The sequence below is a fragment of the Halioglobus sp. HI00S01 genome (assembly GCF_001635445.1).
GTDB classification, from domain to species: domain Bacteria; phylum Pseudomonadota; class Gammaproteobacteria; order Pseudomonadales; family Halieaceae; genus Halioglobus; species Halioglobus japonicus.
This window is the reverse complement of sequence record NZ_LWEE01000110.1, coordinates 114,748-168,589: the sequence shown is the minus strand read 5'-3', so window position 1 is coordinate 168,589 and position 53,842 is coordinate 114,748. Positions and strand designations below refer to the sequence as shown.

Sequence of the window (53,842 nt, the reverse complement as noted above, 5' to 3'; positions counted from 1 at the left end):
TGAGTTCGGTTGCGTTGAGTTCAAGGCCTGGACAGAAGGTGATAGCGAGGTGGCGATCTCTTACTGGAAAAGTGAAGCGGATATTCTGGCATGGAAGCAGGACGCCATGCATCAGCGTGCCCAGGCAGCGGGTGCCGCACGCTGGTACAGCAGTTACTCCGTTGAAGTTGTGGAGGTCGTGCGCAGGTATGAAAAAAGTCTATACCAGTGAAAATCGCTTCTATGTCGGGAATATCCGCAATCTCCTTGAAGCCCAGGGTATTGCCAGCGACTTGCGCAATGAGCATGTCTCCAGTGCGACAGGCGAAGTACCGGTGTTTGATGCCTGGCCCGAGCTGTGGGTCGAAGAGCGCGACTTTGAGCGCGCGCAGTATATTGTCGAGCAGGCCCTGAGTCCCGTCGATGCTACCCCATGGCTCTGCCCTCAGTGTCGGGAAGAGAATGACCCTGCCTTCGAATTTTGTTGGAACTGTCAGGCGGAGGCCCCGGCCAGTGACACCTGAAGTGAACGCTTATTTGCAGGCATTGCCCGATAACTGGCGAGCACGCATCACCGGTCTGATCGATATGATTGCGGCCCTGTATCCAGATGCGTTGCTTGATTCGAAATACCGGATGCCGGCGTTCCGTCAGGGCGATGGTTGGGTCTCAGTGGGCAGTCAGAAGCACTATGTTTCCCTGTATGCCTGTTCTGCAGAGCATCTTGCAGCCTTTCGCGAGCTGCACCCAGGCGTCAAAGGTGGCAAGGGCCGTCTCGACTTTCGCGATCGTGACGATATTGCCCTGGACGATCTCAAGCAGGTGGTGCGCTCGGCTATGGAGCAGTGACATTGAATAATCTGTTCGGCGATATCCCCGCGTCTCTCCCCGAGGAACTGTTCAGCGTGCTGGTTGAGCAGGAGGGCCTTAAGATCGAACGCATTGTCAGTCGAGGCCACTGTTCCCCAGCGGACGAATGGTACGACCAGGACAACCACGAGTGGGTCGCCCTGCTCAAGGGTAAGGCCGTGATTGCCTATCCTGACAAGCCCTCCGTCACCCTGGTGCCAGGGGATTATCTCCTGCTGACTGCACACGAACGTCATCGTGTGGATTGGACAATACCGGATGAAGACACCGTGTGGTTGGCGATACACTACTGATATGGACATTCGACAATTTGCAGAGGCTGACGAAGCGGCGGTGATTGAGCTGTGGCGGGATTGTGGCCTGCTGGCGCCGCAGAACAACCCGCAGCGGGATATTGCCCGCAAGCTGCAGGTTGGCCGTGAGCTGTTTCTGGTGGGTGAGATTGACGGTCAGATTGTCGCCTCAGTTATGGGCGGCTACGAAGGTCATCGCGGTTGGGTGAATTACCTTGCGGTGAGCAACGAGCACCGGCGCAAGGGCTACGGTGTGGTGTTAATGCGCCAGATAGAGGCACTGCTACTCGAGCGCGGTTGCCCCAAACTTAACCTCCAGGTGCGGCGCACCAACGAGGCGGTGCTCGCCTTTTATCATGCCATGGGCTATGGCGAAGATGAGGTGGTCAGCCTCGGCAAACGCTTGATTCCCGACAAATCGGCAGAGTGATCTAGTATGAGTGGACTACCCCCTTGCCCCGCGTGCGGCTCTACCTATACCTACGAAGACCGCGACCAGTTCGTGTGTCCAGAGTGTGCCCACGAGTGGCCGCAGGTGGCAGCGGCCGAAGAGAGCGACGCCAGGGTCATCAAGGACGCCAACGGCAATCCCCTGGCTGACGGCGACACGGTTACCGTGATCAAGGATCTCAAAGTGAAAGGCTCGTCCTCGGTGGTCAAAGTAGGCACCAAGGTAAAGAATATCCGGCTTGTAGATGGCGATCATGATATCGACTGCAAGATCGACGGCATTGGCGCCATGAAGCTGAAGTCGCAGTTTGTGAAAAAAGCCTAGGGCATCGCCAGCACGTTGCAGTCGAGCTTGTCGAGGATCTTCTCGGCGGTATTGCCGTTCATCAGTGCAGCAATGCCCGAGCGGTGTGAGTTGCCGACGATGACCATACTCGCATCGATACTTCTGGCTACATCGACAATGACCTTGTCCGGCTCACCCAGCTTGATGTGAACGTGCTCGCTGTCTACGCCGGCGACTTCCATCAGTTTCCTCCGATCCGGCTTCAGGCGAAAGTCGGGAAAGGCATTTACCACGTGTACTTCGGCCATGTCGCTGGCGACCAGACGGCGGCTCAGGTCGATAATGTGCTCATTCAGTTTTTCGTAGCTCTCGGTGCGCACATTGATATCGATACCGGCGAGGATGCGGGGCACCGGTGGCGGCGTGGCTTTCTTCACCAGCAATACCGGGCTCATGCACTCCCGGATCAGCGTCCAGTCTGAGGTTGATGTCAGCAGTCTGTGGCTGGTCGAGTGCTTGAAAGATGATTTGAACACCATGTCAGCATTGATGCGTGCGGCTGCGTTAACCACGGCGTGGTACCAGTCTTTGCCCCATTCCACTTCGCTGCTGGTGGCGGTGCCGGCAGCGGCAATGGGAGCCAGGTGTGTGTCGAGCGTGGCCTGCAGGGCAGCCATTTGTTGCTGTGCTTCCTCCGTGTCGCGCTCAATGCCTGCCTTGTCGCCGTGGATGCAGGCGAACAGGTGCAGGCTGGCGTCGATTTCAGCGGCGATGGCCGCTGCACGCTCCAGCGCGGGTTGCTCTTCCCCGGTGGGGTCGTAGACGACCAGAAACCGGTTTAAGTCCATCGTGTAATTGCCTCTGTGCACGGTGTTGGCGCCATTTTGGCGCAATCGACGTGAATTGGCACCCTCTAATTGCCGCGGCCGGACACGTTCAGGCGAAGATGCCGTGCATAAACCAGGCCCGCGCCAGGCGATCGCGAAACACCCAATAGTGTTCGCCGTGATGCCCGCGGGCAATGTAGTAGTCGCGACTTACAGGCTGCTGCCACCAGTTATCCTCGATACGCTCCGGGCCGTAAATCAGTTCCAGCCTGCCCTGCCAGTGCAGGGCATTCTGGCGGCGCTCGAGCTGTTGTGGCTGGGGCATTAGCCAGAACGGTCGCTGCAGACTTTTGGCACCGGCGTTGCCGCCAGCAGGGCGTTCACTGCAGGTGTGCAGGGCGTGTTCAGGCAGGTGTTCATCGCGGCAGCCGACCTGTTCCACGGCCTGTAGCCCGAGGCGGCTGCGCAAGCGGTCAAGCAGGCTGGCCAGGGGTTCTTTCTGTTTGCGCGGGTTAAACAAATCGAGGTTGTCCAGGTCGCCGGTGCGTAATTCGCTGCACTCCAGGGCAATGCCCTCCACGCCGGTTTGCAGTTCCAGTCGGTCCAAGTGAATCAGGGTCAGGCTGAACCAGCTTTTCCAGTCGCTGTGACTGCTGGTGCTGCGCACCTGAAGCTTGCGCAGGGAGTGATCAATGCCGATCAGCTGCCAGCAGATTTCTGCGGTTTGTAGCTGGGTATTGCGCAGGAACTTGCACAGCGATTGCAGCAGTAACTGCATGGCCGGCTGCAGTTCGTCATTGGCTTTTACCTCGTAACCAAACCAGTACTCGTCGTCGAAGCGCGAGGAAGGCTGGTAATCCGGGTGCAGTTCTTCCTGTTTGCCCAGTACCTGTTGCAGGAATGTTATGAAGGCTTTACCGCAGCGTCTACCGAGGGCTGCCTTAGGGAGGGCGAGTATGTCGCCCAGAGTGTGCAGGCCGGCCCGTCGCAGGGAATCCACCGGGCCGGTGTGCTCCTGCAACAGGGTCAGGGGCAGGCTGGCCAGGCGTTGCTCCAGGGGTGTCTCTGCCGCCAGAGCGTCGGCTTCATCGGCAAAGGAGAGCAACCAGGCTGCCTTGGGAGTGGGTGCGAGAGCGAAGCAGGCGCTGAATCCCCGGCTGGCCAAACCGCGTCGCACCTCTTCCAGCAGGGGTGGCAGGCCGCGGTACAGCGCCAGGCAGCTGCCGATTTCAAGTTGCAGGCAGTCGCCGTGCCAGCTGTGCAGGCTGGGGGTGATGCTATAGGCCCAGCAACACAGTTGCTGCAGGCAGCGGGCCTCAGCGGCTGTATCGCGCTCCAGTAGCTGGAGTGGGTCATCACCGACCAGGGCTCGCACGGTGGCCGGTTTCATGCCTTCGCGCACCCCCGCGGCTGCGGCACAATCATTGGCCCGGAGCACGCGTTGTTTCTCCAGTACCACCACGGCGCGCTCCTCTGTGCGCTCAAGGCATTTCAGGGGCAGCAGGTGAAAGCGCAGGCACAACCACAGGCTCATAACTGGCGTTGCCAAACGATGGGGGATAGCTCGGCCACGTTAACTTGATTAATCTTGTACATATATACAGTATTAATCAAGAGGGCATTGTTGTCCACGGACAGGTCTGCGACCTGTCGCCCGAGCAGGCAGGTCAGCTAGCCCTGATGGTGGGCCAGGGCTGTGCGCCAGGCGTCGTATACCGGCTGGCTGAAGAGGTAGAAATGAATGTCCAGGTCAGCAAAGGCGGCATCGGTGCTTATCGCCACGGCGATGGCTGCCGCTTCTTCCAGCGGGTAGCCGTACACCCCACAGGAGATCGCCGGTACGGCCAGGGAGTGGCAATCGTGTTGCAGGGCGAGCTGGTAGCTGTTGCGATACGCTGCGCTCAGCAGGGCTGGTGGGTTGGTGGCGCTGGCGTAAACCGGCCCCACCGTGTGGATGACATAGCGTGCGGTGAGTGCCCCGGCATCGGTAATGCGGGCTTCACCGGTGGGGCAGCGGACGCCATTGGTGGCGGGGACATCGCGACAGGCCTGGAGCAGGGCAGGGCCTGCGGCCCTGTGGATGGCGCCGTCGACACCCCCGCCACCGAGCATGCCCTCATTGGCCGCATTCACCACAGCATCCACTTCGGCCCGGGTAATATCACCCAAAGCCAGGTGCACAGTCACCCAACGCCTCCGGCATTTTCCAGCAGGTAGGAAATCACAAACTTGATGGCAAAGCCGAACATACCCATGGCCAGGCCAATATACAGAATGATGGTGCCGAACCTGCCCGCGTTACTGCGCTTGGCCAGGTCCCACACAATGAACATCATAAAGAGAATAAGGGCGGACACCCCGATGGTGACGCCGTACTCTGTCAGCCACTCATCCACATGCTACTCCCGGGCCGGTGCGGCCCTGTTCAGGAGGCGGCGATTATAGCAGTTTCCAGATGGGTGTCGGCACTGAGTGAGTTGGTGATCAGGCAGGCATCTTCGGCCTTGTGCAGTATGCGCTGGGCCTTGGCCTCGTCGACACCGGCGGGCACGGTCAGCGTGGCCTTGACGGCAATTGCGGTAAATTGGGTGACCCGCTCTACCCGGTCAAGCACGCCCTCGGCGTCGGCGGTCAGGTCGCTCCATTCCAGCTTGGAGGCGGCGGCAATGGCTCGGAAGGTGAGTGCAAAGCAGTCCGCCACCGAGGCCATGAGTAAATGTTCTGGCGACCACTGGTCGCCAGGGCCGCCGAATTCCGCCGGTGGTGCGGAGGCCAGCGGTGGCATAGCGCCGCTATTGATAGCGACATTACCAGTCACCTGGGCGGTGGCGTTGACGTGATAGTGGTGGGGGAAATCTTGCATGCTGCCTGCTCCTTATTATGTATGGCGGCAGGCAGTGTAGCACTCTTGGTGCCACGGCTGATGGTGATGACGCAACCATTGTGAACTTACCCGCCCGGCCGGGCCTGGCCAGGCCGGGTCTGTCCAGGCCGGCAGGTGGCACTATGCGAAGGAGAACGCCGGCTGCTGCTGGGGGCTGTCCTGCCAGGTGGGTACTTCCCACAGCTGGGGTTGTTCCGGGATATCCTCGGCCGGTGGCAGGGCTACATCGAGATACTGGTTGCCGCCGCGCTGTTTGAGAATATGTACCTTACGGTATTCACGTATTTGCAGACGCAGGCCTGCCGGCGCATGGTTACGGGCGGCACTGTGGGGGCGGAATAACACGGCCAGGCTGTCGCTGTCGGCGGCGGCCAGCTGTAATTTACGCAGTTCACCGTAGCTGTATTCGTGGGCACCCAACCAGCTGAACACGGCGCTGCTGGTGCTGCTGCGCAGGGCCTGTTCGGTGGCCCACAGCAAATCTTCGCGGCTTTTCGGGTGCACCAGCAGGATTTGCTCGGTGTTAATACCGCGGGCCTTGAGCAGCGGCGCGTAGGGCGTAAAAGGTGGGGCGATGAAGACCTGCCAGCGGCCCTCGGCGCTCAGGGTTTCCATGGCAGGCAGAAACAGGCCCATGGCGCCCATGCCACAGCCATCACTGAGCACTTCCACAGTGTTTCCCAGCGACCAGCCGCCATCGCGCAACTCTTTGTCGAGGGTGCTGTAACCGGTGCCCAGGGTGTTGTCGTTCCGGTTGTTACCGGCATGCCAGTGGCGATCGCCATCGGCGGACAGGGCGGTGAAGTTGCCGCGCCAGGTGTCGTTGCGATTGATGACTTGCTGCAGAGCCTGGTTCATGTCGGGCCTCTCTTGTTGTTCTGCTTTGTGTTTACTGTATGTTTGTACACTGTATGCATAAACAGTAGTTGAGTGGCAGGCAGAGTGCAAGGCCCTGGGCAGGGGTATTAGTTGGCAAAAATGAGACGTGCCCTGAAAGGCGACAGGTGGGGGTTAGCGGCTCGCGGCGAGCTGCAGAACGAGGTTTTCCAGTTGGTCCCAGGGTTTGCCGGCGGCAAAGCCCTTGATGGTGCCATCGACGGCCGATGCCTGTTCAAGCAATGCGGTAAGTGTCACGCTGTTGTGCCGTGACAGTGCACCCTGCATGAGGGGCATGCGGTTTTTCCACACCCGCAAACCGCCCAGTACCTGCTGGGGTGACTGCCCCGCATCGACCTGCTGGCGGGCCTGGTGCAGGGTGCGTACTTCCCGGAGCAGAGCCCACAGGGCTACGGCCGGCTCGGTGCCTTCGCCGCGCAGGCCGTGGAGCATTTTCAGGCTGGTGCCGGCATTGCCCTTGAGGGCATGGTCGGTCATATCAAACAGGTTGTAGCGGGCGTTATTGGACACCGAGGCGGTAATGGTCTCGGCGTTGATCTGGCCATCGCTGGCCAGCAACTTGAGTTTCTCCACTTCTTGTACCGCTGCCAGCAGATTGCCCTCCACCTGCTCACACAGCAACTGCAGAGCGTCGTTATCGATGCTGAGGCCGGCGGCGCTGCAGCGTTGCTGCAACCAGCGCGGCAGGTCACGGGCTTCAATGGGCCAGATCTGCACCGTGGCGCCGGCCTTGTCCAGGGCCTTGTACCATTTGCTATTGGTGGACTGCTTATCGATCTTGCCGGACACAATCAGCAGGATGTCGTCGCTGCCGGCAGCCATATCGAGATACTCGCACAGGGCCTTGCTGCCATCGGCGCCGGGCTTGCCCGAGGGCATGCGTATTTCCACCAGTTTGCGCTCGGCGAACAGTGACATGCTGGACGCACTGTGCAGAATTTCATCCCACTTGAAGCGCGGCACCACATCGATAATTTCGCGGTCGGTGCAGCCGGCGTCGCGTGCGGCCTTGCGCACCAGATCACAGCACTCCTGTACCAGCAGAGGCTCGTCGCCACTAATCAGGTAAACGGGGAGAAGTTGCTGCTTGAGATGGCCGGCGAGTTTCTCGGGGTACAGGCGCATCGCGAGGTGTCAGGCCTCGGGCGTCTGGCTGGCGGCGAAGAAGGCGATGCGGCGCAGAATCTGCTGCGACAGTTCACTGCGCATCTCCGCCTTGAGGATGCGGATCTCCTCGGCCTTGCCCACGACGTTCTGGGGGTCGTTTTCCATCTGCTTGATCACCGTGCCGGTGGTGTCGGGCATGACGCCCTTGCCTCTGGCGTTGTTGATCGAGAATGTCGAACGCATGGTCAGTTCGAATTCCGCCGCTCGGGTGTCGGCATCCAGTGACAGGTTTCGCTGGCTGAAACGCTCCGGTCCGAGTACCAGCAGATAGTTGGCGTCGGCGCGGTCGTCGGCCCATTCAATGCCGGCATTGGCGAAGCGCAGCTTCACCTCGCGACTGAATTCGCTGTTGGGATTACTGGTGACCAGAAACAGCGAGCGCCATTCCTCTGGAACACTGGCGCCGCCGCTGCCGCGCAGGTGGAAGCCACAGCCGGATACCATGGCTGTGGCGCAAAGAGCGATAACAAGGGTGGCGAGGCGCCGCTGCATAATGGGTTCCGGCCTTAATCAGTTGGCAACAATATTAACCAATTTGCCCGGTACTACAATCACCTTGCGCACGGTCACGCCTTCCAGGAAACGCTGCACATTGTCCTGGGCCAGGGCCGCCGCTTCGGCAGCATCCTTGTCGGCATTGGCGGCAATGTTCATCTTGGCGCGGACCTTGCCGTTCACCTGAACCACCATTTCAATGCTGTCGCGGGTGAGTGCGTCTTCGTCGACACTGGGCCAGGGCGCATTGAGCACGTCGCCTGTGCCGCCGAGCGCCGGCCATAACTCGTGGCAGATGTGCGGCGTGATGGGGTTGAGCATTAGCACGATGGCGCGCAACGCTTCGTCCAGTACCGCGCGGCTCTGGTCGCTGTTGTCCAGTTTGCCCAGCTCGTTGCACAACTCCATGACCGCGGCGATGGCGGTGTTAAAGGTCTGGCGGCGACCGTAGTCGTCGCTGACCTTGGCAATGGTCTCGTGCGCTTTGCGGCGGGCATTTTTCTGCTGTTCGGTCAGGGCGCTGGTATCCAGTGCCGGTGAGGGACCTGCGGCTACGTGGCCGTTAACCAGTTTCCACAGACGCTTGAGGAACCGGTGAGCGCCTTCAACACCAGAGTCGGCCCACTCCAGGGATTGCTCTGGCGGGGCTGCAAACATCGAGAACAGACGTACAGTATCCGCACCGTATTGATCGATCAGGGCTTGGGGGTCAACAGTATTGCCCTTGGATTTGGACATTTTAGCGCCGTCCTTCAGCACCATGCCCTGGGTGAGCAGGCGAGTGAAGGGTTCGTCGGAGTTCACAAGACCTTCGTCGCGCATTAGCTTGTGGAAAAAACGGGCATAAAGCAGGTGAAGGATCGCATGTTCGATGCCACCGACATATTGATCCACAGGTAGCCAGTAGTTGGCCTCGTCGCTGTCGAGCATGCCGTCCGTGTAATCGGGGCATGTGAAACGGGCGTAGTACCAGGAGGATTGCACAAAGGTGTCGAACGTATCGGTTTCCCGTTCGCAGTCAGCACCGTCCAGGGTGAATTTACGCCATTCAGGGTCCGCTTTAATCGGTGAGGCAACACCGTCCATAGCAACATCTTCAGGCAGCAGCGAGGGCAGGCGGTCTGCCGGAATGGGAATGTCGCTGCCGTCGTCGAGATTGAGCATGGGAATGGGTGTGCCCCAGTAGCGCTGGCGCGAAACGCCCCAATCACGCAGTCGGAACTGGGTTGTGATCTTGCCCATGCCCGAGGCTTCCAGTCGGGCGGCAATACCCTCGAAGGCCGCATCGAAACTGCTGCCGTCGAATTCACCAGAGGCAGTCAAGGCACCGTGCTCGGTGTAGGCAGCCGCACTGGTGTCCGCTGGTTGGCCCTCGGTGTCGCATATAACGGTTTTCACCGGCAATTGGTATTTCTGGGCGAATTCCCAGTCACGCTCATCGTGGGCCGGCACAGCCATTACCGCACCTGAGCCATAGTCCATGAGCACGTAGTTTGCGACCCACACAGGTACTTCTTCACCGGTGAGGGGGTGGCGAGCGCGCAGGCCGGTGTCCATGCCGAGTTTCTCGGCCTGAGCCATGTCCGCTTCAGCGACTGAACTGCGCTTGCATTCGCCGATAAAGCTGGCCAGTGCCGGGTTGTCTGCGGCCAGCGCAAGGCTGATTGGGTGCTCCGCAGCCAGGCTTACGTAAGTGACGCCGTAAAGGGTGTCGGGCCGGGTGGTATACACCTCGATGCGGTCGAGGTCCGCTACTGGGCTATCCAGCCCAAAGGCCAGTTCCACGCCACGACTTTTGCCAATCCAGTTGCGCTGCATGGTGCGCACGGCTTCTGGCCAGCCATCGAGATTGTCCAGCCCCGCAAGCAATTCTTCAGCGTAGGCGGTAATGCGGATAAACCACTGAGGAATCTCACGGCGTTCGATCAGCGCGCCGGAACGCCAGCCACGGCCTTCGATGACCTGCTCGTTGGCAAGAACCGTTTGATCTACCGGGTCCCAGTTTACGGTCGCCATTTTCTTGTAAACCAGTCCCTTTTCATAAAGACGGGTAAAGAACCATTGCTCCCAGCGATAGTACTCTGGCTTGCAGGTGGCGATTTCGCGGTCCCAATCGTAGGCGAAGCCCAGCTGACGCAGTTGGGAGCGCATGTGATCGATATTCTGTACGGTCCAGCTGGCGGGGGCGACATTATTGGCAATGGCTGCATTTTCTGCAGGTAGGCCAAATGCGTCCCAGCCCATGGGCTGCAGCACGTTTTTACCCAGCATGCGCTGATAGCGGGCGATCACATCGGCGATGGTGTAATTGCGCACATGTCCCATGTGTAGCTTGCCACTGGGATAGGGGAACATAGCGAGACAGTAGTACTTCTCGCGCTCATCCTTAATCGCCGCGAAACTGTTGTTCGCCAGCCAGTGGGCCTGGGCTTCGCGCTCCATGATGTCGGGCTTGTATTGCTGCTCCATTGCCTTGCTTGATTCCGGTAAAAAAAGAGGGCGAATTCTACCAGTATTCAGGGCGCTGTAGGAGTGTGAATCTGCTGCCCTGCAGGCAGGTCTTCGGCGGCTGGCGCCGAGACGATGCCGGGATCAGGGCTCTCGCCAGAATCCCAGGTACATGAGGATCATCAGCGCCAGGCTGATGGCGCAGGCCGACAGAATCGGCACCGAACCAAAGCTGGCGAAAGGCGTCTTGCCCAGCATGGCCTGGACCTTGCCGGTGAGCACGGTTTCCACGAACTGCTCGGACTCGGCAATGACCTGGCCCCGATGGTCGATCAGGGCGGACACACCGTTATTGGTGCCCCGAATCATATAGCGGCCATTTTCCAGGGCGCGCATCTGCGCCATTTGCAGGTGCTGCAGCGGGCCGATGGAATCGCCGAACCAGCTGTCATTGCTAATGGTTATCAGCAGGTCGGCCTCGCGGGCGCCGGCGGCCACCAGGTCCGGGTAGACCACCTCGTAGCAGATTGAGGGCGATACCCGAAAGGTACCCGCTGCTAGCGGTGGCTGATCGGCCGGGCCGCGGCTCTGGAACGACATGGGCAGATTAAAGAATTCGATCACACCGCGCAGGTAGTCCTCCAGGGGCACATATTCGCCAAAGGGCACCAGCCGTTGCTTGAAGTAGCTGCCCTGGCCCTGGCCCAGGGCGGTAATGCTGTTGTAGTAGCGTTCGTCGCCTTCGGGACGGTTCGGTATGCCCGTGATTAACGTGGTATCGGCCTCGCGTGCCCGGGCGGCGATGGGATCGAGAAACGGTCGCGCGCGCTCGTATAGATTGGGGATGGCCGCCTCGGGCCAAACGATAATATCGTGGCCTAGCAGGGGCATGGTGGCGCCGCGCATCTGGTGCAGAATCGGCAGGTAGTACTCGCGATTCCATTTGTTCTGCTGCGGGATATTGGGCTGGTAAATTGCGACCGAGAGCGGTTCTTCGCTGGCGCGCGCCACCCATTGGATGGGCTTGAGTACGCCGCCGCCAATCCACAGGGTGGCGACAATGACGGCGTAAGTGACAAGTGCAATGGCCTGGCGGCTGCGCCAGGCCAGAAACAGGCAGCTGCCAGTCAGGGCGCAAATCAGCGACAGGCCGTAAATGCCGAGAATCGGCGCCCAGCCGGCGATGGCGGTATCGACATGGGCGTAGCCCAGGTAAAGCCAGGGGAAGCCGGTGAGAAACCAGCTGCGCAGCCATTCGAACAGCACCCACAGCACGGGAAACCCGATAAGCATACCGCCGGGCAGGGAGCGTATAAAGCGGATATAAAGCCAGGCGAACGTGCCGTGCAGTAGCGCCAGGCCGGCGCAGAACAAACCCGTCAGCACCAGTGCCAGGGGCACGCTGGCATTGCCGTGTTCGTGGATGCTGACATACACCCAGGAAGCCCCGGTGCCGAATAGGCCCAGTCCGAACAGCCAGCCGCGCCAGAAGCCGCGCGGTGGGTTGCAGGTGCTCAGCAGGTAGGCGAACAGGGCGCAGCTGAGAATGCCCGCCGGCCATATATTGTAGGGCGCCAGTGACAGCGTGATCAGCGCGCCTGCCAGTGGACTCAGCAGGAGCACGATCAGGGGGTGCAGGCCGGGCTTCTCGCTGCGCATGTGGTGGTGTCAGCTCTTGCCTGGCCGCATGCGCAGGCTGTGGATTTTGCGTTGGTCGGCGTTAATCACCTGGAACTCAAAGTTGTCGATAACCGCCACTTCATTGCGGGTGGGCATATGCCCCAGAGCCTGAATGACCAGTCCGCCTATTGTATCGAACTCTTCATCGCTGAAACCGGTGCCGAAGTGTTCGTTGAAGTCCTCGATCGGGGTGAGGGCCTTGATGAAGTAGTCATCGTCACTGATCTTGCGGATGAAGCGATCCGCCAGGGCGTCGGTTTCGTCTTCAATTTCACCTACAATCTCTTCGAGTACGTCCTCGATCGTTACCAGGCCGGCGACGCCGCCATATTCGTCGATGACGATGGCCATGTGGTTACGATTTTCGCGGAACTCCCGCAATAAAACATTGAGGCGCTTGCTCTCGGGGACGACCATGGTGGGGCGCAGCAGGTTTTCCAGCCGGAAGTCGCTGTGGTCTTTACTCAACACCATGGGCAGCAAATCCTTGGCCAGCAGAATGCCGAGAATGTCATCGGGGCTTTCGCCAATCACCGGGTAACGTGAGTGGGCCGAGCGGGTAATCTGCGGTAGGATTTCTTCCAGGGTGGATTCGGCTTTGATCAACACCATCTGGGCGCGCGGAATCATAATGTCGCGGGCCTGCATGTCGCTGACCTGCATGGCCCCTTCCATGATGCTGCGCGCGTCCTCGTCGATGACCTCATTCTCGGCGGCCACGGCGAGTATGGCTTCCAGATCCTTGCGGGTACTTGGCTCGCCGGAGAACAGTTGGCCTATTTTCTCCAGCCAGGATTTCTCGCCATGATCGGGGCTGGATGGATCTGTGCTCATGCGCTCTGGTGCTCCTCGAGCTGGTCGCCCCGATAGGGGCAGGGGTAGTTGAGTTCAGTGAGGATGCGGGTTTCCAGTGCCTCCATGGCCTGGGCTTCCTCGTCTTCGATATGGTCGTAACCGAGCAGGTGCAGGGTGCCGTGAACCAGCATGTGGGCCCAGTGCGCCTCCAGGGTCTTGTGTTGTTCGGATGCTTCGCGGATCACGACCTGGGTGCACACCACGATATCGCCCAGCAGCGGCAGTTCCAGTTCGGGAGGCAAGTCGCTGGGGAATGACAAAACGTTGGTGGGGCCGGACTTGCCGCGCCAGGTGTGATTGAGCTCAGCCATCTCGTCTTCGTCGACGAGCCGCACGCTCACTTCTGTATCAGTTGTGCGCTGAGTGGCCAGCGCTGCCTGAATCCAGCGTCTTATGTCGTCCTCATCAGGCGCGGGATCACTGGTCTCGCGCTGAATGTCGATCTCCAGGTTCACAGCTGGTTTGAATCCATGGGCTTGGCCTTGTCCTCGTGCGAGTCATAGGCCTGGACAATGCGCTGTACCAGCGGGTGGCGTACTACATCTTTGTTGGCGAAATAGGTAAAGCCAATGCCCTCGACACCATCGAGAATACTGCTGGCATGGGTCAGGCCCGACTGTGCGCCCCGGGGCAGGTCGATCTGGGTGGCATCGCCAGTGATGACAGCGGTGGAGCCAAATCCGATCCGTGTCAGAAACATCTTCATTTGTTCGCGGGTGGTGTTCTGGGCTTCATCGAGAATGATAAATGCATTGTTCAGGGTGCGGCCGCGCATAAAGGCCAGCGGCGCCACTTCGATGATGTTGCGTTCGATGTACTTGTTAACGGTCTCAAAACCGAGCATTTCGTACAGTGCGTCGTAGAGCGGGCGCAGGTACGGATCAATCTTCTGGGACAGGTCACCGGGCAGGAAACCCAGCTTTTCACCGGCCTCAACCGCCGGGCGTACCAGCAGGATGCGGCGTACACGCTCTTCCAGCAGCGCCTCGACGGCACAGGCTACCGCCAGGTAGGTCTTGCCGGTGCCGGCGGGACCAATGCCGAAGTTGATATCGCTCTGCTTAATGGTGCGCACATAGCCCTGCTGGTTTTTGCCGCGGGGCTTAATGGAGGCACGCTTGGTGCGAATGACCTGAATTGCCTCCACCGGCTCGTCGCTCTGGGCCGCCTCGGCCAGGCTTTCGAGGCCGGCCTGTTGCAGCTGCAGGTGCAGGGACTCAGGGCTCAGGCCCACGCCCTGACAAACCTCGGCGTACAGGTGAATGAGCAGCTCACGGGCTGCGGCCACATTGACCGACGGGCCGGACAGCTGGAACTGGTTGCCGCGATTACCAATGCGGATGCTCAGGCGCTGTTCGATCTGGCGCAGGTGGCCGTCCAGCTGGCCGCAGAGCATGGCCAGATGACGGGCGTCATTGGGTTCTAGGGTGAGGCTTAGTTGCGTCACCGGCTGGGGTGCCGGGTCAGGTGCTAGGGTTTCGCTGTTCAAATTCGTCATTGGCCCACTGCGGGGCTGTCATCGATTGGTTAAAGGATATACAGGATTGGCGCGGCGTCAACTCGCCATGAGCACGCCACGCAGGGAGTTGGGCAGGGCCTCAAACACCTCTACATCGGCGAATTCGCCAATCAGGCTGTGGTCAGTGCAGCTGAAGTTAACGGCGCGATTGTTCTCAGTACGCCCCTGGAGCTGCCCCGGGTCTTTTTTCGAGACGCCGGTGACCAGAATGCGCTGGGTAGTGCCGACCATGCGACGGCTGATTTCCTGGGCATGCTGGTTAATCCGGTTCTGGAGAATTTGCAGGCGCTGCTTCTTCACATCTTCCGAGGTATCGTCCGGTAAGTCAGAGGCCGGGGTGCCCGGGCGGGCGCTGTAAACAAAGCTGAAGGACACATCGAAGCCGATGTCTTCGATCAGCTTCATGGTATCGGCGAAATCGGCCTCGGATTCGCCCGGGAAACCGATAATAAAGTCCGAGGAGATGCTGATGTTCGGTCGGATTTTGCGCAGGCGGCGAATCTTGGACTTGTATTCCAGGGCCGTGTGGCCGCGCTTCATGGCGTTGAGGATCTTGTCCGAGCCGCTTTGTACCGGCAGGTGCAGGTGATCGACCAGCTGTGGAATGTCCGCATAGGCCTCAATCAGGGCATCGGAGAATTCGACCGGGTGAGAGGTGGTGTAGCGAATACGCTCGATACCGGGAATCTTTGCCACGTAGTGCAGCAACTCGGCGAAATCGACAATGTCGCCCTCATGGCTCTCGCCGCGGTAGGCGTTCACGTTCTGGCCGAGCAGGTTGACCTCGCGGACTCCCTCGCCGGCGAGGTGGGCGATTTCAGCGATCACATCGTCCAGCGGGCGCGACACCTCTTCGCCGCGGGTATAGGGCACCACGCAGAAGGTGCAGTACTTGGAGCAGCCTTCCATGATGGAGACAAACGCGGTGGGGCCATCCACCTTGGGCTCGGGCAGGCGGTCGAATTTCTCAATTTCCGGGAAGCTGACGTCTACCACCAGGGTGCCGCCGGGGCCTTGTTCTGCCTCGCGCTGGTCCATCATGTCCGGCAGGCGGTGCAGGGTCTGGGGGCCGAACACCAGGTCCACATAGGGGGCGCGCTTGCCGATTTCCTCGCCTTCCTGGCTGGCCACGCAGCCGCCGACGCCGATTATAAGGTCCGGGTTTTTCTGCTTCAGGTGTTTCCAGCGGCCCAGCTGGTGGAACACCTTCTCCTGAGCCTTTTCCCTTATAGAACAGGTATTTAGAAGGAGTACGTCGGCCTCCTCAGGGTTGTCTGTGGGCACCAGGTCATGGCTTTCCTCGAGCAGGTCACGCATACGCGCGGAGTCGTACTCGTTCATCTGACAGCCATGGGTCTTGATGTACAGTTTCTTGTTCACAGTTCCTCGGTTCCTGCGGCGCGCCGCCGCGGGTCTATTCGATCGCAAAAAGGGCAGCGGATTATACAGAGGGATGTCCCCGAAACCTAGTACTGACGGGGGCTGCAGGCTGGTAATTCGTCGCCATGGTGGTAATATTGCCGCCCCCTGAAAATATGGCTCGGCCATGGCCCGCCGCAGGGGGTATCATCAACCTGTTTCACCACGAGAAAAGCATGCCAGCTCAACCCGTTTACAAAGTCATCTTCCAGAACGGCACCCAGGTCTACGAAGTGTTTGCCCGGCAGATTTACCAGAGCGATATGTGGGGCTTTATCGAGGTTGAAGAGTTCGTGTTTGGTGAGCGCTCCCAGATCGTGGTTGACCCGTCTGAAGAAAAGCTCAAAAACGAGTTTGCCGGCGTGACCCGCAGCTACATTCCCATGCAGGCTATCCTGCGTATTGACGAGGTCGACAAGGAAGGCGCGGTCAAGGTATCGGACGTCAAACCTGCCGAAGGCGGCAATGTGGCGAGCTTCCCCTTTGCCGGTTCCGGACCGCCCCAGATCTCAGACGAATAAATTTCCTGCACCCAGTATGGTGAGCCTGGTTCAATAGCGCGCCGCTATTGGCGCGGTAGCCCGTGGCAGGGCTTTCTAGCCCCCTGGATAGGTGTACAATGGCGACCGCTCGATACACACTCCACACCGAAGGACCCCGCCATGACAGTGATTCGTCAGGACGATTTCATCGACAGCGTCGCCGATGCGCTGCAGTTCATCTCTTACTACCACCCGAAAGACTTCATCGACGGTGTCTACGAGGCGTGGCAGAAAGAACAGAACCCGGCCGCCAAAGATGCCATGGCCCAGATCCTGATCAATTCACGCATGTGTGCCGAGGGCAAGCGCCCCATTTGTCAGGACACCGGTATTGTCACGGTCTTCCTGAAGATTGGTATGAACGTGCAGTGGGATGCCCAGATGTCTGTGGCGGATATGGTCAACGAAGGCGTGCGTCGCGCCTACCTGAATCCCGATAACGTGTTGCGCGCCTCTATTCTCGAGGACCCTGCCGGTGCCCGGAAAAACACCAAGGACAACACCCCTGCCGTCATCCACATGGAAGTTGTCGAAGGCGACACGGTTGATGTGCAGGTGGCTGCCAAGGGTGGCGGTTCTGAGAACAAGTCCAAGATGGCCATGCTCAACCCCTCCGATTCCATCGTCGACTGGGTGGTGAAGACCGTACCCACGATGGGCGCCGGCTGGTGCCCGCCCGGCATGCTGGGCATTGGTATTGGCGGCACCGCTGAAAAGGCCGCAGTTATGGCCAAGGAAGCGCTGATGGAGCCGATTGATATTCATGAACTGCGCGAGCGCGGGCCTTCCAACCGTGCCGAAGAGCTGCGCCTGGAAATCATGGAGAAGGTGAACAAGCTGGGTATTGGTGCCCAGGGCCTGGGCGGCCTGACCACGGTTATGGACGTCAAGATCAACGACTACCCGACACACGCGGCTTCACTGCCTGTGTGCATGATTCCCAACTGTGCGGCCACCCGTCACGCGCACTTTGAGCTGGATGGCTCGGGCCCGGCCCTGCAAACACCGCCCAGCCTCGACGACTGGCCGATTGTTTCCCAGGAAACCGGCGACAACGTTCACAAGGTCAACCTGGACACGATTACCCGGGAAGACGCCAGCCAGTGGAAGCCGGGCGACGTTCTGCTGCTGTCAGGCAAGATGCTCACCGGCCGCGATGCAGCTCACAAGAAGATGAAGGAACTGATTGAGTCCGGTGAAGGCCTGCCTTCTGAGGTAGACCTCAAGGGCCGCTTTATCTACTACGTGGGCCCTGTAGACCCGGTGCGCGATGAGGTTGTAGGCCCCGCCGGCCCCACCACCTCCACCCGCATGGATAAGTTCACTGACTTTGTGCTCGAGCACACCGGCCTGCTGGGCATGATCGGCAAGGCCGAGCGCGGCCCCGCTGGTGTTGAGGCTATCAAGAAGCACAAGGCCGTCTACCTGATGGCAGTCGGCGGTGCCGCCTATCTGGTCTCCAAGGCGATTACCTCTGCCAAAGTGGTTGCCTTCCCGGAATTGGGTATGGAAGCCATCTACGAGTTTGAAGTGAAGGATATGCCGGTGAGTGTCGCAGTCGACATGGAAGGTACGTCAGTCCACGAGGTAGGCCCCAAGATCTGGCAGGCAAAGATCGAGGAAGAGGCCATCGAGGTTGTCTAACACCTTTTACTGGCACGACTACGAGACTTTCGGCGCAGACCCTTCCCGCGATCGCCCGGTGCAGTTTGCTGGGCTGCGCACCGACGCCGACCTCAACCCCATTGGCGAGCCGCTGGTGATTTTCAGCCGGCCCGCCAACGACTTTCTCCCCCACCCGCAGGCCTGTCTGGTCACCGGGATTACCCCGCAACAAGCGCTGGCGGAAGGCATGCCCGAGGCGGAGTTTATTCGCCTGATTCACGAGGAGCTCGCCCAGCCAGGCACCTGTGGTGTGGGTTACAACAGCATTCGCTTCGACGACGAGGTTTCGCGTTACACGCTGTACCGTAATTTTTACGACCCCTATGCCCGGGAGTGGCAGAACGGCAATTCCCGCTGGGACATTATCGATATGGTGCGCGCCTGTTACGCGTTGCGCCCCGAGGGCATTAATTGGCCGACTCGCGAGGATGGCCTGCCCAGCTTCCGTCTGGAAGACCTGACTGCCGCTAATGGGATTGCCCACGAAGACGCGCACGACGCCCTGTCGGATGTGCATGCCACCATTGCCATGGCCCGTCTCATCAAGGAAAAGCAGCCACGCCTGTTTGACTATGTGATGCAGAATCGCGACAAGCGATCGGCGGGTGCCCTGTTGCATATGGAAGCCATGAAGCCGGCGCTGCATGTCTCTGGTATGTTCGGCGCTGAGCGGCACAATATTGCCCTGATTGTGCCGCTGGCCATGCACCCGAGTAACAAGAACGAAGTGATTTGTTTTGACCTGATGGCCGACCCTGCTGCCCTGCGCCAGAATTCAGAAGAAATTGCTGCGCTGCTGTTTGCGCGCAAAGATGAGTTGCCTGAGGGTGTTGAGCGCCCCGGGCTGAAATCGGTGCACCTGAACAAGTGCCCGATTCTGGTGACGGCCAAAATGGCGGACCCTGCCACGGCGCATCGGTTGGGCATTGACGGCGCTCGCTGTCGCGCCCACCTCGCTGCACTGCGCGAAATGCAGGCCGCCAATCCGCTTGGTTTCACCAGTAATCTACAGGGTGTTTACAGCGGCCGGGTGTTTGATGAAATCACCGACGCGGATCGCATGCTCTATAGCGGCGGCTTTTTCGGCGAGGCCGACAAGCGCCTTATGGATCAGATTCGCAACAGCAGCCCTGAAGACCTCGCCGGCACCAGTTTTCCCTTCGAAGACGCCCGCCTGCCGGACATGTTGTTCCGCTACCGGGCCCGCAATTACCCTGAATCACTCAGCCCCGATGAGCGCGCTCACTGGGAAGAGTATCGCTTCTCACGTCTCACCGAGCCCGAGGCGGGCGCCAGTATCTGTATGGAGCAATACCAGGAGACCATTGAGGCCCTGGTTGAGTCCGGTGAGCTGACCTTGCCCCAGTGTGAGTTGATGGAGCAGCTGCTGGAGTACAGCGACAGCCTGTTGGCCTGAGCCAATCCTGTGAAAAGTAGCGCGACTTGAACCGCGCCCACCACTTATAATTCCGGCCAATAGTTTGGGTCTCCTGGGAGGGGAATGGTGGAATTCGCCGGAAGCAACATACTGTCGATCCAGCAATTCGAGCGCGCCGATGTCGAGCGCGTATTCTCGGTCGCTGACATGATGGAGCCCTATGCCCATCGCCGCAGGCGCACCAAAGTGCTCGACGGCGCCATTCTCGGCAACATGTTCTTCGAACCCAGTACCCGTACCCGGGTCAGCTTTGGCAGTGCCTTTAACCTGCTCGGTGGCGAGGTGCGCGAAACCACGGGGTTTGAATCCTCCGCGCTGGCCAAGGGCGAATCCCTCTACGACACGGCCCGGGTGCTCAGCGGTTACTCGGATGTCATCGTCATGCGCCATCCGGCGGAAGGTTCTGTGGCGGAGTTTGCCGCGGCGAGCCGGGTGCCGGTGCTGAACGGCGGCGACGGTGCCAACGAGCACCCCAGCCAGGCGCTGCTTGACCTGTACACGATTAAAAGCGAAATGGCTGGTCGCGGTCGGGGCATCGATAACCTGCGCATCGCCATGGTCGGCGACCTGCGCTTCGGGCGTACGGTGCATTCCCTGTGCAAGCTGCTGTGCCTGTTCGACAACGTGCATGTGACTCTGGTGTCGCCCCAGGAACTGGGTATGCCCGGCGAGATCGTCGAGCGCATGCGCAGTGCCGGTGTGGACGTGCTGGAATCGGATCAGCTGGAGTCGAGTATTGCTGCGGTCGACATCGTCTATTCCACCCGCATCCAGGAAGAGCGCTTCAGCACCCAGGAAGAGGCCGACCTGTACCGTGGTCGCTTCCGCCTCAACCAGAGCGTGTACACCGCCAACTGCGAACCGAATACAGTCATCATGCACCCACTGCCCCGGGACTCCCGTGAAATGGCCCGGGAGCTGGACGATGACCTCAACGACAACCCGAACCTGGCGATCTTCCGCCAGACCGACAACGGGGTGCTGGTGCGCATGGCCTTGTTTGCCCTGGTGCTGGATGTGGTTGACCAGGTCGATGCCCACGCCAGCGATGTGACCTGGTGTACCGCGGGCCGCTTTTAAATGCCCGAGCTGACCTTCGGGGCCGACGACGTTCGAATACTGGCTGAGGAAACGGCTTTCCAGGGCTATTTCCAGGTGCGCCGGGTGACCTTGCAATACCGCGCCTTTGGCGGTGGCTGGGTGGAACCGCAGGTACGAGAGATTTTTGAGCGCGGCGACGCGGTCGGTGTGTTGCCCTACGATCCTGTCACCGACTCCGTTGTCCTCATCGAACAATTCCGTCCGGGCGCCATGCGCGGCGCCAACAGCCCTTGGATGCTGGAACTCATTGCCGGCATTGTCGAACCTGGCGAGGCGGATGCGGAAGTCGCACACCGCGAGGCCATGGAAGAGGCTGGTTGTGAGCTGAGCCTGCTCGAGCCGATTGCCACGGTGCTGCCCAGCGCCGGAGCCTGCACGGAGGAGGTGCGCCTGTTCTGCGGTCGCATGACCACCGCAGCGGTCGGCGGGGTGCACGGCCTGCCGGAAGAGGGTGAGGATATTCTGGTGCACTCGGTGCCGGTCGCCGAAGCCTTTGACCTGCTCGATCGCAATGCCATGCCCAATGGCCACACGCTTATTGCCCTGCTGTGGTTGCGCAATCACATCGAATCGCTGCGGGAGCGCTGGGCCTAGCCGCCCGCGGACACTATGAGCGAGGCAACCACTAAAAAACGCCCGGGTCTATTACGCTCTTCTGCGCTGGTCGGCGCGATGACCATGATGTCGCGCGTGTTGGGTCTGGTGCGGGATATCGTGGTGGCGGCTTTTGTGGGTGCCAGCGCCAATGCCGATGCCTTTTTCGTGGCCTTTAAAATCCCCAATTTCCTGCGCCGCCTGTTTGCCGAGGGGGCGTTCTCACAGGCCTTTGTACCGGTGCTGGCGGACTATAAGGAACAGGGTGCCCACCAGGCGGTCAAGGAACTGATCAATCGGGTGGCGGGGGTGCTCGGAGGCACGCTGCTGCTGGTTACGGCGCTGGCTGTGCTGGCGGCACCACTGGTGGCGGCGCTGTTTGCCCCGGGATTTGTTAGCCAGCCCTACAAATACCAACTTACCAGCGACATGATCCGGATTACCTTCCCGTATCTGTTGCTGATTTCGATGACGGGGTTTTGCGGCGCCATTCTCAATAGTTACGGGCGCTTTGCGGTGCCTGCGTTCACCCCGGTGTTTCTCAACCTGTCGCTGATCTTTGCCGCCGTGGTAGCGTCGCCCTGGTTTGCTGAACCGGTGTTTGCGCTGGCCTGGGGCGTGTTCTTCGCGGGCGTAATACAACTGTTGTTCCAGCTGCCATCACTATACCGGCTCGATCTGGTGCCGCGCCCGGTGGTGGATACTCAGCACGAAGGCGTGCGGCGCATCATGAAGTTGATGGTGCCGGCGCTGTTTGGTGTCTCTGTCAGCCAGATCAACCTCCTGTTGGATACGGTATTGGCCTCGTTTCTGCCCACGGGCAGTGTCTCCTGGTTGTACTACTCGGACCGGTTGGCGGAACTGCCGCTGGGTGTGTTTGGCATCGCCATTGCCACGGTGATTTTACCCAACCTGTCGGCTCATCGCGCCGCGGCGCGGGAGCAGGAATTCGCCGTGACCCTGGACTGGGCGACCCGCTCGGTACTGCTCATCGGCGTGCCGGCGGCGGTGGCCCTGATTCTGCTGGCGGAGCCGATTCTGGTGACTCTGTTCCAGTATGGAGAACTCACCCCGGGCGATATCCATATGGCCTCGCTGTCACTGCGGGCCTACAGCCTGGGCCTGATCGCCTTTATGTTGATCAAGATTCTGGCGCCGGGTTTTTACGCTCGTCAGGACACGGCTACCCCGGTCAAAATCGGCATTATTGCGATGGCGGCCAACATGGTGATGAACTTGGCCTTTGTGCTGCCCTTGTTGTGGTACCTCAATATCGGCCACGTGGGGCTGGCGCTGGCCACCTCCTGTTCGGCCTGGCTGAATGCGGGGCTGCTTCTGCGCGGTCTGCGCCGTGACGGTGTGTTTGTGTTCCAGCCGGGCTGGGGCATGTATGCGGGCCGTCTGATTGCGGCGACCGTGACGATGTCGGCGGCGGTGATGTTGCTGGCGGCGCCGACGGAGCAGTGGTTGGCCTGGGGGTGGCGGGAGCGGGCGCTGCAGATGGGCATGGTTTGTGGTGCTGGTGTTGTGGCGTATCTAGCGGTGCATTTTGTGCTCGGGACTCGGTTGCGGCATTTGCGGGCGCCGCGGGCGGTTTAGGTCGCTCTCTGGGTGTCGGTTCAGAGACGGGATAATCTGCTCGGAACCACTTCAAGCCCACTGCTGTGCGGTTTTGGTCGTTCTCTGGTTGGCGGTCCAGAGACGAGAAACCCCTCTCAGAACCACTGCAAGCCCGTCCATGGGGCGTTTCGGCGTCCGCCATCCCGGGCTCCCGACGATTCTGAGAGGGNTTTCCCGCCTCTGAACCTTTATCGAGCAGACTAAAGAGTATCGTTGTTGAGACAGGCGCCTGTGTTGCAGGCGGGACGGTAGGTCGTCACGCCTTGAGTGTTTTCTTGGGATGTTTTCTATCGGGGTAGCACGTGGTGCAGATCTCGCAGACGCGGCCGTCGCAGCCGCGGGCGGTGCAGTACTCGCGGCCGTAGAAGATGATCTGCAGGTGGAGTTTGTTCCAGTATTCCTCGGGGAACAGGCGCTTCAGGTCGCGCTCGGTCTGGACCACGCTCTTGCCTGAGGTCAGGCCCCAGCGCTGGGCCAGGCGGTGAATGTGGGTGTCCACGGGGAAGGCGGGCACGCCGAAGGCCTGGGACATCACAACCGAGGCAGTTTTGTGGCCTACGCCGGGTAGTTTTTCGAGTGCCTCCATGTCCTGGGGCACTTCGCCATCGTACTCTTCCACCAGAATTTCCGAGAGGCGCTTAATCGCCTTGGACTTCTGTGGCGACAGGCCGCAGGGGCGGATGATGTCCTGGATTTCGCCGACGTCCTGGGGGGCCATGTCGTGGGCGTTGTCGGCCAGGGCGAATAGCTCAGGCGTAATCTGGTTGACGCGCTCGTCGGTGCACTGGGCGCTGAGAAGCACCGCGACCAGCAGGGTGTATGGGTCCTTGTGGTCCAGCGGGACGGGCGTTTCCGGGTAGAGCTCCTGTAGTCGCTCGAGTATGTAGGCGACGCGATCGGCCTTGAGCATATTGGCCATTAGAGGGTCTCCAGGTACGCCGCGATGCGCTCGGCGGCTTCTACACACTGGGCCATTTCGGCGACCAGGGCCATGCGTATGCGGTTGGCGCCGGGGTTGTGGCCTTCCACTTCTCTGGCGAGGAAGCTGCCGGGGAGCACGGTAACGTGCTGCTGGGCGAACAGGCCACGGGCGAACTCTGTTTCGCCAATCGGTGTTTCGGGCCACAGGTAAAAGCCGGCGTCGGGGCGAGTTACGTTCAATTTTTCGCCAAGAATGTCCAGTACGGCGTCGAACTTGGCACGGTAGCGGGCGCGGTTTTCGATAACGTGTTGCTCGTCATTCCAGGCGGCGATGCTGGCAATCTGGTGATGGGCAGGCATGGCGCAGCCGTGATAGGTGCGGTACTGCAGAAACTTGCCGATGATGTCGGCGTCGCCGGCCACGAAGCCGGAGCGCAGGCCGGGCAGGTTGGAGCGTTTGGACAAGCTGTGGAACACCACGCAGTTGCGGTAGCTGCCATCGCCCATGGCGGCACAGGCCTGCAGTAAGCCGGGGGGCGGGTTGGATTCGTCGCCGTAGATCTCGGAATAGCATTCGTCAGAGGCGATCACAAAGTCGTGTTCGCGGGCGAGCTTGATCAGGTCCTGTAATTGCGTCAGTGACATGACTGCGCCGGTGGGGTTGCCGGGGCTGCAGATGTAGAGCAGTTGGCATTGCTGCCATTGGTCTTCGGTGACGGCGGCAAAGTCGGGCAGGTAGCCGGTGTCGGGGCCGCAATCCAGGAAGACGGGGGTTGCGCCGGCAAGTAGGGCCGCGCCCTCGTAAATCTGGTAAAAGGGATTGGGGCTTAGCACCAGGGGTGCTTTGTCGCGATCGACGATTGTTTGGGCGAAGGCAAACAGGGCTTCGCGAGTGCCGTTCACCGGCAGAATATGGCGCTCTGCGTCGATGCCCTGCAGCTTGAAACGGCGCTGCAGCCAATCGCCAATGGCTTCACGCAGAGCGTCGCTGCCCCGGGTCAGGGGGTAGTTGGCGAGTTTGTCGAGATTGTCGGCGACGGCCTGCAGTACGAATGCGGGCGAGGGGTGTTTGGGCTCGCCGATAGACAGGGCAATGGGCTTAGTGTCAGCCGGTGCTTCGAGATCGGCGAACAGCGCCCGCAGCTTCTCGAAGGGATAGGGTTGCAGGCGTTGCAGGTCGGGGTTCATCGTGTACCGTCGTGAAAATTCAGTGGGGGAATACTCAGGCTGTTTCGTTCAGCTCTTTTCGAATGGCCTGCTGTAATGCCTCACAGCGCTCCGGGTCGGTAATGGGCTGCTGGTCAGCGTCGGTAATAAAGAACACGTCTTCTACCCGTTCACCGAGGGTTTGAATCTTGGCGGCCTGTAAATCGATGTCGAAGTCGACAAAAATCTTTCCAATGCGAGCGAGTAGGCCGGGGCGATCGGGGGTGGCGATCTCCAGTACCGAGTAATTTTTTACCTCATCCACGGACATGCTGGTTTCGGTGGGGATGGAGAATGATTTCTTGGCCCGCGGTGTGCGGCGATTCACTACCTGGGCGCTCGCGTCCTGGCTCAGGGCGTGGGAGAGAGCTTCGCGGATGTCGTTGATTCGCGCCTGGTCCTCGGCAATCGCCTGGCCGTCAGATCCGAGCACGAAGAACGTGTCCAGTGTCATGCCGTCGTTGGCGTTGTAAATTCGCGCATCGTGAATCGACAGATCCAGCTGTTCCAGCTGAGCACAAATACGCGAAAACAGGGCAGCGGAAGAGCGGGCGTGAATAAAGATCTGGGTCGTATTGGCGACATTGGAATCGAGACTGCTGCGGGCCAGCACCAGCGGCTTGCTCTTGTCGTGGTGACCGGCAATGGCTTCGGTGTGCCAGGCAATGTCCTCGGCTTTCTCGCGCAGGAAGTAGTCTTCGCCGCGCTCTTTCCACACATCTTCAATTTCCTCGATGGTGAAGCCGCGGTACTCGAGTGTGTCGATGGCTGCGTCGCGGGTTTCGTCAATCCACACCTGCTTGTCGATGGGATTTTCCAGGCCGCGCCGCAGGGCACGCTTGGTCTCGGTGTACAGCTGACGGAGCAGGCTACCGCGCCAGGCGTTCCAGAGAGTTGGGTTGGTGCCATTAATGTCGGCTACTGTCAGAGCAAACAGGTAGTCCAGGCGATGCTGGTCGCCCACATGCCTGGCGAACTGCTGGATGACGTCGGGATCGGAAATGTCGCGACGCTGGGAGACGGCAGACATGGTCAGGTGGTTTTCCACCAGCCATACGACCAGGTTAGTGTCGCGCTTGCTCAGTTTGTGCAGTTCGCAGAATGCCTGGGCGTCTACCGCGCCGAGTTCTGAATGATCGCCGCCGCGGCCCTTGCCGATGTCGTGGAACAGGCCTGCGAGGTATAGCAGTTCGATCTTGGGCAGACGCGCGGTCACCCGGCTGGTCACGGGGAAGCGCTCTGCGAACTCGGGAATCTGGAAGCGACGCATGTTTTCAATTACTTCCAGGGTATGTGCATCCACGGTGTAGGTGTGGAACAGGTCGTGCTGCATCTGGCCGATAATCTGGCCGAATTCGGGAATATAGCGCCCCATAACGCCGTAGCGAACCATGCGTTTGAGCTGGCGGGTCAGCTTGTAGGGCGAGCGCAGCAGGTCCATGAACATCTTCTGATTGATTTCACTGGCGCGGAAACTGTCGTCGATGAGGTCGAGTGATCTGCGCAGCTGGCGGATCGTGGGCGCGGCAATACCGTTTATCGCATCGTTGCGTGCGCTGAGCAGGAACACCTCGAGTATCGCCGAGGGGTCGATCGAGAACACGTTGTCGTTGCGCGCCTCGATATAACCGTTGCGCATCTGGAAGCGGCCGTTCAGCTCGAGAATGTTGTGGTCGCCTTCTGCCGTGAGTATGTCCTGGTCGAAGTTCTGGATAAGAACCTCGTTGAGCATGCCCAGGGCCTGGGCCCAGCGGTAGTAAACCTGCATGAACTGTTCGACGGCGAGCTTCTCGCCATCTTCGAAACCCCACATCTGGGCCAGCTCGCGCTGATGGTCGAACAGCAGACGATCTTCCTCGCGACCGGTAATCATGTGTAGGGCGTAGCGCACTCGCCACATGAAATCGCGGCCATCGCGCAGGATCTGGGCCTCTACCGGCTCGAGGAACTCGGCGGCGGTCAGGCGATCCAGCGACTCCACCCCAAAGTGGCGCTCGGCAATCCAGCCAATAATCTGCATGTCGCGCAAGCCGCCTGGTGAGGACTTCACATTGGGTTCGAGGTTGTATTCGGTGTCGGCAAACTTGGTGTGGCGATTGCGTTGCTCTTCGACCTTGGCGCGGAAGAATGCCGGGCTTGGCCACATCTTCTCGGTTGAGGTGCCCTGTTGGACTTCCTCCATCAGCCGCTGAGGCCCGCGAATCACCCTGGCCTCCATCAGGTTGGTGAGGATGGTGATATCGCCGGCGGCATTCTCAATACACTGCGCTACCGTGCGCACGCTGTGACCGATGTCCAGGCCGATGTCCCACAGCAGAGTCAGGAAACCCTCCAGCTTTGCCTCAGCGTCGCCAGCGTTCTCATCCAGCAGTAACAGAATGTCGATGTCAGAGCAGGGGTGGAGTTCGCCGCGCCCGTAGCCGCCCACAGCCACCAGACAGTGCTCGCTGTTCGCGCCGATGTTTTGCTCCCACAGTTGGCCCAGCAAAGCGTCGACGAAAGCGGCGCGTTGGCGGATCAGTGATTCAACGGGGGCGCCTTCGCGAAATTGCTGGTGCAGGTATTCTGTGGCCTTAACAATTGCGCCTTTGCAGGCGGCGATGGCATCGGTGCCGCCCAGGCGGTCGCGCAGAGCGGTGGAGTCAAATAGTTCTGTGGGCAGAGGGGCGAGGGATGAGGGCACTGGATTCCTTAGAAAGTCTCGTTACTGCGACGGGTAAAGATTTCGCAGCCGTCTGCTGTGACGCCGATGGTGTGTTCCCACTGTGCCGACAGGCGGCCGTCCTTGGTGGTTACGGTCCAGCCATCTTTCTGGTTCAGGCGAGTGTGACGTTTACCTGCGTTAACCATGGGCTCTATGGTAAAGGTCATGCCTTCTTCGAGCGTGAGGCCAGCACCTTTGCGGCCATAATGCAGTACCTGTGGATCTTCGTGGAATACCTTGCCGATGCCGTGGCCGCAGTACTCGCGCACCACTGAGTAATAGTTTTTCTCAGCGTGGGCCTGGATGATGGCGCCAATATCGCCCAGTGTGGTGCCGGGGCGGACAATATCCAGAGCTTTGTACAGGCATTCCTGAGTAATCTGGATCAGGCGGGTTGCATGGGGAGCGACGTCGCCGACTTCCACCATAATACTGGTGTCGCCGTGGTACTCATCTTTAATCACTGTGACATCGATGTTAACAATATCGCCGTTCTTGAGCTTCTTGTTGTCCGACGGAATGCCGTGACACACCACGTCATTCACCGACGTGCAGATCGACTTCGGGAAGCCGTGGTAATTCAGGGGCGCGGGTATCGCTCCTGCGGCAATAATATAGTCGTGACAGATGCGATCCAGCTCACCGGTGGTGACGCCCACTTGTACGTGGGGTTGGATCATCTCCAGTACTTCGGCGGCCAGGGCGCCGGCGGCGCGCATCTTTTCCAGCTCGTCCGCAGTCTTGATACTTACTGCCATTTGCAACCTATTGAAATATATAATAAATATGGGTCCGACCTGCGCTTGGCGAGGACCAGAGGAGGCACATTCTACATGAATCGGGGTCGCAAAAGGTAACGCGGCATGAATTTGCGACGATTTAGCGCTTTATCCACCCATCGCTCTGTGGTATAAAGCGCGCCTCGTTGCCCCGGCGTGGCTGATTTTTGGTCGCCCAGAGGGTATCGGGCACTAACTGACACACACATATCGACACCTGTTCCAGGGTGCCAACGGCTTGGCCTGCGGTTTGGAATCGGGGATATGTGGAGGACTAACCCAAATACAAGGTATTTATTATGTCGCAAGTAAGCATGCGCGACCTGCTGCAGGCAGGCGCCCACTTCGGTCACCAGACCCGCTACTGGAACCCCAAAATGGACCAGTACATCTTCGGTGCCCGCAACAAGATCCACATCATCAACCTCGAGCACACCGTTCCTGCGTTCAACGAAGCGCTGAACCTGGTGAAAGGCCTCGCGGGTAACAAGAACAAGATTCTGTTCGTTGGCACCAAGCGCGCCGCCGGCAAAATCATCAAAGAGCAGGCGGAACGCGCCGGCCAGCCCTACGTCAGCCACCGCTGGCTGGGCGGCATGCTCACCAACTACAAAACCATTCGCGCGTCCATCAAGCGTCTGCGTGACCTGGAAGCTCAGCAGGCCGACGGCACTTTCGATCGCCTGACCAAGAAAGAAGCCCTGATGCGCACCCGCGACATGGAGAAGCTTGAGCGCTCCATCGGTGGTATCAAGGAAATGGGCGGTCTGCCCGACGCGCTGTTTGTAGTTGACGTTGATCACGAGCGCATCGCGATCACTGAAGCCAACAAGCTGGGTATCCCCGTGATCGGCATCGTCGACACCAACTCCAACCCTGACGGTGTTGACTACGTTATCCCCGGTAACGACGACGCGATCCGCGCGATCAAGCTGTACGTCACTGCCGTGGCTGATGCGTGCCTGGCTGGCAAAGCTGAATCTGGCGAAGCGATTCCTACCAAGGATGAGTTCGTCGAAGAAGCCGCTGCTGAAGAAGCCGCCGAGTAAGTTCAAGCCCCGGCGCTGCAGAAACTGTAACGCCGGGCACCTAGAATTTCCCCCGGCGCATCGCTGCCGGGGTTTTTATTTTCAGATCCAATCACCCGGGATTGCATAGGAGGACAATCGATGTCAGCAAAACTGGTTAAAGAACTGCGTGATCGTACAGGCTTGGGCCTGCTCGAGTGCAAGAAGGCACTGGCCGCTGCCGACGGCGACGTCGACAAGGCAATTGAAGAACTGCGTAAGTCCAGCGGCATGAAAGCTGCCAAGAAAGCTGGCCGCACCGCCGCCGACGGCGTTGTTGTGACTCGTCTGGCTGAAGACGGCAGCTACGGCATGCTGGTTGAAGTTAACTCTGAAACCGACTTCGTTGCTCGCGACGATAACTTCCTGGCTTTCGTAAACAGCGTTGCCGATGCGGCTTTCGCTGCCAAGCAGACTGACGTTGCCGCCCTGATGGACGGCGACCTGGAAGCAGCACGTGAAGCGCTGGTACAGAAAATCGGTGAGAACATCGGTGTACGCCGCATTGAGCTGGTTAACGCTGACGCCGGTGTTGTTGGTGCCTACGTGCACGGCAACAACCGCATCGCGGTACTGGTTGAGCTCAAGGGCGGCGACCAGGATCTGGCCAAAGATGTGGCCATGCACGTTGCAGCGGTTAACCCCCAGGTTGTATCCCCCGCGGATATGCCCGAAGAGGTTGTCGCCAAGGAGAAGGAAATCTACACCGCACAGGCCGCTGAATCCGGCAAGCCCGCCGAGATTATCGAGAAGATGATTGGCGGTCGTGTGAAGAAGTTCCTGGCCGAGAACTCTCTGCTGGAGCAGGCGTTCGTTAAAGATCCCGACGTAACTGTTGGCAAGCTGGTTTCTGCCGCTGGCGCAGAAGTGGCTTCATTTGTCCGCTTCGAAGTGGGCGAAGGCATTGAAGTCGAGAAAGTTGACTTCGCTGATGAGGTTGCGGCCCAGCTCAACGGCTAAGGCGCAATCACGCAGATATCCACCGCGTGGATGGGAAAGGGAGCTTCGGCTCCCTTTTTCTTTTTCTGGCCCTTATTCGACTAAAAGTCGGGACCAATTGCATGGAATTCCTGTTGCTCGAACAGGTCCTATGTATAATTCCAGTAAAGACCGACGTGTTAGTAATTCCCAATGTCCAGAGACGATATCGACCACATTCCCTCTATCGTGCCATCGCGCGATAACGAACACACCATGGTCCGCCCCACGCCGGGCGCCACTCGCGGCAAGCCCGGGGGTTCGGGCGGTGGCAGTCGCCCGCCAGCCAAAGCGTCGTCTGGCGGTGGCATGTTCGGCAAGCTGGTTGCCGTTGTGGCGCTGGTGGTTGCGGCCGTGGCCTGTGCCTGGGCCTGGCAATTGCAGGAGCAGCTCCGGCAGAGCGAGTACGCCCTGCAGGGGCACGAAACGCGTATTGCCGATTTGGAGGCTCGCCTGTCTGATACGGACGAGGGCATGAGCCAGAACGCGGCGGTGCAGGCGGCCAAGCTGCGCGAACTGGATTCAGAGGTTCGCAAACTCTGGGACAATGTGTGGAAAAAGTCCAAGGAGCGCCTGGGTAAGCTGGAGGCGACGACCAAGAAGCAGGGCACCCAGATTGCGGCGAACGAAACGTCGATTTCCTCGACGTCGTCAAAGGTGAACAGTGCAGCGGCCGACCTCGCCAAGCTTAAGAGTGTGTCGGGTGACCTGAGCCGCTTGATGAACAGCGCCAAGACCAATCAGGCGGAAGTCGAGCGGGTGGCCGATACTCTGAATCGCATCAATCTGGATATGGCCAAGCTCAATCGCCTGGTGAAGGCCAACGAGGAAGCGGTGCGCTCCACCGACGCGTTCCGGCGCCAGGTGAACGCGTCTATCGCAGAACTTGAGAGCTCGGTGCGAATTCTACAAGCGGCGCCTTGATGGCGCCGCGGTCAGGCCAGCGCCTGACGAATGCTGGCGAGTTTCACGCAGATCACAAAGGCCTCCGCCGTTGCCTGCACGTCCTTCAGTGAGGGGTAGCTGGGCGCCAGGCGGATATTGCTGTCCTCGGGGTCGTTTCCGTAGGGGTAGGTGGCACCGGCAGGGGTGAGCGCCACGCCAATATCCGCCGCAAGTTTTACCACGGTTTGGGCCAGTCCCGGACGGGTATTGAAGGAAATAAAGTAACCGCCCTGTGGCGACAGCCACTCGCCCATGCCTGTGTCGCCCAGTTCATTTTCCAGCGTTGCCAGTACGGCGGCGAATCTAGGCCGCAGTAGTGCGGCGTGCTTTTCCATATGGGCCGCGATGCCGGCCGGTGACTGCAACAGTTTAACGTGGCGCAGCTGGTTGACCTTGTCCGGACCGATGCTCTGAAACCCCAGGTGTTGCTTGAAGGCCGCGAGGTTGGCCGGACTGCTGGACAGGAAGGCTACGCCCGCGCCGGCAAAGGTGACCTTGGAGGTAGACCCGAACTGGAACACGCTCGACTCAGTGCCATGCTTGACGCTGTAGTCCCTGATATTGGCGAGCTCGGGGGCATCCGCGTCGATGATGTGCACTGCGTAAGCGTTGTCATACATCACGATAAAGTCATCGCTGGCGATAGTGCCCAGCCTGGCCAGGCGCTCCACTGTCTCTTCGCTGTATACACAGCCAGTGGGGTTGGAGAAGCGCGGCACGCACCAGATGCCTTTAATGGCAGGATCGGAGCTCACCAGGCGTTCGACTTCGTCCATATCCGGGCCGTTTGCATCCATCGCCACCGGGATCATTTCAATGCCGAGATGTTCGCAGATGGCGAAGTGACGATCGTAGCCGGGCACCGGGCACAGGAATTTCAGTTCATCAGAGTTCCCCCAGGCCGATTCAGCACCGCGCAGGCCGACATTGAGAGCGAAGTCGATCACGCTGTACATAAGGGTCAGTGACGAGTTACCGCCGATCACAATGTCTGACTCAGGCACACCCATCACCGTGCTGAACAATGCCTTGGCCTCTGGCAGGCCATCGAGGCCGCCATAGTTGCGCACGTCGGTGCCGTTGCTGGCGCGATAGTCGCCTTCGAGAATACCGTCGAGGGCGTCGGACAGTGACACCTGCTCTGTGCCGGGTTTGCCACGGGTCAGGTCCAGTGATAACTGGCGCTCTGCCAGGGCCCGGTACTGTGCTTCCAGGGTGTCGAGTTGGGCGCGTAATTGGTCGGCCGACATTTGCTCGATATGCACGGTGGCTTCCTTGTGGTGGTCTAGAATTCAGGGCAGGGGAGTATAGCCGCGGTGCGCCTGCGCGAACAGGTGACCAATGTCACAAGCTTGAATTCAGCACTGGTGCCCGCATATCTGTGTCACAGACATTGCCTTGAGGACAAGCATGAACGAGCACGAAGAAGCGCTGGAACCCGAAGTACTGGAACCGGAACAGGCCGCCGGTGCACCGGCGGTAGCCGACGACGTGCTCCCGGATACCCTGTACTTGATGCCGGTGCCGAATCGTCCGTTTTTTCCTGGGCAGGTGCAGCCGGTTGGCATGAACCCGCAGGAGTGGGCGTCCACGCTTAAAGCGGTGGCCGATTCCGGCACGCGTTTGATCGGGCTGTCCTATGTGCCGCCGGGCGAGAACGGCGAGATTGATATTCGTCGTTTCCCGGAAATCGGCTGCGCGGTGCGCCTGCATCGTCCCCCGGGTGGGGCGGACCAGCCCGGCCAGTTTATGGCCCAGGGCCTGCGGCGTTTTCGAATTGTTCGCTGGTTGAATGACAAGCCGCCCTTTCTGGTGCAGGTAGAGTATCCACGCAGCCAGGGTGAAAAAGACTCGGACGAGATCAAGGCCTACGCCATGGCGTTGATCAAGGCCATTAAGGAACTGCTGCCTCTCAACCCCTTGTACAGCGAGGAATTGAAGCAGTACTTGTCCAACTTCAGCCCCAACCAGCCCAGCTTGCTGGCCGATTTCTCGGCTGCCCTGACCACGGCTTCGGGCGAGCAGCTCCAGGAAATATTGGACACCTTGCCATTGCGGTCACGCATGGAGAAGGTCCTCACGCTGTTGCGCAAGGAGCGCGAGGTGGCGGAGTTGCAGGGGCAGATCACCAGTCAGGTAAATGACAAGGTCAGCGATCAGCAGCGGGAGTTCTTTCTGCGTGAGCAGTTAAAGATCATCCAGAAAGAGCTGGGTATCTCCAAGGACGATCGCACCTCCGATGCCGACATGTTTGAGGAGCGTATTGCCGGGCTGGAGCTGCCTGAGGTGGTGGCAAAGCGTATCGATGACGAGCTGCAAAAGCTCTCGGTGCTGGAGACCGGTTCACCCGAGTACGGCGTGACGCGCAATTACCTGGACTGGGCCACTTCCGTGCCCTGGGGTGTGCACTCTGAGGACAATCTCGATCTCAAACACGCCCGCGGTGTGCTGGCGGAGCATCACGATGGCCTGGAGGATGTAAAAGAGCGTATTCTCGAATTCCTGGCGGTAGGCTCATTCAAGGGTGAAATCGCCGGCTCCATCATGTTGCTGGTCGGGCCACCCGGAGTAGGCAAGACCAGTATCGGCCGCTCTGTGGCAGATGCCTTGGGGCGCGAGTTTTGTCGTTTCAGTCTGGGCGGCATGCGTGACGAGGCCGAGATTAAAGGCCACCGGCGCACCTATGTCGGCGCCATGCCCGGTAAATTCGTGCAGGCCCTGAAAGAGGTGAAGGTATCTAACCCCGTTATCATGCTCGATGAGATCGACAAGATCGGGGCTTCCTATCAGGGTGATCCGGCGTCGGCTTTGCTTGAGGTGCTGGACCCGGAGCAAAACAGCGAGTTTCTCGATCACTACCTCGACCTGCGGGTGGATCTGTCCAAGGTGTTGTTTATATGTACCGCAAATCAGCTGGATACTATCCCCGGGCCTTTGCTCGACCGGATGGAGGTGACCCGCCTGTCCGGTTATGTGGCCGAAGAAAAGCTGGCAATTGCGCGCAACCATCTGTGGCCGCGGCAGTTGGAGCGTCACGGACTGGGAGAGGATCAGCTCAAAATCAACGATGCCGGGCTCAAGTATGTGATTGATTCCTACTGTCGCGAGGCCGGAGTGCGCAACCTGGAAAAGCAGCTGTCACGGATTATGCGCAAGTCGATTGTGCGCATGCTCGACACGGGCGAGGAAAAGCTGCGGGTTGGCAAAAAGGATATCGACGACCTGTTGGGCAAGCCGCATTTCATGCCGGACAAGCCTGTGCGAGGCCTTGGTGTGGCCACAGGCCTGGCCTGGACCGCCATGGGCGGCGCGACCTTGGCCATTGAGTCATCGCAAATCCATACCTTGAACCGCGGCTTCAAATTAACCGGGCGTCTGGGCGAGACCATGCGTGAATCCGCGGAAATCGCCTACAGCTATGTGATTGCCCATTTGAAAGACTATGGTTGCGATCGCGACTTCTTTGATATGTCGATGGTGCATCTGCATGTCCCGGAGGGGGCCACGCCCAAGGATGGTCCCAGTGCCGGCATTACAATGGCGACGGCGCTGGTCTCATTGGCCCGCAAGGAGCGTATCAAGCGCCCTCTGGCCATGACAGGCGAGCTGACGTTGACCGGCCAGGTGCTGCCCGTTGGGGGGATTCGTGAAAAGGTGATCGCCGCCCGACGCAGCAAAATCATGGAGCTGATTCTACCCCATGCCAACCGGCGCGATTTTGAGGAGCTGCCCGAGTACCTGCGTGAAGGTATCAATGTGCACTTTGCGCGCAATTATCGCGAGGTGTTTGAGTTCGTGTTCCATGAGCACCGCAAGGACAAGTCGCTGCATTGATCAGCGCGGCCTGAGGCTGCGCCGTAACCGGATCAGTACTGGTTGTTTACGTCCGAGAGTTGCTCGTTGAGCGTCAGGAAGTCCCACAGTACGCCGAGCAGGAAGAAGCCACCGGTGCACAGGTAGATGACACCGGTAATCCACTTGCCCATGTACATGCGGTGGATACCGAAGATGCCCAGGAACGTGAGCAGAATCCAGGTCAGGTCATAATCCTTGGGCCCGGGGACAAACCGGCGATCCGCATCGCGGGACATGCCCGGGATAAGCAGTAGATCGATAATCCAGCCGATAAAGAATAGGCCCAGTGTGAAAAACCAGATAACGCCCGATATCTGTCTGCCGTAGTAAAACCTGTGGGCCCCAATGAATCCGAAAATCCATAGCAAATAGCCCATAAAGACCGAATGCGTACCTTCCTGGCGTTCCAAGTCGCTGCTCCCGCAAGTGTGTATTGCCATGGTGTTGGCTCTGGCGGGCCGCGTCAAGAGGCTGGCGCCCGCGCCAGAGTGACTATAATGATCTGGATCATGGCCCTGCGCCGGTAAAGCGATACGCTGGTAAGCAACCCTGTAGGTAACCCAGAGGACCTCGAATGTCTGTTGAGCACCACGATCTGCACCACGAATTTCCTGAACCGCATGACCGCATCCACGAACTCAAGATGAATGATGCCCATTTTCGGCGCCTGTTCGATGAGTACCACGAGCTGACTACCAGTATCGAAAAGATGGAAGATGCAGTGACCCCGGTAGCGACCCGCACCGAGGAGGCGGCCAAGATCCGGCGTCTGCACCTCAAGGATGAGCTCTACCGCATGCTCACGGCGGCCTGACCGTGGCGAACGAAACGCTTCGCGCCGAACTGGAGCAACGCCTGGCGACCATGCAGCGGCGCCTCGCCAGCATTAAGGCTGACGTCACGCACGAATACTCAGGCGACTCCGCGGAGCAGGCCCAGGAACGTGAGAGCGACGAGGTGGTGGACGCCATTGGCAACGAAACCCGTCAATCCCTGCGCGATATCCGGATGGCGCTGGACAAGATTGAAGCTGGTACCTACGGCGAGTGCGAGCACTGCGGCGAAAACATCGCGGAGGGGCGCCTGCGGGCAATCCCTGAGGCCACGCGGTGTGTGGGTTGTGCTGGCTAAGCACTTCTGCGGGTGATTTTTATAGCTGTTTGGAATAAAGGAGGGCCTTGAGCCTCCTTTTTTATGCATGATCCGCGATTCGAAGGCGCTGGTGGTGGCCGGTAGTGGTCTTTTTGGGCCCCGGGAAATGGTAAAAGTCCCCCTTCCCGAATTCCCCCTAAAATAATCCCAAACCCGCCTTGACACTGCCGGGGCTGGTCCTTAGAATTCGCCTTCCTTTTTCGGGGGGTCCCTTTGCGGGCCTCTGGTTTTTTATTTGATTGGAGTTAGGTCAGGTGCAGAATCAACGTATTCGTATCCGTCTCAAGGCTTTTGACCACAAGCTGATCGACACGTCGACTCAGGAAATTGTGGAAACTGCGCGCCGTACCGGTGCCCAAGTCAAAGGTCCTATCCCCCTTCCTACCCGGAAGGAAAAGTACACCGTGCTGGTTTCCCCGCACGTAAACAAGGACGCACGTGACCAGTACGAAATTCGTACGCACAAGCGTCTGTTGGACATCGTGGAGCCTACAGAAAAAACTGTAGACGCCCTGATGAAACTAGACCTGGCAGCAGGTGTAGAAGTACAGATCAGTCTTGGCTAACGACAAATCGTAAGCAAGACCTGCTCGGGGCAGGTAAATCACTGTCCCGGGTGTGTAATTGCTTAAGTTGGGAATAGGTTCCAATTTAAGCGGCCATAGAGGGTATTTAGCCCCGTACACTGAGAGGTTAGCAAAATGGCTATTGGCTTAGTCGGCCGTAAGTCCGGTATGACTCGTGTTTTTACCGAAGACGGCGCATCCATTCCAGTAACCGTAGTGGAGGTTTCTCCAAACCGCGTTACTCAAATCAAAGAGCTCGATACTGATGGGTATCGTGCAATTCAGGTCACTGCGGGCAGCCGCAAGGCCTCTAAAGTGAGTAAATCCGAAGCGGGACACTTCGCGAAAGCGGGTGTCGAAGCAGGCGCAAGCCTGTCGGAGTTCCGTCTGGAAGAAGCAGATGAAGCGCCTGAAGTTGGCTCTGAGCTGACTGTTGAGCGTTTTGAAGCGGGCCAGATCGTGGACGTTACTGGTAAGTCCAAGGGTAAAGGTTTCCAGGGCGGTGTTAAGCGCTGGAATTTCGCCATGCAGGACGCCACGCACGGTAACTCTATTTCACACCGTGCTCCTGGTTCTATCGGTCAGTGTCAAACACCCGGCCGTGTGTTCAAGGGCAAGAAGATGGCGGGCCATATGGGTGCCGAGCAGGTAACTACCCAGGGTCTGGAAATCGTCCGTGTTGATGCCGAGCGCAATTTGCTGCTCATTAAGGGTGCCGTACCTGGTGCCCCCGGTGGTGACGTCGTAGTGCGCCCCACCATCAAGGCATAAGGTTAGGGGGTCTCTAACGTGGAACTGAATGTAGTTAAGCCGGGTAACAGTGATGCAGGCAAGTTGTCTGTCTCCGATGTTGCCTTTGCTAAAGAGTACAACGAAGACCTGGTTCACCAGGTTGTAACTGCCTTTCTGGCAGGCGCACGCCAGGGCACTCGTGCCCAGAAGAACCGCTCAGCGGTTTCCGGCGGTGGCAAGAAGCCTTGGCGTCAAAAGGGTACCGGTCGCGCTCGTGCGGGAACTATCCGTTCTCCGATCTGGCGCTCCGGTGGTGTGACCTTCGCGGCTCAGCCGCAGGATCACTCTCAGAAAGTGAATCGTAAAATGTATCGTGCAGCGCTGCGCACCATTATGTCCGAGCTCGCTCGCCAGGATCGCCTGGTTGTTGTAGAGAGCATGGATTTGGAGCAGCCCAAGACCAAAATGCTGGTTCAGCAGCTGGGCGAGTACGGTGTGGATAACGCGTTGATCGTGTCCACTGAAGTTGGTGAGAACCTCTACCTGGCGTCTCGCAACCTGCACAAGGTTGACGTTCGCGACGTAGACGGTGTCGACCCTGTCAGCCTGATCGCTCACGACAAAGTGATCGTCACTGTTGACGCGGTCAAGAAGTTTGAGGAGATGCTGGGATGAACCAGGAGCGCGTATTCCAAGTGCTGGTAGGCCCGCACGTTTCCGAGAAGGCCGCCATCGTAGCTGACGAAAACAACCAGTTTGTTTTCAAGGTTGCCGTTGATGCAACCAAGGCAGAGATCAAGAAGTCTGTCGAGCAGCTGTTCAAGGTTAAGGTCGACAAGGTCTCCACCCTGAAGGTGAAGGGTAAGGTTAAGCGTAACCGTTTCGGTTATAGCACCAAGCCGACCTGGAAAAAAGCATATGTACGACTGGAGCAGGGTCAAGACATCGACTTTGCGACTGTTGAGTAAGGAGTCGGATCGCAATGGCAGTTTTGAAGAGTAAGCCCACTTCACCCGGTCGTCGTCACGTCGTCCGCGTTGTCAGTGAGGATCTGCACAAAGGAGCACCGCACAAGCCCCTGCTGGAAAAGCAGAGCCGCAACGGTGGTCGTAACAACAACGGTCGTATCACCACTCGCCACGTTGGCGGTGGTCACAAGCAGCACTACCGTATCATCGATTTCAAGCGCACCAAGGACGGTATCCCCGCCAAGGTAGAGCGCCTGGAATACGATCCGAACCGCACTGCGCACATTGCGCTGCTGTTGTTCGCCGACGGTGAGCGTCGCTACATCATTGCCCCCAAGGGTGTGAAAGCGGGTGACGTTCTGCAGTCCGGTTCCGCTGCTCCGATCAAGACAGGTAACTGTCTGCCGCTGCGCAACATCCCTGTGGGTTCTGTTGTGCACGCGATTGAGCTGAAGCCCGGTAAGGGTGCTCAAATGGCTCGCTCCGCTGGTGCTTCCGTTCAGCTGGTTGCCCGCGAAGGTCAATACGCCACCCTGCGTCTGCGCTCCGGCGAGATGCGCAAGGTACTGGCTGACTGTCGCGCTACCCTGGGTGAAGTGTCCAACTCAGAGCACAGCCTGCGCAAACTGGGTAAAGCTGGTGCCGCTCGCTGGCGCGGTGTTCGCCCGACTGTTCGCGGTGTTGCGATGAACCCGGTTGATCACCCCCATGGTGGTGGTGAAGGCCGCACCTCCGGTGGCCGTCATCCGGTCAGCCCCTGGGGTACGCCTACCAAGGGTTACAAGACTCGTAAGAACAAGCGTACCGACAAGCTTATCGTGCGTCGTCGCGGTAAGAAGTAACGGTTGACAAGAGATTAGAGGAAGAGATTGTGCCGCGTTCACTTAAAAAAGGTCCTTTTATCGACCTGCACCTGATGAAGAAGGTAGAAACCGCGCTTGAAAGCAACGATCGTCGTCCGATCAAGACCTGGTCGCGCCGTTCAATGGTTTCTCCGGACATGGTTGGTCTGACTATCGCCGTACACAACGGCCGTCAGCACGTACCTGTACTGATTAACGAAGACATGGTTGGCCACAAGCTGGGCGAGTTCGCAGTAACTCGTACCTTCAAGGGCCATATCGTAGACAAGAAGGCGAAGCGCTAAGCGCCGCGTAACGAGGTTTAGGAAATGGAAGTTGCAGCAAGACTGAAAGGCGCGCGAATTTCTGCGCAGAAAGCCCGTCTGGTCGCTGACCAGGTCCGCGGCAAGCCTGTGGAAGAAGCGCTTAACCTGCTGGAGTTCAGCAACAAAAAGGCAGCTCACATTGTCAAGAAGGTTCTTGACTCTGCGATCGCCAATGCTGAAAACAACGAAGGTGCAGATGTAGACGAACTGAAAGTCTCTACTGTCTTCGTTGACGAAGGTATGACTATGAAGCGCCTGCGTCCCCGTGCTAAGGGCCGCGCAGACCGAATTTTGAAGCGTAGCTGTCACATTACTGTGAAAGTTGCAGACGGCGAAGGCTAAGGAGACCAAGACATGGGTCAGAAAGTACATCCCGTCGGTATCCGCCTGGGTATTGTTAAAGACCATAACTCTATCTGGTACGCCGACAGCAAGAACTACTCCAAGCAGTTGATTACTGATCTGGAGGTGCGTGAGTACATCGAGAAGGCACTGGAGCACGCGTCCGTGAGCCGTGTTGTTATCGAGCGCCCCGCACAGACTGCTCGCATCACCATCCACACAGCCCGTCCCGGTATCGTGATTGGTAAGAAGGGTGAAGATGTCGACGCTCTGCGTAAGGAACTCACCAAGAAGATGGGTGTGCCCGTGCACATCAACATCGAAGAGATTCGCAAGCCGGATCTGGACGCCAAGCTGGTAGCTCAGAACGTAGCCCAGCAGCTGGAGCGTCGCGTTATGTTCCGTCGCGCTATGAAGCGCGTCGTACAGAACGCCATGCGTCAGGGCGCCGAAGGTATCAAGATCCAGGTCGGTGGTCGTCTGGGCGGTGCAGAAATCGCGCGTACTGAATGGTACCGCGAAGGTCGTGTGCCTCTGCACACTCTGCGTGCCGATATCGACTACGCAACCTACGAAGCCTCCACTACCTACGGCATCATCGGTGTGAAGGTTTGGATCTTTAAAGGCGAAGTGATCGGTGGCGAAGAAGCCGCTGAGAAGAAGTCAGCAACTAATTAAGGGTTACGCAGATGCTTCAACCAAAGCGTACAAAATTTCGCAAAACTCAGAAGGGTCGTAACCGCGGCCTGGCCCATCGCGGCAGCAAAGTGAGCTTTGGCGAATACGGTTTGAAAGCGACAGGTCGCGGCCGCATTACTGCGCGTCAGATCGAAGCGGCTCGTCGTGCCATGACTCGTCACATTAAGCGTGGCGGTAAAATCTGGATTCGTGTCTTCCCGGACAAGCCTATTACAGGTAAGCCTCTGGAAGTACGTCAGGGTAAAGGTAAAGGTAACGTTGAATACTGGGTAGCCCAGGTTCAGCCCGGCAAAGTACTTTACGAAGTGCAGGGCGTATCTGAAGAGCTGGCGCGTGAAGCGTTCGAGCTGGCTGCTGCCAAGATTCCGGTTGCCACAACATTTGTTAAACGGTCGGTGATGTGATGAAAGCTAGCGAATTGCGTGAAAAGTCCGTAGAGGACCTGAACAAGCAGCTGCTCGACCTGCGTGAAGAGCAGTTCAAACTGCGTATGCAGTCGTCCACTGGTCAGCTGGGGCAGACTCACCTGCTCAAGCAGAACCAGCGCGACATCGCACGCGTTAAGACTGTACTTACACAGAAGGCAGGTAACTAAGTATGTCAGCTGCAGAAAAACGTACACGGACGGCAACTGGTCGAGTTGTCAGCAACAAGATGGACAAGACCATTGTTGTACTGGTCGAGCGTCGGGTTAAGCACCCGGTATACGGCAAGTACATCACTCGTTCGTCCAAAATCCATGCGCACGATGAAAACAACCAGTGCGGCATCGGTGACACAGTAACTGTTGCCGAGTCTCGCCCGATTTCCAAGAGCAAGACCTGGAAGCTGGTAGAAGTAGTAGAGAGCGCCGCCGCGGTTTAATCCCGGCACAGGGCAGAGATTTTGCGGCGGAAGCCGCAGTTTGGAGTAAGAGATGATTCAGACACAGTCGTATTTGGAAGTCGCAGACAACAGCGGCGCACGTCGTGTGATGTGCATCAAGGTGCTGGGTGGTTCCAAGCGTCGTTACGCGCGCGTCGGCGACCTGATCAAGGTTACCGTTAAGGAAGCTATCCCCCGCGGTAAGGTCAAGAAGGGTCAGGTAATGACTGCTGTAGTTGTACGCACCAAGAAAGGTGTTCGTCGCAACGATGGCTCCCTGATCAAGTTTGACGATAACGCCGCAGTACTGCTGAACACCCAGGAAGCGCCTATCGGTACCCGTATCTTCGGCCCGGTAACTCGCGAACTGCGCGGCGAAAAGTTCATGAAGATTATTTCCCTGGCCCCTGAAGTAATTTAAGGCCGAGGAGAGGAAAGAGAAATGTTGAAGATCAAGCGCGATGACGAAGTGATTATCCTGGCCGGCAAGGACAAGGGTAAGCGCGGCAAGGTTCGCAAGGTACTGGATAACGACAAGCTGATTGTCGCTGGTATCAACATGATTAAGAAGCACACCAAGCCCAACCCCCAGGCGGGAGTTGCCGGCGGTATCGTGGAAAAAGAAGCGCCCATCCAGGTTTCTAACGTGGCGATCTTCAACCCTGCGACCGGCAAGGCTGATCGTGTTGGCTTCAAGGTCGAAGGCGACACCAAGACTCGTATCTTTAAATCCAGCGGCGAAGCGATCAGCTAAGCGCAAGGGTTAACAGGTAATAGAAATGGCAACTTTGCAAGACAAGTACAAGAACGAGATCGCAGCTCAGCTGAAAGAAGAGCTGGGTCTGGATAACGTTATGGAAGTTCCCCGCATCACCAAGATCACCCTGAACATGGGCGTTGGTGAAGCGCTGGGCGACAAGAAGGTTCTGGAAGCCGCTGTCGCTGACATGGAGAAGATCTCCGGTCAGAAAGCAGTAGTAACCAAGGCGCGTAAATCAATCGCGGGCTTTAAAGTTCGTGAAGGTTGGCCCATCGGTTGTAAGGTAACTCTGCGCTCTGAGCGTATGTATGAGTTCCTGGATCGTCTGATCAGCATCGCGATTCCCCGTATCCGTGACTTCCGTGGCATCAGCCCGAAGTCGTTTGACGGCCGCGGTAATTTCGCAATGGGTGTGACTGAACAGATCATCTTCCCTGAAATTGATTACGACAAGGTAGATGCCCTGCGCGGCATGGATATCACTATCACTACCACTGCTCGTACGGACGATGAAGGCCGCGCTCTGCTGCGTGCTTTCAACTTCCCCCTGAAAGGTTAAGAGGCTTTATTCATGGCTAAGAAATCTATGATTGCGCGTGAAAACAAGCGTGCACGTCTGGTAGCTAAGTACGCTCAGAAGCGCGCTACTCTGAAAGCGATCATCGCTGATGTGAACGCCTCTGACGAAGAGAAGTGGGACGCCCAGATCGCCCTGCAGAAGCTGCCTCGTGACGCTAGCCCGGTTCGCCAGCAGCGTCGCTGCCAGCTCACCGGCCGTCCCCACGCGGTATATCGTAAGTTTGGCCTGAGCCGTAACAAGCTGCGTGAAGCAGCGATGCGCGGTGATGTGCCTGGCCTGGTTAAAGCCAGCTGGTAACGGAGAGATATTGAAATGAGCATGCAAGATCCGCTGTCAGATATGCTGACCCGTATTCGCAACGCCCAGATGGCTGGCAAGACTGGTGTAGAAATGCCCGGTTCCAAGCTGAAGGCTGCTGTTGCAAACGTGCTGAAGGAAGAAGGTTACATCGCTGACTTCAACGCAACCAACGATTCCGGCAAGCCCCGCCTGGCCATTGAGCTGAAGTACTACCAGGGCAAGCCTGTTATCGCTGAAATCGATCGCATCAGCCGTCCCGGTCTGCGCAACTACGCAGGCAAGGATGAAATGCCCTCCGTTCGCGGTGGCCTGGGCGTTGCAATCGTATCCACCTCCAAGGGTGTGATGACTGATCGCGCTGCGCGCGCTGCCGGTGTTGGCGGTGAAGTGCTGTGCACAGTATTCTGATTTATTAACGTTAGATTTAAAGAGCATTCACAATGTCTAGAGTCGCAAATAATCCGGTATCACTGCCGAGCGGCGTAGAGGTCAAGATCGATGGTCGCGACCTCTCCGTTAAGGGCAGTAAAGGTACCCTGGCCATTTCACTGGTCGAAGGTGTACAGGTATCTCAGGATGACAACGTCTTGACCATTGCCTACGACGAGAAGAGCAAAGCTATGGCTGGCACTACTCGCGCGCTGGTAAACAACATGGTCAAGGGCGTCAGCGAAGGCTGGGAGAAGAAGTTGGTACTCAACGGTGTTGGTTACCGTGCCAAAGCTTCCGGCAAGTCAGTCAACCTGACCGTGGGCCTGTCCCACCCTGTAGATTATCAACTGCCCGAAGGCGTTTCTGCGGAAACTCCCAGCCAGACCGAGATCGTGGTCAAGGGCATCGACAAGCAGGCCGTAGGCCAGGCAGCTGCCGAGATCCGCAGCTACCGTCCGCCGGAGCCTTACAAGGGTAAAGGTATTCGCTACGCTGACGAGTATGTCCGTCGTAAAGAAGCCAAGAAAAAGTAGGTAAGTTGAGATGAGTGCAAAGAATGATTCAAGGTTGCGTCGCGCACGTCGCGCTCGCGCCCGTATGCGTACCCTGGGTGTTAACCGCCTGAGCGTGCACCGTACTCCTCGGCATATCTATGCCCAGGTGATTGCACCGGAAGGTGACAAGGTACTGGCCAGCGCCTCTACCCTGGACGCTGAACTGCGTAAGAACGCCACTGGCAATACTGACGCCGCTGCCGCCGTAGGCAAGCTGGTTGCAGAGCGCGCCAAGGCTGCAGGTATCGAGCAAGTTGCCTTCGACCGCGCAGGTTACAAGTATCACGGCCGCGTCAAGGCTCTCGCCGACGCCGCACGTGAAAGTGGACTGGAATTCTAAGGGTACGAGTAAATGGCTTTTAACGACCAGAAAAAGCAGCAGCAGACCGAAGGCGATCTCCAGGAGAAGCTGGTACAGGTCAACCGCGTAGCTAAAGTAGTTAAAGGTGGCCGTATCTTCGGTTTCACCGCACTGACTGTAGTAGGCGATGGCAATGGCAAAGTTGGCTTCGGCCGTGGCAAGGCGCGCGAAGTGCCTGTTGCGATCCAGAAAGCAATGGAAGCTGCCCGTCGCAACATGATCCAGGTAGAGCTGAACAACGGCACTATCCAGTACCCTGTAACCGCCACCCACGGCGCTTCCAAGGTTTACATGCAGCCTGCATCTGAAGGTACCGGTGTTATCGCCGGTGGTGCGATGCGCGCCGTGCTGGAAATCGCGGGTGTACACAACGTACTGGCCAAGGCCTACGGCTCCACTAATCCGGTGAACGTGGTTCGCGCAACCTTTAATGGCCTGCGTGATATGGCTGCTCCCGAAGACGTTGCTGCCAAGCGCGGCAAGTCTGTCGAAGAAATTTTGAACTAAGTATTGGGTTGATTCGTCATGGCAAAAGCAATGATCAAAGTTACCCAGGTTAAGAGCACCAACGGTCGCCTGAAGAACCACAAGGCGTGCGTTGCTGGCCTCGGCCTGCGTCGTATTGGTCATACCGTAGAAGTGGAAGACACTCCTTCCGTTCGCGGCATGATCAACAAAGTTAACTACCTGGTACGGGTTGAGGACTAAATCATGTCAGAAGTAATGCGACTGAATACCCTGAGCCCCGCCCCGGGTTCTCGGAAAGACAGCAAGCGCGTTGGCCGCGGCATTGGCTCCGGTTACGGCAAAACTGCTGGCCGTGGCCACAAAGGTCAGAAGTCTCGTTCCGGCGGCAGTGTTCGCCCCGGTTTCGAGGGTGGCCAGATGCCCCTGCAGAAGCGCCTGCCCAAGTACGGTTTCACCTCACGCATCGCGCGCACTACTGCGCAGATCCGTCTGGGTGAGCTGAATGCAGTAGAAGCTGAAGTGATCGATCTGGAAGCCCTGAAGGCTGCCGACCTGGTCAAGCAGAACGTAACCCGCGCTCGTGTTTTCCTGTCAGGTGAACTGAGCAAGGCCGTTACGATCAAAGGCCTGGCGGTCACCAAAGGTGCCCGCGAAGCCATCGAAAAAGCTGGCGGAAAGATCGAGGACTAAATGGCGGGACAGGCGCCCTCAGTAAATAAGGCAGGCATGGGCGAGCTTTTTGCTCGCCTTCGTTTTGTCTTACTGGCAATTATCGTTTATCGGATCGGGACTCATATTCCCGTTCCGGGAATTGACCCCAACCAGCTGCAGGCACTGTTCAACCAGAACCAGGGAACCATCCTTGGTCTGGCCAACATGTTCTCCGGTGGCGCCCTGGAACGTATGTCGATCCTGGCGCTGGGCATCATGCCTTACATCTCTGCATCGATCATTATGCAGTTGATGGCGGCAGTCACGCCCCAACTGGAGCAGCTGAAGAAAGAAGGCGAGTCTGGCCGCCGTAAAATCAGCCAGTACACGCGCTACCTGACGGTAGTGCTGGCTATTATCCAGGCCACTGGTATGACCGTGGGTATGGCCAATCAGGGAATGAGCTACGACACATCGATGTTGTTCTATGTGATCGCAATCACTTCTCTGGTAACCGGCGCAGTCTTCATGATGTGGCTCGGTGAGCAGATTACAGAAAAGGGCGTAGGCAACGGTATCTCACTGTTGATCTTCGCCGGTATCGTAGCGGGCCTGCCCGCGGCTATCGGCCAGTCTCTGGAGCAAGCGCGCCAGGGCGAGCTGAACATTCTGCTGCTGCTGGGCATTCTGGCATTCGCGATTGTGATGATCTTTGCGATTATCTTCATCGAGCGTGGCCAGCGTCGCATCACAGTGAACTACGCCAAGCGCCAGCAAGGCCGCAAGATGTACCAGGCGCAGAGCTCGCATCTGCCCCTGAAGGTGAACATGGCAGGTGTTATCCCGGCTATTTTCGCCAGCAGCATCCTGCTGTTCCCGGCGTCTATTGCCCAGTGGTTTGGCTCGGGTGATGGCGCAGATTGGCTGCAAGACCTTGCCGTGGCGATTGGCCCCGGCCAGCCGCTGAACATTTTGTTGTTCACGGTGTTTATTGTGTTCTTCTGCTTCTTCTATACGGCGTTGATGTTTAACCCGTCAGAAGTAGCTGACAACTTGAAGCGGTCCGGTGCATTTGTACCTGGTATTCGCCCCGGTCAGCAGACCGCCAATTACATTGACGGCGTGTTGACTCGACTGACGGTATTTGGCTCGGCGTATATCGCCATTGTGTGTTTGATTCCTCAGTTCCTGGTAGTAACAGCCAACGTGCCGTTCTACCTTGGCGGCACCTCACTGTTGATTGTGGTTGTCGTTGTAATGGACTTTATGGCCCAGGTGCAGAGTCACCTGATGTCTCACCAGTACGATTCGGTGATGAAAAAGGCCAACCTGAAAAATATTGGTAGTTCCGGTCGCGTTCGCTAAGCGCCGGATGATACGGAGAAGTAACGATGAAAGTACGTGCATCAGTAAAGAAGATCTGCCGCAACTGTAAGGTTGTGCGCCGCAACGGTGTGGTGCGGGTAATCTGCAACACCGATCCGCGTCACAAGCAGCGCCAGGGTTAATTCCCGGCGTAGTTGATTTTTAGTAACGATATCGCTAGAATGCTGCGCCTTTCGCGCGCTCCACTGGCTAATTTTCGGAAAACCGAAGAAAATCAGTGGTTTGCGTAAACCGCAGTTAAGCGAAAAAGAGATTAATTGGAGAAAGTTGGATGGCTCGTATTGCCGGTGTCAACATACCTGATAACAAGCACGCTGTTATCTCACTGACTTACATCTACGGTGTAGGTCGCACCACTGCCAAGGAACTGTGCGCCGCTACTGGTGTTGCAGAGAACGCCAAGATCGGCGATCTGTCCGAGGAAGACATGGATGCACTGCGTGGCAAAGTAGCTGAGATGACCGTCGAGGGTGACCTGCGTCGGGAAGTCTCCATGAACATCAAGCGTTTGATGGACCTGGGCTGCAACCGCGGCCTGCGTCACCGTCGCAGCCTGCCGCTGCGCGGACAACGCACCAAGACCAATGCGCGTACCCGTAAGGGCCCGCGTAAGCCGATTCGCAAGTAAGGAGCGACCCTAACGGGTTCGGGCCTCGGCCCACTCACAGCGAATCCTTTTTAGTGTAGCTGCACCGAGTGCAGTGTTGATATTAAAGTAGGAAAACGACATGGCGAAGCCAGGTGCCAAAGGCACTCGTAAGAAAATCACCAAGACTGTTGTCGACGGTATCGCGCACGTACACGCGTCCTTCAACAACACCATCATCACTATCACTGACCGTCAGGGCAACACCCTGAGCTGGGCTACCGCTGGTGGCTCCGGTTTCCGTGGTTCTCGCAAAAGCACCCCCTTCGCTGCCCAGGTTGCAGCTGAGCGCGCCGGTGAAGCGGCCAAGGAATACGGTCTGAAGAATCTGGACGTGCAAGTTAAAGGCCCCGGCCCCGGTCGCGAGTCTGCCGTACGTGCACTGAATGCCTGTGGTTACAAGATCAGCAACATCACCGATGTTACACCGATCCCCCACAACGGCTGCCGTCCGCCCAAGAAACGTCGCGTATAACAGCGCTCAGAGGAAGAACTAGACATGGCTCGATATATTGGACCCAAGTGCAAGCTCTCCCGTCGTGAAGGAACTGACCTGTTCCTGAAGAGCGGTGTGCGCGCACTCGAAAGCAAGTGTAAAGCAGAAACCCAGCCCGGCCAGCACGGCGCCCGTCGCGGCCGCCTGTCTGACTACGGTGTACAGCTGCGTGAGAAACAGAAAGTACGTCGTATCTACGGTGTTCTGGAAAAGCAATTCCGCAACTACTACAAGGAAGCCGCCCGCCTGAAAGGCGCTACCGGCGAAAACCTGCTGCAGCTGCTGGAATCTCGTTTGGATAATGTTGTTTACCGTATGGGCTTCGGCTCTACCCGCTCTGAAGCGCGCCAGCTGGTAGCGCACAAAGCGATCCTGGTAAACGGCCAGGTAGTGAACATTGCTTCCTACCAGGTAAAAGCAGGTGATGTTGTGTCCCTGCGTGAAAAGGCCAAGAAGCAGCTGCGCGTCCAGTCTGCCCTGGCCCTGGCTGCCCAGCGCGGCGAACCCGAGTGGATCGAAGTTAACTCTGACAAGCTGGAAGGTACTTTCAAGTCTGTACCCGATCGTGCAGATCTCTCCAGCGAGATCAACGAAAACCTGATCGTCGAGCTTTACTCCAAGTAATCCACGTTAGGAATTAACCTACAAAGGTGCCCCGTATGCAGAGTGCAGTGACTGAATTTTTGACCCCGCGAGTAATCAACGTTGATGAAAAGAACGCTACTCGCGCCCAGGTAACCCTGGAACCCCTGGAGCGTGGCTTTGGCCACACTCTGGGTAACGCCCTGCGCCGTATCCTGCTGTCTTCCATGCCCGGTTGTGCAATCACCGAGGTGGAGATCGACGGCGTATTGCACGAGTACAGTGCAATCGAAGGTGTTAACGAAGACGTTATCGAAATCCTGCTGAACCTCAAGGGCGTTGCCCTGGTGATGAACGGCAAGGATGAAGCAGAGCTGACCCTGACCAAGAAAGGCCCGGGTGCAGTAACTGCCGGCGACATCCAGGTGGACCACGACATCGAGATCCGCAACCCGGATCACGTGATCTGCCACCTGAATGGCGACAGCGAAATCAACATGAAGCTGACTGTGGCCCGTGGCCGCGGCTACTCTCCCGCCGATTCTCGTGAGAATCCGGAAGAGGAGACCCGCTCCATTGGTCGCCTGCAGCTGGACGCCACCTTCTCGCCAGTACATCGCGTGTCCTACGTGGTTGACGCGGCTCGTGTAGAGCAGCGCACCGACCTGGACAAGCTGATCCTGGACCTGGAGACCAACGGCACTATCGACCCGGAAGAGGCGATCCGTCGCGCCGCGACCATCCTGCAGCAGCAGTTGGCCGTGTTTGTTGACCTGGAGAGCGAATCTGAGTCTGAGTCTGTTGAGGAAGAGGACGAAGTAGATCCGATTCTGCTGCGCCCTGTGGACGATCTGGAACTGACCGTTCGCTCCGCCAACTGTCTCAAGGCAGAGAACATTTACTACATCGGCGACCTGGTGCAGCGCACTGAGGTTGAGCTGCTGAAAACCCCGAACTTGGGTAAGAAGTCGCTCACCGAGATCAAGGATGTACTGGCTTCACGTGGTCTGTCCCTGGGTATGCGCCTGGACAACTGGCCGCCCGCCAGCTTGAAAAACGACGACCGGGTACTGAGCGTCTAAGCTCCCCGGTCAACTGAATAGCAGTGTGCTGAGATAGCACCTTAATAGAGAGATTGGAAAAATGCGTCATCGTCACAGTGGACGTCAACTGAATCGCAACTCCTCCCACCGTAAGGCCATGTTCCGTAACATGACCAACTCACTGGTGGAGCACGAGCTGATCAAAACCACCCTGCCCAAGGCGAAAGAGCTGCGCAGCTATGCTGAGCCTCTGATCACCCTGGCCAAAGAAGACAGCGTGGCTAACCGCCGCCTGGCTTTCGACCGCACCCGCGACAAGGCGACCGTCGGCAAGCTCTTCAATGAACTGGGCCCGCGCTACGAGTCTCGTCCCGGCGGTTACATTCGCATCCTGAAGTGCGGCTACCGCGCTGGCGACAAGGCTCCCATGGCCTACGTTGAGCTGGTGGATCGCCCCCAGGTTGAGGCTTACGACGACGAGGATTGATTCCTCGGCCCGATAGGGCGTTTGTAAGAGCGGCTGTTACAGGTCGCATAAAAAAGCCGGGCTCTATGCCCGGCTTTTTTGTAGGTGCTAGAACAGTGGATATTAGCGTGGCAGGGAGTTTCGCCAGCTGTCGAAGCTGAGATCGCTAAAGCTATCCCCCGCGGCGACACACTCGGTCACTTCAACGGCGGGNTCCTGCGTCTCCAGCATGGTGCTGGCCATATTGCCCAATGCATTGCTCTCGGCTTCTTCGAGGGTATTGGCCTGAAGCGTTAGCAGGGCGCGAGCGCCTGTAGAGGTAATGACCTGGCAATCGTAGTTATTGACCGGGAAAGTCCGTTGTTGTGCTTGTGCAAGGGCTGCGGTCGCTGTGAGACACAGGCTGATCATGAACATTTTGGAGTAACTCATCTTTTCTTCTCCTTGGCTTACCAGCAGTTATTAGCGGCGGCATCAGAGCCGTCCTCTTCTGCCACAGTTTTCGCGCCAGTTGAATCCAGAGTAAAGGCAAAGCACCGCTCGTCGCCATTTTGGGGTGATGTTCCAGTGGGCGTGGCCGTTAGGGTGTAGCAGCGATCAATGCTGCCGCCGGCACAGGCGGCAACTGTCATGCTGTAGTGCCCTTCATCGGAGACAAAGGGCGCATCGTAGCCGAGATCTGCCAGATTGGCGGTGTAGGTGCTGCGGTCTAGCATGAATTGTTCCTGGCGGTTGGCTAGCTCCAGCAGCTTGTCGATCCCGTCAGCTCGGCGCCCTTTGCGCAGAGCTTCCTGGTAAGACGGTAGTGCAACAGCCAGCAAGATCCCTACGATCACTACCACAATCATGACTTCAATCAGTGTGAAGCCCTGCTGCGGCCTCATGCGCTGTAGCGAAATCTCCATGCTTAGTAGTCCTCCTGGTACCAGTAGTTGCCGTACGGTGGACGCAGCGTCTCGTCAATATCACAAATGCCGCCCGAGCAATCTACCGTGCCGGGGTGGTTGACTGACGTCGGTGGTGCACCTGGCGGCAGGAGAATACGGATTGATCCGTCTTCCGAGAAGTGTAGTGAAGGTGTATCAGGGATAATCGCGCCCAGGATAACGGTGCTGCGATCACCGTCGTATAGGTCAACGATGTACATCTGACCGGTACCTGCCTGAGGCTCACAGATATTGATGTCGCTTACCAGGTTCGACGGTGTGTAGGTGCTCGCATACACAGTGCCATTGATGGTCAGCGTTTTGGCCAGGCTCTTTTCACCAGCGCCATTGAGGTTCATCATCCACCCGTTCTTGCTCTCCAGTGCGGCGGCGGCTGTATTGCGAGTAGATTCATCATCGGAGTTCAGCGCATTGGAGGTAATATCGTAAAGTTTGCCTTCGTTCAGCGGCATTTTGCAGCGGAAGTCGGCGGGCGCTGGATCAGCGCCACATGCGGCCACCGCGGGGCGTGTGGTCGAGTAGACAGCGGTGCCCTCGTCTCGCAACACGTACAGACGATTCTGTACATCCGTGGCGACGGGGTTGGTCCTGTCGCCGGAGCCGATAATCACCGCATCAATGGCTACGCCATCCTCGCGGATTCGCACAACATCGGGGGCGTTGAAGAAACGCCTGTCGTTGGCATTGTTGATGCCGCGCAGCGCTGCCAGCAGATTTATCTGCCAGTAGGTGTTGCTGGCATCGGGTAATTCATTGCCCGCGAGGTCGACGCGCCAGATGTTGCCGCCGGTGTCACCGAAGTAAATGCGATCGGTCAGGCCGTCGGCATTGCTGTCAAAGGCGGTCACGTCACCCGGTACTGAATGGACCAGGCCAGTTTCCTGCAAATTGGTCGCGCTGGTGGCTGCCGGGGTGATGCTGTATACCAGCGCGCCGGTGGCAGCATCGACGATAAAGATGCCGCGACCTTCGGAGTCTGAAGTGCCCAGACCAGTGTTGTCCTTGTTGATCGCGTAACCCGCGCCAAAGATCAGCACTGGTTTGGAGTTACCTGCATCGTCAACGTATCCCGGGATTTTAGTGACGGTGGGTTCCGACCAGGTTTGTCCCATCTCCGAGTAACCGCTGATATCAGAACCGATTCGCCACATAAAGTCCGGTGAATCAGGGGTAGTGATATCCAGTGCGTAGTAGGCTTTGCCGCCGCGGCGCATGCCAAGGAAGACCCAGGCCTTGTCGCCGTCAGCCGCTTTGATGGAGCCGTCGCCGTTGGCGTCGTAGGTATAGGAGACGGGAGTAAGGTCCATGCCGTAAATGTTGTCGTTGGACAACTGGTCGCGACGGCGCTCTGGGAGAATACTGGCTAACTCTTTGGGGAAGAAAGCCCAGTCTTCCTGACCGTCGCCATTGCCGAACATGTGCACAAATCCATTGTTTGTGCCGGAGATAATGCGCATATCCGGGTTGTCGGCACTGAAGTTAGCGGTGCGTGCGCCATAGTTCACAACCAGAGGCTGGCTGTGCAGAATGTCGCCCAGTATCCAGTTCCGTACCGTCGTTGTGGGGTCGTCGTCCTTATCGTAGGTATCGTAACCACGGGCCCAGTTCAGCTGCCTTTCAAATGCATCGCTGGTCGCTGCCCCGAAAAGCGCCCAGAGCGCAGTCGTGCTTTCCACACCCATGCTGGTGGCAGTAATGTTGGTTGAATTAAATGCCTGTAATTCGCCGCCGTCGCCGGTATTTATGTAGATAGAGCGGGTTGCGGGGTCTCGCGCAGCGAGCAGACCACCGACACCGCCTTTGTTGACCTTGCCGCCGTCGCCGCCGGGACTCCAGAACGTCGTGGCAGTATCCAGAATGTCACCAGAGGTCGAGTCCAGCGCAGGAGTGGTGCCATCCGCCTGCACGATGACTGCATCGTCGCCGTCAATCTTGACCTTGAGTTTCTTGATATTGCCGATCCAGTCCACAGTCGCCCCGGGTTCAAACATCGCGTAAAACACTTCGTTGCGGCTCCGGGTTCGAGTGAAGGTATCTACCGCCACGGCAGGTGATGTAAATGTGGTTTCGCGTGACAGAATACCTACCAGCGCACCCTGGAAGGCGTTGGCGAGTTCCTCGGCACTTTCCGCCGTATAATAGTCGCCTTTACCTTTCTCGGCAGTATCCTGCAGTAGCTGCTGCTCGGTTGCAAA

The 53,842-nt window shown here is 58.3% G+C and carries 68 protein-coding genes (2 of these 68 running past the window's edge); 46 read left to right on the top strand and 22 right to left on the bottom strand.

The window, feature by feature from the left end; genetic code table 11:
- The 6 genes in view from A3709_RS13565 to A3709_RS13540 are tightly spaced (at most 6 nt apart) and all read left to right on the top strand, a layout consistent with a single transcriptional unit that may run on beyond the window.
- Positions 1-211, top strand: the 3' portion of a protein-coding gene (locus A3709_RS13565; protein WP_066056202.1) for an antibiotic biosynthesis monooxygenase. It extends 89 nt beyond the left edge of the window; only the last 211 of its 300 coding nucleotides appear in the window; its start codon lies beyond the left edge, outside the window; the stop codon is at positions 209-211.
- Positions 189-503 carry a DUF2007 domain-containing protein gene (locus A3709_RS13560; RefSeq protein ID WP_066055478.1) on the top strand — a complete coding sequence of 105 codons (315 nt, stop codon included), beginning with the start codon at positions 189-191 and terminating at the stop codon, positions 501-503. The genes A3709_RS13565 and A3709_RS13560 overlap by 23 nt, the downstream gene beginning before the upstream one ends.
- Positions 493-828, top strand: coding sequence for an iron chaperone (locus tag A3709_RS13555; protein ID WP_197484189.1), 336 nt, complete (start codon positions 493-495; stop codon positions 826-828). The genes A3709_RS13560 and A3709_RS13555 overlap by 11 nt, the downstream gene beginning before the upstream one ends.
- The gene (locus A3709_RS13550) at positions 825-1,142 is read left to right on the top strand and encodes a hypothetical protein (protein WP_197484188.1); all 318 of its coding nucleotides are present in this window, start codon (positions 825-827) and stop codon (positions 1,140-1,142) included. The genes A3709_RS13555 and A3709_RS13550 overlap by 4 nt, the downstream gene beginning before the upstream one ends.
- A gap of 1 nt (position 1,143) precedes the next feature.
- Positions 1,144-1,572 carry a GNAT family acetyltransferase gene (locus A3709_RS13545; RefSeq protein ID WP_066055470.1) on the top strand — a complete coding sequence of 143 codons (429 nt, stop codon included), beginning with the start codon at positions 1,144-1,146 and terminating at the stop codon, positions 1,570-1,572.
- Between the two features lie 6 nt (positions 1,573-1,578).
- Positions 1,579-1,917 (top strand): zinc ribbon domain-containing protein YjdM, encoded by a 339-nt coding sequence (locus A3709_RS13540; protein ID WP_066055467.1) that lies wholly within the window; start codon positions 1,579-1,581, stop codon positions 1,915-1,917.
- On the opposite strand, the gene A3709_RS13535 is transcribed toward A3709_RS13540, so the two are convergent.
- The 14 genes from A3709_RS13535 to miaB form a co-directional block, all read right to left on the bottom strand.
- Positions 1,914-2,726 (bottom strand): universal stress protein, encoded by an 813-nt coding sequence (locus tag A3709_RS13535; protein ID WP_066055464.1) that lies wholly within the window; start codon positions 2,724-2,726, stop codon positions 1,914-1,916. The two genes, A3709_RS13540 and A3709_RS13535, sit on opposite strands and share 4 nt — an antisense overlap.
- Positions 2,727-2,814: 88 nt before the next feature.
- Positions 2,815-4,239, bottom strand: a complete 1,425-nt coding sequence (locus A3709_RS13530; protein ID WP_082850107.1) for a DNA polymerase Y family protein — start codon at positions 4,237-4,239, stop codon at positions 2,815-2,817.
- Between the two features lie 137 nt (positions 4,240-4,376).
- On the bottom strand, positions 4,377-4,892 hold the full coding sequence (locus A3709_RS13525; RefSeq protein ID WP_066055461.1) for an O-acetyl-ADP-ribose deacetylase: 516 nt from the start codon (positions 4,890-4,892) through the stop codon (positions 4,377-4,379).
- Positions 4,889-5,101, bottom strand: a complete 213-nt coding sequence (locus A3709_RS13520; RefSeq protein ID WP_066055458.1) for a DUF2788 domain-containing protein — start codon at positions 5,099-5,101, stop codon at positions 4,889-4,891. Before A3709_RS13520 ends, A3709_RS13525 begins: the two co-directional genes overlap by 4 nt.
- A 29-nt stretch (positions 5,102-5,130) precedes the next feature.
- Positions 5,131-5,568 (bottom strand): OsmC family protein, encoded by a 438-nt coding sequence (locus A3709_RS13515; protein WP_066055455.1) that lies wholly within the window; start codon positions 5,566-5,568, stop codon positions 5,131-5,133.
- 141 nt (positions 5,569-5,709) lie between these two features.
- Complete coding sequence (gene imuA / locus A3709_RS13510; protein ID WP_066055452.1) at positions 5,710-6,447, bottom strand: translesion DNA synthesis-associated protein ImuA; 738 nt, start codon at positions 6,445-6,447, stop codon at positions 5,710-5,712.
- Between the two features lie 153 nt (positions 6,448-6,600).
- A complete protein-coding gene (gene holA, locus A3709_RS13505) occupies positions 6,601-7,611 on the bottom strand; it encodes a DNA polymerase III subunit delta (protein ID WP_066055449.1) in 1,011 nt (336 codons plus the stop codon).
- 9 nt (positions 7,612-7,620) lie between these two features.
- Positions 7,621-8,145 (bottom strand): LPS assembly lipoprotein LptE, encoded by a 525-nt coding sequence (lptE, locus tag A3709_RS13500; protein WP_066055446.1) that lies wholly within the window; start codon positions 8,143-8,145, stop codon positions 7,621-7,623.
- 18 nt (positions 8,146-8,163) lie between these two features.
- Complete coding sequence (leuS, locus tag A3709_RS13495; RefSeq protein WP_066055443.1) at positions 8,164-10,617, bottom strand: leucine--tRNA ligase; 2,454 nt, start codon at positions 10,615-10,617, stop codon at positions 8,164-8,166.
- Between the two features lie 123 nt (positions 10,618-10,740).
- Complete coding sequence (gene lnt, locus A3709_RS13490) at positions 10,741-12,255, bottom strand: apolipoprotein N-acyltransferase (RefSeq protein ID WP_066055440.1); 1,515 nt, start codon at positions 12,253-12,255, stop codon at positions 10,741-10,743.
- Between the two features lie 9 nt (positions 12,256-12,264).
- Positions 12,265-13,110 (bottom strand): HlyC/CorC family transporter, encoded by an 846-nt coding sequence (locus A3709_RS13485; RefSeq protein WP_066055438.1) that lies wholly within the window; start codon positions 13,108-13,110, stop codon positions 12,265-12,267.
- Positions 13,107-13,586 carry an rRNA maturation RNase YbeY gene (ybeY, locus tag A3709_RS13480; protein ID WP_066055436.1) on the bottom strand — a complete coding sequence of 160 codons (480 nt, stop codon included), beginning with the start codon at positions 13,584-13,586 and terminating at the stop codon, positions 13,107-13,109. Before ybeY ends, A3709_RS13485 begins: the two co-directional genes overlap by 4 nt.
- Positions 13,583-14,629: a PhoH family protein gene (locus A3709_RS13475; RefSeq protein ID WP_066055433.1), complete on the bottom strand. Its 1,047-nt coding sequence runs from the start codon at positions 14,627-14,629 to the stop codon at positions 13,583-13,585. Before A3709_RS13475 ends, ybeY begins: the two co-directional genes overlap by 4 nt.
- Positions 14,630-14,686: 57 nt before the next feature.
- Positions 14,687-16,030, bottom strand: a complete 1,344-nt coding sequence (miaB, locus tag A3709_RS13470; protein ID WP_066055430.1) for a tRNA (N6-isopentenyl adenosine(37)-C2)-methylthiotransferase MiaB — start codon at positions 16,028-16,030, stop codon at positions 14,687-14,689.
- 215 nt (positions 16,031-16,245) lie between these two features.
- Between miaB and A3709_RS13465 the strand changes: the two genes are divergently transcribed.
- The 6 genes from A3709_RS13465 to murJ all read left to right on the top strand — a co-directional run bounded on the left by A3709_RS13465 (position 16,246) and on the right by murJ (position 23,008).
- Positions 16,246-16,590, top strand: a complete 345-nt coding sequence (locus tag A3709_RS13465) for a DUF1820 family protein (RefSeq protein WP_066056196.1) — start codon at positions 16,246-16,248, stop codon at positions 16,588-16,590.
- 141 nt (positions 16,591-16,731) lie between these two features.
- Positions 16,732-18,255, top strand: a complete 1,524-nt coding sequence (locus A3709_RS13460; RefSeq protein ID WP_066055427.1) for a fumarate hydratase — start codon at positions 16,732-16,734, stop codon at positions 18,253-18,255.
- Positions 18,248-19,693, top strand: coding sequence for an exodeoxyribonuclease I (gene sbcB / locus A3709_RS13455; protein WP_066055423.1), 1,446 nt, complete (start codon positions 18,248-18,250; stop codon positions 19,691-19,693). The genes A3709_RS13460 and sbcB overlap by 8 nt, the downstream gene beginning before the upstream one ends.
- An 87-nt stretch (positions 19,694-19,780) precedes the next feature.
- Positions 19,781-20,794 (top strand): aspartate carbamoyltransferase, encoded by a 1,014-nt coding sequence (locus A3709_RS13450; protein WP_066056193.1) that lies wholly within the window; start codon positions 19,781-19,783, stop codon positions 20,792-20,794.
- Positions 20,795-21,409 (top strand): NUDIX domain-containing protein, encoded by a 615-nt coding sequence (locus tag A3709_RS13445; protein ID WP_066055420.1) that lies wholly within the window; start codon positions 20,795-20,797, stop codon positions 21,407-21,409.
- A 15-nt stretch (positions 21,410-21,424) separates the two neighbouring features.
- Complete coding sequence (murJ, locus tag A3709_RS13440; RefSeq protein ID WP_066055417.1) at positions 21,425-23,008, top strand: murein biosynthesis integral membrane protein MurJ; 1,584 nt, start codon at positions 21,425-21,427, stop codon at positions 23,006-23,008.
- Between the two features lie 277 nt (positions 23,009-23,285).
- Here the strand turns inward: murJ and nth are convergent, their stop codons facing one another.
- From nth to map, 4 genes are read right to left on the bottom strand one after another with little or no spacing between them, the layout of a single operon-like run.
- Positions 23,286-23,939 (bottom strand): endonuclease III, encoded by a 654-nt coding sequence (gene nth / locus A3709_RS13435; RefSeq protein ID WP_066056190.1) that lies wholly within the window; start codon positions 23,937-23,939, stop codon positions 23,286-23,288.
- 8 nt (positions 23,940-23,947) lie between these two features.
- Complete coding sequence (gene dapC, locus A3709_RS13430) at positions 23,948-25,138, bottom strand: succinyldiaminopimelate transaminase (RefSeq protein WP_066055415.1); 1,191 nt, start codon at positions 25,136-25,138, stop codon at positions 23,948-23,950.
- Positions 25,139-25,172: 34 nt separating this feature from the next.
- A complete protein-coding gene (glnD, locus tag A3709_RS13425) occupies positions 25,173-27,839 on the bottom strand; it encodes a [protein-PII] uridylyltransferase (RefSeq protein WP_231871180.1) in 2,667 nt (888 codons plus the stop codon).
- An 8-nt stretch (positions 27,840-27,847) separates the two neighbouring features.
- Positions 27,848-28,618, bottom strand: coding sequence for a type I methionyl aminopeptidase (gene map / locus A3709_RS13420; protein WP_066055413.1), 771 nt, complete (start codon positions 28,616-28,618; stop codon positions 27,848-27,850).
- Between the two features lie 320 nt (positions 28,619-28,938).
- Here map and rpsB point away from each other — a divergent pair, with 320 nt between their 5' ends.
- From rpsB to A3709_RS13405, 3 genes are all read left to right on the top strand, one after another.
- Positions 28,939-29,688, top strand: a complete 750-nt coding sequence (rpsB, locus tag A3709_RS13415) for a 30S ribosomal protein S2 (RefSeq protein ID WP_066055410.1) — start codon at positions 28,939-28,941, stop codon at positions 29,686-29,688.
- A gap of 120 nt (positions 29,689-29,808) precedes the next feature.
- Positions 29,809-30,666 (top strand): translation elongation factor Ts, encoded by an 858-nt coding sequence (tsf, locus tag A3709_RS13410; RefSeq protein ID WP_066055407.1) that lies wholly within the window; start codon positions 29,809-29,811, stop codon positions 30,664-30,666.
- 171 nt (positions 30,667-30,837) lie between these two features.
- The gene (locus A3709_RS13405; protein ID WP_231871179.1) at positions 30,838-31,608 is read left to right on the top strand and encodes a hypothetical protein; all 771 of its coding nucleotides are present in this window, start codon (positions 30,838-30,840) and stop codon (positions 31,606-31,608) included.
- Positions 31,609-31,619: 11 nt separating this feature from the next.
- Here A3709_RS13405 and A3709_RS13400 read toward each other — a convergent pair whose 3' ends face one another.
- Positions 31,620-32,894: an aminotransferase class I/II-fold pyridoxal phosphate-dependent enzyme gene (locus A3709_RS13400; RefSeq protein WP_369795151.1), complete on the bottom strand. Its 1,275-nt coding sequence runs from the start codon at positions 32,892-32,894 to the stop codon at positions 31,620-31,622.
- A 145-nt stretch (positions 32,895-33,039) separates the two neighbouring features.
- Here A3709_RS13400 and lon point away from each other — a divergent pair, with 145 nt between their 5' ends.
- Positions 33,040-35,463, top strand: a complete 2,424-nt coding sequence (gene lon, locus A3709_RS13395; protein WP_066055404.1) for an endopeptidase La — start codon at positions 33,040-33,042, stop codon at positions 35,461-35,463.
- 32 nt (positions 35,464-35,495) lie between these two features.
- Here the strand turns inward: lon and A3709_RS13390 are convergent, their stop codons facing one another.
- The gene (locus tag A3709_RS13390; RefSeq protein WP_066055400.1) at positions 35,496-35,861 is read right to left on the bottom strand and encodes a TM2 domain-containing protein; all 366 of its coding nucleotides are present in this window, start codon (positions 35,859-35,861) and stop codon (positions 35,496-35,498) included.
- Between the two features lie 197 nt (positions 35,862-36,058).
- Here A3709_RS13390 and A3709_RS13385 point away from each other — a divergent pair, with 197 nt between their 5' ends.
- From A3709_RS13385 to rplQ, 30 genes are all read left to right on the top strand, one after another.
- On the top strand, positions 36,059-36,298 hold the full coding sequence (locus A3709_RS13385) for a YdcH family protein (protein WP_066055397.1): 240 nt from the start codon (positions 36,059-36,061) through the stop codon (positions 36,296-36,298).
- Between the two features lie 2 nt (positions 36,299-36,300).
- Complete coding sequence (locus A3709_RS13380; protein ID WP_231871178.1) at positions 36,301-36,615, top strand: TraR/DksA C4-type zinc finger protein; 315 nt, start codon at positions 36,301-36,303, stop codon at positions 36,613-36,615.
- A gap of 275 nt (positions 36,616-36,890) precedes the next feature.
- Entirely contained in the window at positions 36,891-37,202 is a 312-nt protein-coding gene (gene rpsJ / locus A3709_RS13375; RefSeq protein ID WP_066055391.1) for a 30S ribosomal protein S10, read from the top strand.
- A 135-nt stretch (positions 37,203-37,337) separates the two neighbouring features.
- Complete coding sequence (gene rplC, locus A3709_RS13370) at positions 37,338-37,973, top strand: 50S ribosomal protein L3 (protein WP_066055389.1); 636 nt, start codon at positions 37,338-37,340, stop codon at positions 37,971-37,973.
- Positions 37,974-37,991: 18 nt separating this feature from the next.
- Complete coding sequence (gene rplD, locus A3709_RS13365) at positions 37,992-38,609, top strand: 50S ribosomal protein L4 (protein WP_066055386.1); 618 nt, start codon at positions 37,992-37,994, stop codon at positions 38,607-38,609.
- Positions 38,606-38,902 carry a 50S ribosomal protein L23 gene (rplW, locus tag A3709_RS13360; protein WP_066055383.1) on the top strand — a complete coding sequence of 99 codons (297 nt, stop codon included), beginning with the start codon at positions 38,606-38,608 and terminating at the stop codon, positions 38,900-38,902. Before rplD ends, rplW begins: the two co-directional genes overlap by 4 nt.
- Positions 38,903-38,916: 14 nt before the next feature.
- The gene (rplB, locus tag A3709_RS13355; protein ID WP_066055380.1) at positions 38,917-39,744 is read left to right on the top strand and encodes a 50S ribosomal protein L2; all 828 of its coding nucleotides are present in this window, start codon (positions 38,917-38,919) and stop codon (positions 39,742-39,744) included.
- A gap of 29 nt (positions 39,745-39,773) precedes the next feature.
- On the top strand, positions 39,774-40,049 hold the full coding sequence (gene rpsS, locus A3709_RS13350) for a 30S ribosomal protein S19 (protein WP_066055377.1): 276 nt from the start codon (positions 39,774-39,776) through the stop codon (positions 40,047-40,049).
- A 24-nt stretch (positions 40,050-40,073) separates the two neighbouring features.
- Entirely contained in the window at positions 40,074-40,412 is a 339-nt protein-coding gene (gene rplV, locus A3709_RS13345) for a 50S ribosomal protein L22 (RefSeq protein WP_066055375.1), read from the top strand.
- A 12-nt stretch (positions 40,413-40,424) separates the two neighbouring features.
- Entirely contained in the window at positions 40,425-41,090 is a 666-nt protein-coding gene (gene rpsC / locus A3709_RS13340; protein ID WP_066055372.1) for a 30S ribosomal protein S3, read from the top strand.
- An 11-nt stretch (positions 41,091-41,101) separates the two neighbouring features.
- Complete coding sequence (gene rplP, locus A3709_RS13335) at positions 41,102-41,515, top strand: 50S ribosomal protein L16 (protein WP_066055370.1); 414 nt, start codon at positions 41,102-41,104, stop codon at positions 41,513-41,515.
- The gene (rpmC, locus tag A3709_RS13330; RefSeq protein ID WP_066055367.1) at positions 41,515-41,706 is read left to right on the top strand and encodes a 50S ribosomal protein L29; all 192 of its coding nucleotides are present in this window, start codon (positions 41,515-41,517) and stop codon (positions 41,704-41,706) included. Before rplP ends, rpmC begins: the two co-directional genes overlap by 1 nt.
- A 2-nt stretch (positions 41,707-41,708) precedes the next feature.
- On the top strand, positions 41,709-41,975 hold the full coding sequence (rpsQ, locus tag A3709_RS13325; RefSeq protein ID WP_066055365.1) for a 30S ribosomal protein S17: 267 nt from the start codon (positions 41,709-41,711) through the stop codon (positions 41,973-41,975).
- A gap of 52 nt (positions 41,976-42,027) precedes the next feature.
- Complete coding sequence (gene rplN, locus A3709_RS13320) at positions 42,028-42,396, top strand: 50S ribosomal protein L14 (protein WP_066055362.1); 369 nt, start codon at positions 42,028-42,030, stop codon at positions 42,394-42,396.
- 21 nt (positions 42,397-42,417) lie between these two features.
- Positions 42,418-42,729 (top strand): 50S ribosomal protein L24, encoded by a 312-nt coding sequence (gene rplX / locus A3709_RS13315; protein ID WP_066055358.1) that lies wholly within the window; start codon positions 42,418-42,420, stop codon positions 42,727-42,729.
- A 25-nt stretch (positions 42,730-42,754) separates the two neighbouring features.
- The gene (gene rplE, locus A3709_RS13310; RefSeq protein WP_066055355.1) at positions 42,755-43,294 is read left to right on the top strand and encodes a 50S ribosomal protein L5; all 540 of its coding nucleotides are present in this window, start codon (positions 42,755-42,757) and stop codon (positions 43,292-43,294) included.
- A 12-nt stretch (positions 43,295-43,306) separates the two neighbouring features.
- Positions 43,307-43,612, top strand: a complete 306-nt coding sequence (gene rpsN / locus A3709_RS13305) for a 30S ribosomal protein S14 (protein ID WP_066055352.1) — start codon at positions 43,307-43,309, stop codon at positions 43,610-43,612.
- A gap of 15 nt (positions 43,613-43,627) precedes the next feature.
- Positions 43,628-44,023: a 30S ribosomal protein S8 gene (gene rpsH / locus A3709_RS13300; RefSeq protein ID WP_066055349.1), complete on the top strand. Its 396-nt coding sequence runs from the start codon at positions 43,628-43,630 to the stop codon at positions 44,021-44,023.
- A gap of 32 nt (positions 44,024-44,055) precedes the next feature.
- Complete coding sequence (gene rplF, locus A3709_RS13295; protein ID WP_066055347.1) at positions 44,056-44,580, top strand: 50S ribosomal protein L6; 525 nt, start codon at positions 44,056-44,058, stop codon at positions 44,578-44,580.
- A 10-nt stretch (positions 44,581-44,590) separates the two neighbouring features.
- Positions 44,591-44,941 carry a 50S ribosomal protein L18 gene (gene rplR / locus A3709_RS13290; RefSeq protein ID WP_066055344.1) on the top strand — a complete coding sequence of 117 codons (351 nt, stop codon included), beginning with the start codon at positions 44,591-44,593 and terminating at the stop codon, positions 44,939-44,941.
- A gap of 12 nt (positions 44,942-44,953) precedes the next feature.
- Entirely contained in the window at positions 44,954-45,469 is a 516-nt protein-coding gene (gene rpsE, locus A3709_RS13285) for a 30S ribosomal protein S5 (protein WP_066055341.1), read from the top strand.
- Between the two features lie 18 nt (positions 45,470-45,487).
- Positions 45,488-45,670 (top strand): 50S ribosomal protein L30, encoded by a 183-nt coding sequence (gene rpmD / locus A3709_RS13280; RefSeq protein ID WP_066055339.1) that lies wholly within the window; start codon positions 45,488-45,490, stop codon positions 45,668-45,670.
- A 15-nt stretch (positions 45,671-45,685) separates the two neighbouring features.
- Positions 45,686-46,120, top strand: a complete 435-nt coding sequence (gene rplO, locus A3709_RS13275) for a 50S ribosomal protein L15 (RefSeq protein WP_066056176.1) — start codon at positions 45,686-45,688, stop codon at positions 46,118-46,120.
- Positions 46,121-47,446 carry a preprotein translocase subunit SecY gene (gene secY, locus A3709_RS13270; protein ID WP_066055336.1) on the top strand — a complete coding sequence of 442 codons (1,326 nt, stop codon included), beginning with the start codon at positions 46,121-46,123 and terminating at the stop codon, positions 47,444-47,446.
- A gap of 26 nt (positions 47,447-47,472) precedes the next feature.
- A complete protein-coding gene (gene rpmJ, locus A3709_RS13265) occupies positions 47,473-47,589 on the top strand; it encodes a 50S ribosomal protein L36 (protein WP_066055334.1) in 117 nt (38 codons plus the stop codon).
- Positions 47,590-47,738: 149 nt separating this feature from the next.
- Positions 47,739-48,095 (top strand): 30S ribosomal protein S13, encoded by a 357-nt coding sequence (gene rpsM / locus A3709_RS13260; protein WP_066055332.1) that lies wholly within the window; start codon positions 47,739-47,741, stop codon positions 48,093-48,095.
- A 100-nt stretch (positions 48,096-48,195) separates the two neighbouring features.
- Entirely contained in the window at positions 48,196-48,588 is a 393-nt protein-coding gene (rpsK, locus tag A3709_RS13255) for a 30S ribosomal protein S11 (RefSeq protein WP_066055329.1), read from the top strand.
- Between the two features lie 24 nt (positions 48,589-48,612).
- Entirely contained in the window at positions 48,613-49,233 is a 621-nt protein-coding gene (gene rpsD, locus A3709_RS13250) for a 30S ribosomal protein S4 (RefSeq protein WP_066055326.1), read from the top strand.
- A 35-nt stretch (positions 49,234-49,268) separates the two neighbouring features.
- Positions 49,269-50,273 carry a DNA-directed RNA polymerase subunit alpha gene (rpoA, locus tag A3709_RS13245; RefSeq protein WP_066055323.1) on the top strand — a complete coding sequence of 335 codons (1,005 nt, stop codon included), beginning with the start codon at positions 49,269-49,271 and terminating at the stop codon, positions 50,271-50,273.
- Positions 50,274-50,334: 61 nt separating this feature from the next.
- On the top strand, positions 50,335-50,721 hold the full coding sequence (gene rplQ, locus A3709_RS13240; RefSeq protein WP_066055320.1) for a 50S ribosomal protein L17: 387 nt from the start codon (positions 50,335-50,337) through the stop codon (positions 50,719-50,721).
- A gap of 428 nt (positions 50,722-51,149) precedes the next feature.
- On the opposite strand, the gene A3709_RS13230 is transcribed toward rplQ, so the two are convergent.
- Positions 51,150-51,605, bottom strand: coding sequence for a type IV pilin protein (locus A3709_RS13230; RefSeq protein WP_066055314.1), 456 nt, complete (start codon positions 51,603-51,605; stop codon positions 51,150-51,152).
- Between the two features lie 2 nt (positions 51,606-51,607).
- Positions 51,608-53,842 carry the 3' portion of a pilus assembly protein gene (locus A3709_RS13225; protein WP_066055310.1) on the bottom strand. It continues 1,728 nt past the right edge of the window, so 2,235 of the gene's 3,963 nt are visible here — the last part of the coding sequence; its start codon lies beyond the right edge, outside the window; its stop codon occupies positions 51,608-51,610.

Coding starts and splice junctions, on each gene's coding strand:
- A3709_RS13560 (WP_066055478.1), top strand. CDS start 189: ATGAAAAAAGTCTATACCAGTGAAAATCGCTTCTATGTCGGGAATATC.
- A3709_RS13545 (WP_066055470.1), top strand. CDS start 1,144: ATGGACATTCGACAATTTGCAGAGGCTGACGAAGCGGCGGTGATTGAG.
- A3709_RS13540 (WP_066055467.1), top strand. CDS start 1,579: ATGAGTGGACTACCCCCTTGCCCCGCGTGCGGCTCTACCTATACCTAC.
- A3709_RS13535 (WP_066055464.1), bottom strand. CDS start 2,726: ATGGACTTAAACCGGTTTCTGGTCGTCTACGACCCCACCGGGGAAGAG.
- A3709_RS13530 (WP_082850107.1), bottom strand. CDS start 4,239: ATGAGCCTGTGGTTGTGCCTGCGCTTTCACCTGCTGCCCCTGAAATGC.
- A3709_RS13515 (WP_066055455.1), bottom strand. CDS start 5,568: ATGCAAGATTTCCCCCACCACTATCACGTCAACGCCACCGCCCAGGTG.
- imuA (WP_066055452.1), bottom strand. CDS start 6,447: ATGAACCAGGCTCTGCAGCAAGTCATCAATCGCAACGACACCTGGCGC.
- holA (WP_066055449.1), bottom strand. CDS start 7,611: ATGCGCCTGTACCCCGAGAAACTCGCCGGCCATCTCAAGCAGCAACTT.
- lptE (WP_066055446.1), bottom strand. CDS start 8,145: ATGCAGCGGCGCCTCGCCACCCTTGTTATCGCTCTTTGCGCCACAGCC.
- leuS (WP_066055443.1), bottom strand. CDS start 10,617: ATGGAGCAGCAATACAAGCCCGACATCATGGAGCGCGAAGCCCAGGCC.
- lnt (WP_066055440.1), bottom strand. CDS start 12,255: ATGCGCAGCGAGAAGCCCGGCCTGCACCCCCTGATCGTGCTCCTGCTG.
- A3709_RS13485 (WP_066055438.1), bottom strand. CDS start 13,110: ATGAGCACAGATCCATCCAGCCCCGATCATGGCGAGAAATCCTGGCTG.
- A3709_RS13475 (WP_066055433.1), bottom strand. CDS start 14,629: ATGACGAATTTGAACAGCGAAACCCTAGCACCTGACCCGGCACCCCAG.
- A3709_RS13465 (WP_066056196.1), top strand. CDS start 16,246: ATGCCAGCTCAACCCGTTTACAAAGTCATCTTCCAGAACGGCACCCAG.
- A3709_RS13460 (WP_066055427.1), top strand. CDS start 16,732: ATGACAGTGATTCGTCAGGACGATTTCATCGACAGCGTCGCCGATGCG.
- A3709_RS13445 (WP_066055420.1), top strand. CDS start 20,795: ATGCCCGAGCTGACCTTCGGGGCCGACGACGTTCGAATACTGGCTGAG.
- murJ (WP_066055417.1), top strand. CDS start 21,425: ATGAGCGAGGCAACCACTAAAAAACGCCCGGGTCTATTACGCTCTTCT.
- nth (WP_066056190.1), bottom strand. CDS start 23,939: ATGCTCAAGGCCGATCGCGTCGCCTACATACTCGAGCGACTACAGGAG.
- dapC (WP_066055415.1), bottom strand. CDS start 25,138: ATGAACCCCGACCTGCAACGCCTGCAACCCTATCCCTTCGAGAAGCTG.
- map (WP_066055413.1), bottom strand. CDS start 28,618: ATGGCAGTAAGTATCAAGACTGCGGACGAGCTGGAAAAGATGCGCGCC.
- rpsB (WP_066055410.1), top strand. CDS start 28,939: ATGTCGCAAGTAAGCATGCGCGACCTGCTGCAGGCAGGCGCCCACTTC.
- tsf (WP_066055407.1), top strand. CDS start 29,809: ATGTCAGCAAAACTGGTTAAAGAACTGCGTGATCGTACAGGCTTGGGC.
- A3709_RS13405 (WP_231871179.1), top strand. CDS start 30,838: ATGTCCAGAGACGATATCGACCACATTCCCTCTATCGTGCCATCGCGC.
- lon (WP_066055404.1), top strand. CDS start 33,040: ATGAACGAGCACGAAGAAGCGCTGGAACCCGAAGTACTGGAACCGGAA.
- A3709_RS13390 (WP_066055400.1), bottom strand. CDS start 35,861: ATGGGCTATTTGCTATGGATTTTCGGATTCATTGGGGCCCACAGGTTT.
- A3709_RS13385 (WP_066055397.1), top strand. CDS start 36,059: ATGTCTGTTGAGCACCACGATCTGCACCACGAATTTCCTGAACCGCAT.
- rplC (WP_066055389.1), top strand. CDS start 37,338: ATGGCTATTGGCTTAGTCGGCCGTAAGTCCGGTATGACTCGTGTTTTT.
- rplW (WP_066055383.1), top strand. CDS start 38,606: ATGAACCAGGAGCGCGTATTCCAAGTGCTGGTAGGCCCGCACGTTTCC.
- rplB (WP_066055380.1), top strand. CDS start 38,917: ATGGCAGTTTTGAAGAGTAAGCCCACTTCACCCGGTCGTCGTCACGTC.
- rplV (WP_066055375.1), top strand. CDS start 40,074: ATGGAAGTTGCAGCAAGACTGAAAGGCGCGCGAATTTCTGCGCAGAAA.
- rpsC (WP_066055372.1), top strand. CDS start 40,425: ATGGGTCAGAAAGTACATCCCGTCGGTATCCGCCTGGGTATTGTTAAA.
- rplP (WP_066055370.1), top strand. CDS start 41,102: ATGCTTCAACCAAAGCGTACAAAATTTCGCAAAACTCAGAAGGGTCGT.
- rpmC (WP_066055367.1), top strand. CDS start 41,515: ATGAAAGCTAGCGAATTGCGTGAAAAGTCCGTAGAGGACCTGAACAAG.
- rpsQ (WP_066055365.1), top strand. CDS start 41,709: ATGTCAGCTGCAGAAAAACGTACACGGACGGCAACTGGTCGAGTTGTC.
- rplN (WP_066055362.1), top strand. CDS start 42,028: ATGATTCAGACACAGTCGTATTTGGAAGTCGCAGACAACAGCGGCGCA.
- rplX (WP_066055358.1), top strand. CDS start 42,418: ATGTTGAAGATCAAGCGCGATGACGAAGTGATTATCCTGGCCGGCAAG.
- rplE (WP_066055355.1), top strand. CDS start 42,755: ATGGCAACTTTGCAAGACAAGTACAAGAACGAGATCGCAGCTCAGCTG.
- rpsN (WP_066055352.1), top strand. CDS start 43,307: ATGGCTAAGAAATCTATGATTGCGCGTGAAAACAAGCGTGCACGTCTG.
- rpsH (WP_066055349.1), top strand. CDS start 43,628: ATGAGCATGCAAGATCCGCTGTCAGATATGCTGACCCGTATTCGCAAC.
- rplF (WP_066055347.1), top strand. CDS start 44,056: ATGTCTAGAGTCGCAAATAATCCGGTATCACTGCCGAGCGGCGTAGAG.
- rplR (WP_066055344.1), top strand. CDS start 44,591: ATGAGTGCAAAGAATGATTCAAGGTTGCGTCGCGCACGTCGCGCTCGC.
- rpsE (WP_066055341.1), top strand. CDS start 44,954: ATGGCTTTTAACGACCAGAAAAAGCAGCAGCAGACCGAAGGCGATCTC.
- rpmD (WP_066055339.1), top strand. CDS start 45,488: ATGGCAAAAGCAATGATCAAAGTTACCCAGGTTAAGAGCACCAACGGT.
- rplO (WP_066056176.1), top strand. CDS start 45,686: ATGCGACTGAATACCCTGAGCCCCGCCCCGGGTTCTCGGAAAGACAGC.
- secY (WP_066055336.1), top strand. CDS start 46,121: ATGGCGGGACAGGCGCCCTCAGTAAATAAGGCAGGCATGGGCGAGCTT.
- rpmJ (WP_066055334.1), top strand. CDS start 47,473: ATGAAAGTACGTGCATCAGTAAAGAAGATCTGCCGCAACTGTAAGGTT.
- rpsM (WP_066055332.1), top strand. CDS start 47,739: ATGGCTCGTATTGCCGGTGTCAACATACCTGATAACAAGCACGCTGTT.
- rpsK (WP_066055329.1), top strand. CDS start 48,196: ATGGCGAAGCCAGGTGCCAAAGGCACTCGTAAGAAAATCACCAAGACT.
- rpsD (WP_066055326.1), top strand. CDS start 48,613: ATGGCTCGATATATTGGACCCAAGTGCAAGCTCTCCCGTCGTGAAGGA.
- rpoA (WP_066055323.1), top strand. CDS start 49,269: ATGCAGAGTGCAGTGACTGAATTTTTGACCCCGCGAGTAATCAACGTT.
- rplQ (WP_066055320.1), top strand. CDS start 50,335: ATGCGTCATCGTCACAGTGGACGTCAACTGAATCGCAACTCCTCCCAC.
- A3709_RS13230 (WP_066055314.1), bottom strand. CDS start 51,605: ATGGAGATTTCGCTACAGCGCATGAGGCCGCAGCAGGGCTTCACACTG.